Origin of the sequence: Neisseria perflava (genome assembly GCF_019334725.1) — a bacterium.
In the GTDB taxonomy this organism is placed as follows: domain Bacteria; phylum Pseudomonadota; class Gammaproteobacteria; order Burkholderiales; family Neisseriaceae; genus Neisseria; species Neisseria subflava_A.
Map to the genome: position 1 here is coordinate 401,206 of NZ_CP079818.1, position 57,671 is coordinate 458,876.

Here is a 57,671-nt window from a genome sequence, read left to right on the forward strand (position 1 = left end):
TTACGCGATGCCGGTTTCTCCATTTTCTATATTTCCATCAATATCGGCGGTTTCTTAGGCCCTTTGTTGACCGGTATTTTGCAAGACAGAATGGGTTTCCATTACGGTTTCGGCGCAGCGGCCGTCGGTATGGCATTTGGCCTGCTGTGGTATTCGCGCGGCCGTAAAAACCTGCCGCATACTCCGGCTCCGAATCCGTTGCGTCCTGAAAAGATACAGACTGCAATAGCTGTCGGCGTGTTGCTGGTTTTGGTGTTGGGCAGCGTGATTGCTTCCGGCGTGCTCAATCTTGAGAACTTTTCACGCTGGCTTTTGGGCGTGGTCATTATCACCGTTATCGCTTATTTTGCACGCTTGCTGGGCAGCAGCCAAGTTGAGGCAGCCAATAAACGTTACATCATGGCCTATATTCCGCTGTTTTTGACTATTTGTATGTTCTGGGCGGTTTGGTTTCAGGTGTACACCGTTGCAACGGTTTATTTTGACGAAACGGTTGACCGTACTTTCTTCGGCTTTACCGTGCCTGTTTCATGGAAAGATTCGATACAGGCCATGTGGGTGGTTCTCTTTTCCGGCGTGATGGCCACGGTGTGGACGAAAATGGGCAAACGCCAACCTAAAACGCCGTTGAAGTTTGCACTGGCCATGTTGGTAACCGGCGTCTCTTATTTGAGTTTTATTCCGTATATTTCATCCGGAACCCCGATGCCGATTATCGTGTTTATGCTGGTGTTGCTGGCGATTACGATAGGCGAGCTGATGCTGTCGCCGATTTCGCTGTCGTTTTCCACCAAAATCGCACCGAGCATGTTCAAAACACAAATGGTTGCTTTGAATTTCTTGGCATTGTCCATCGGCTTTACCTTGGGCGGAGTGTTGTTTAAAGACTACTACAATGCTCAGTCGCCATTGGATTTCTACTGGATGCTGGCCACCATCGGCGCGGTAACCTGCGGTATCCTGTTGGTACTCGCCCCGGTATTGAACCGCATGCTCAAAGGTGTCGATTGATTTTTCCATTTAAATGGATGTGATGTACGCAGGCCGTCTGAAAAGAATCAGTTTTCAGACGGCCTGATGTTTTTATTGAGGTTTGGAAAAGGGCGGTTTTCCATATTTTTGAAGTAAATCGGACATGAGGAAAATCCGAATGAAATGATACATGATTAAACTGAAATTAAAATTGTGAAATATTAAATAAGAATAATAATTGTTCTCACAACTTTATTGAATTTATTGAGGTTTTTTTGCTGATTTGCTGATATTTACCTTTAAATGGCTTTTGAAATTCGATAAAATGGTAATCTATTTTTAAGATTTGTCTGTCAACCAGTTAGGTACGACCATGTTGGCCAGTTATTTCCCCGTCCTCGTATTCATCCTCGTCGGCCTTGCGGCCGGCGTGCTGTTTATTCTGCTCGGCACGATTTTAGGCCCGAAACGCCACTACGCCGAAAAAGACGCGCCTTACGAATGCGGTTTTGAAGCCTTTGAAAACGCAAGGATGAAGTTCGACGTGCGCTATTACCTCGTCGCCATCCTCTTCATCCTGTTCGATTTGGAGGTCGCGTTCATGTTGCCGTGGGCTGTCGTGTTCAAAGATTTGGGCGCATACGGCTTCTGGTCTATGCTGGTGTTTATCGTCGTTCTGACGGTAGGCTTTATTTACGAATGGAAAAAAGGTGCGCTGGAATGGGAATAGAAGGCGTTTTGAAAAAAGGTTTCATCACCACCAGCGCGGATACGGTGTTGAACTATATGCGTACCGGTTCATTGTGGCCGGTTACTTTCGGCTTGGCCTGCTGCGCCGTGGAAATGATGCATGCGGGTATGGCGCGTTATGACCTTGACCGTTTCGGTATCATTTTCCGTCCGTCCCCACGTCAGGCCGACCTGATGATTGTGGCAGGTACGCTGACCAACAAAATGGCGCCTGCCCTGCGCCGCGTATACGACCAGCTCGCCGAGCCGCGTTGGGTATTGTCTATGGGCTCATGTGCCAACGGCGGCGGCTATTATCATTACTCTTATTCCGTTGTGCGCGGTGCCGACCGCGTCGTGCCGGTAGACGTTTATGTGCCGGGTTGTCCGCCGACTGCGGAAGCCCTGATTTACGGCCTGATTCAGCTCCAACAAAAAATCAAGCGCACTTCCACCATCGCGCGTGACGAGTAAGGAGAGGACGATATGGCAAGCATTCAAAACTTATACGAGACCGTCATCGGCGTGCTTGGCGATCAGGCAAGCAAAGTCATTTCAGCTCTGGGCGAGATTACCGTCGAGTGTCTGCCCGAACATTATGTTTCAGTGATGACCACGCTACGCGATCATGAAGAACTGCATTTCGAGCTTTTGGTCGATTTGTGCGGTGTCGATTACAGCACTTACAAAAACGAAGTATGGCAGGGCAAACGCTTTGCCGTCGTCAGTCAGCTGCTTTCCGTTAAAAACAATCAACGCATCCGCGTACGCGTCTGGGTTTCAGACGACGACTTCCCCGTAGTCGAATCCGTCGTCGATATTTACAACAGCGCGGATTGGTACGAACGTGAAGCCTTCGATATGTATGGCATCATGTTCAACAACCATCCGGACTTGCGCCGCATCCTGACCGATTACGGTTTTGTCGGACATCCGTTCCGCAAAGATTTCCCGATTTCCGGCTATGTGGAAATGCGTTACGACGAAGAGCAAAAACGCGTGATTTACCAACCTGTTACCATTGAGCCGCGCGAGATCACGCCGCGTATCGTCCGTGAGGAGAACTACGGTGGCCAATAAATTAAGAAACTACACCATCAACTTCGGCCCGCAACACCCTGCGGCGCACGGCGTATTGCGTATGATTTTGGAGTTGGACGGCGAACAAATCGTCCGTGCCGACCCGCATATCGGCCTCCTGCACCGAGGCACTGAAAAACTGGCGGAAACCAAAACCTACCTGCAAGCCCTGCCCTATATGGACCGCTTGGACTACGTTTCCATGATGGTCAACGAGCAGGCGTATTGTTTGGCAGTAGAAAAACTTGCCGGTATTGATGTGCCTATCCGCGCCCAGTATATTCGCGTGATGTTTGCCGAAGTAACGCGCATCCTCAATCACTTGATGGGCATCGGTTCGCACGCATTCGACATCGGCGCGATGACCGCCATCCTTTACGCCTTCCGCGACCGCGAAGAGCTGATGGACTTGTACGAAGCCGTGTCCGGCGCGCGTATGCACGCAGCCTACTTCCGTCCCGGCGGCGTTTACCGCGACCTGCCCGACTTCATGCCTAAATACGAGAGCAGCAAATTCCGCAACGCCAAGGTATTGAAGCAGCTCAACGAATCCCGCGAAGGCACCATGCTCGACTTTATCGATGCCTTCTGCGAACGCTTCCCGAAAAACATCGACACACTCGAAACCCTCCTGACCGACAACCGTATTTGGAAACAGCGTACCGTCGGCATCGGCGTTGTCACTCCTGAGCGCGCCATGCAAAAAGGCTTTACCGGCGTGATGTTGCGCGGTTCCGGCGTGGAATGGGACGTGCGTAAGACACAGCCTTACGAAGTGTACGACAAAATGGATTTCGATATTCCCGTCGGCGTCAATGGCGACTGCTACGACCGTTACCTCTGCCGTATGGAAGAAATGCGTCAATCCGTACGCATCATCAAACAATGTTCCGAGTGGTTGCGTGTCAATCCGGGTCCGGTCATTACCACAAACCACAAATTTGCTCCGCCCAAACGTACCGAAATGAAAACAGGTATGGAAGACCTGATTCACCATTTCAAACTCTTTACCGAGGGTATGCACGTTCCTGAGGGCGAGACCTACACCGCTGTCGAACATCCGAAAGGCGAGTTCGGCGTTTACATCATTTCAGACGGCGCAAACAAACCCTACCGCCTGAAAATCCGCGCACCCGGCTTCGCCCACCTGCAAGGCATGGACGAAATGGCAAAAGGCCACATGCTGGCCGACGTTGTTGCCATTATCGGTACGCAGGACATCGTATTCGGGGAAGTGGATAGGTAAACAGAACACCTAAGAATCAATAATTGAATTTAAGGACATTTGAAAATGAAAAAAGTGTTTGCATTATTTTTAATATTATTTTCAGTAAATACAATGGCAGATAGTTGGTCTTATACGAATGATTCATTTGGTAATACCTATGCAACAGATAGTTATGGTAATACCACAAGATATAGTAGAGACTCTTTTGGTAATATTTATGGTTCTGATGGTTCTCGAGCAAGTACTGATTCATTTGGTAACACATATGTAACAGATAGTTATGGCAATACTACAAGATATAGTAGAGACTCTTTTGGTAATGTTTATGGTTCTGATGGCTCTCGAGCAAATACTGATTCATTCGGTAATACATATATTACAAATTCTAATGGTGATTCCGTAAGATGTAGTAGAGATTCGTTTAGAAGTACTAGGTGCTATTAATAAATAATTTCAGATAGTTTGATAGCTAAGAAAATATAATCCTTTTAGGATACAAAATGTTATCCGCAGAATCTTTAAAACAAATCGACATCGAATTGGCAAAATATCCTACCGACCAACGCCGATCCGCCATTATGGGCGCATTGCGTATTGCCCAGACCGAAAAAGGCTGGCTTGCTCCCGAGACCATCGCCTTTGTCGCAGACTATATCGGCATCTCGCCTGCACAAGCCTACGAAGTCGCTACTTTCTACAATATGTACGACCTTGAGCCTGTCGGCAAATACAAACTGACTGTTTGTACCAACCTGCCCTGCGCCCTGCGCGGCGGTATGGCTACCGGCGAATACCTCAAACAAAAACTCGGTATTGGCTACGGCGAAACCACGCCTGACGGCAAATTTACCCTTGTCGAAGGCGAATGCATGGGCGCATGTGGTGACGCTCCGGTCATGCTGGTCAACAACCACAGTATGTGCAGCTTTATGACCGAAGAAGCAATTGACAAGAAACTTGCCGAACTGAAATAAAAGGCCGTCTGAAAACAACGGCTGCAACCGATACGAAAACGAACAGGCACACCAAAAATGGCTATTTACCAATCAGGCGTGATTTTTGACCAAGTGGATACCGCCAATCCCGATTGCTGGACATTGGACGAATACGTCAAACGTGGCGGTTATACCGCCCTGCGTAAAATCCTGTCCGAAAACATCTCGCAAAGCGATGTGATTGACGAAGTCAAAACCTCCGGCTTGCGCGGTCGTGGCGGTGCGGGCTTCCCGACCGGTTTGAAATGGAGCTTTATGCCCCGTTCCTTCCCGGGCGAAAAATACGTCGTTTGCAACACCGACGAAGGCGAGCCGGGTACATTTAAAGACCGCGACATCATCATGTTCAATCCTCATGCCCTGATTGAAGGCATGATTATTGCCGGTTACGCGATGGGTGCGAAAGCCGGCTACAACTATATCCACGGCGAAATTTTTGAAGGCTACCAACGCTTTGAAGCCGCTTTGGAGCAGGCGCGTGCCGCAGGCTTTTTGGGTAAAAATATTTTGGATTCGGATTTTGAATTCGAACTTTTCGCCCACCACGGCTACGGGGCATATATTTGCGGCGAAGAAACCGCATTGCTCGAATCGTTGGAAGGCAAAAAAGGCCAGCCGCGCTTCAAACCGCCATTCCCTGCCTCGTTCGGCCTGTACGGCAAACCGACCACCATCAACAATACCGAAACGTTCTCCTCCGTTCCATTCATTATCCGTGACGGCGGACAGGCGTTTGCCGATAAAGGTATTCCGAATGCAGGCGGTACCAAATTGTTCTGTATTTCCGGCCATGTCGAGCGTCCGGGCAACTATGAAGTGCCATTGGGTACGTCGTTTGCCGAAGTCCTGAAAATGGCGGGCGGTATGCGCGGCGGTAAAAAACTCAAAGCCGTTATCCCGGGTGGTTCGTCTGCGCCAGTTTTGCCTGCCGATATTATGATGCAGACCAATATGGACTATGACTCCATTTCCAAAGCAGGATCAATGTTGGGTTCCGGCGCGATTATCGTGATGGACGAAGACGTGTGTATGGTGAAAGCCCTTGAGCGCCTGAGTTACTTCTACTACGACGAGTCTTGCGGCCAATGTACGCCTTGCCGAGAAGGTACGGGCTGGCTCTACCGCATCGTCCACCGCATCGTAGAAGGCAAAGGCCGCATGGAAGACTTGGATTTGCTGGACTCTGTCGGTAACCAAATGGCAGGCCGCACCATCTGCGCCCTCGCCGATGCTGCCGTCTTCCCTGTCCGCAGCTTTACCAAGCATTTCCGTGATGAGTTTGTGCATTACATCGAACACGGCGGACCGATGAAACCGAATAAGTGGTGCTAAGTTTTCAGACGGCCTCTAAAAGAATTATTTATTAAATACCCGTAACTAGGAACGAACCATGTTACAAATCGAAATCGACGGCAAACAGGTATCTGTGGAGCAGGGCGCGACGGTGATTGAAGCCGCGCACAAGCTCGGTACTTATATCCCGCATTTCTGTTACCACAAAAAACTTTCCATCGCCGCCAACTGCCGTATGTGTTTGGTGGACGTGGAAAAAGCCCCCAAACCTCTGCCCGCCTGTGCCACGCCGGTTACAGACGGCATGATTGTGCGTACGCATTCGGCAAAAGCCCGAGAGGCGCAAGAAGGCGTGATGGAGTTCCTGCTCATCAACCATCCGCTTGATTGTCCGACCTGCGACCAAGGCGGCGAATGCCAGTTGCAGGATTTGGCGATGGGCTACGGCAAAACCACCAGCCGTTATACCGAAGAAAAACGTTCTGTCATCGGCAAAGACATGGGTCCTTTGATTTCCGCCGAGGAAATGAGCCGTTGTATCCACTGTACCCGTTGCGTTCGTTTCACTGAAGAAATCGCCGGCGTGCAAGAAATCGCCATGGCCAACCGCGGCGAGCATTCCGAGATCATGCCTTTTATCGGCAAAGCAGTGGAAACCGAATTGTCAGGCAACGTCATCGATTTGTGTCCTGTCGGCGCATTGACCAGCAAACCGTTCCGCTTCAACGCGCGTACTTGGGAATTGAACCGCCGCAAATCCGTTTCCGCCCATGATGCTTTGGGCAGCAACCTGATTGTGCAAACCAAAGACCATACCGTCCGCCGCGTGTTGCCGTTGGAAAACGAAGCCATCAACGAATGCTGGTTGTCTGACCGCGACCGTTTTGCCTATGAAGGCCTGTATCACGAAAGCCGTCTGAAAAACCCGAAAATCAAACAGGGCGGCGAGTGGATGGACGTGGATTGGAAAACTGCGTTGGAATATGTCCGCAGCGCGATTGAATGTATCGCCAAAGACGGCAACCAAAACCAAGTCGGCATTTGGGCCAATCCGATGAATACGGTTGAAGAGCTGTATCTGGCCAAAAAGCTTGCCAATGGTTTGGGTGTTAAAAACTTTGCAACCCGTTTGCGCCAACAAGACAAACGTCTTTCAGACGGCCTTAAAGGTGCGCAATGGTTGGGACAAAGCATTGAATCTTTGGCTGACAACGATGCCGTATTGGTAGTCGGCGCGAACTTGCGCAAAGAGCAGCCGCTCCTGACCGCCCGCCTGCGCCGCGCCGCCAAAGACCGTATGGCCTTGAGCGTATTGGCCAGTAGTAAAGAAGAATTGTTTATGCCGCTTCTGTCTCAAGAAGCCGCACATCCCGACGAATGGGCAGACCGTCTAAAAAAACTGTCTGGCAATGCGGAACACGCAGTTACCGCCAGCCTGAAAAACGCTGAAAAAGCAGCGGTGATTTTGGGCGCGGAAGTGCAAAACCATCCTGATTACGCCGCCATTTATGCCGCCGCGCAAGAGTTGGCAGACGCAACCGGCGCAGTGCTGGGCATTTTGCCGCAAGCCGCCAACAGCGTTGGTGCGGATGTCTTGGGCGTGAACTCCGGCGAGAGCGTTGCCGAAATGGCAAATGCGCAGAAACAGGCAGTCTTGCTGCTCAACGTCGAGCCTGAAATCGATACGGTTGACGGTGCAAAAGCCGTAGCTGCCTTGAAACAGGCGAAAAGCGTGATGGCGTTTACACCGTTTGTCAGCGAAACGCTGCTGGACGTGTGCGACGTATTGTTGCCGATTGCGCCGTTTACCGAAACATCAGGCAGCTTCATCAATATGGAAGGCCGTCTGCAATCTTTCCACGGCGTGGTACAAGGCTTCGGCGATTCGCGTCCGATGTGGAAAGTGTTGCGCGTATTAGGCAACCTGTTTGACCTGAAAGGTTTTGAATACCACGATACCGCTGCGATTCTGAAAGATGCGCTGGATGCAGAAAGTCTGCCGTCCAAACTGGACAACCGCAGCACATGGACAGGGGAGGGCATTCAGACGGCCTCAGACCGTCTCGTCCGTGTCGGCGGCGTCGGTATTTATCACACTGATTCTATCGTACGCCGTTCCGCACCGTTGCAAGAAACCAGCCATGCCGCCGTGCCTGCTGCGCGTGTAAATCCAAATACTTTGGCACGCTTGGGCCTGCAAGACGGACAAACCGCTATCGCCAAACAAAACGGCGCAAGCGTATCGGTTGACGTCAAAGCTGATGCCGGTTTGCCTGAAAACGTGGTGCATCTGCCGCTGCATACCGAAAATGCCGCGCTGGGTGCGTTGATGGACACTATTGAACTGGCGGGAGCTTGATCATGCAAGAATGGTTCCAAAACCTCTTTGCCGCAACGCTCGGTCTGGGCGATTTGGGTATCACCGTAGGCTTGGTGGTATCCGTCATCGTCAAAATCGTGATTATCCTGATTCCGCTGATTCTGACCGTTGCCTACCTGACGTATTTCGAACGTAAAGTCATCGGCTTTATGCAGCTTCGTGTCGGCCCGAACGTAACCGGTCCGTGGGGTCTGATTCAGCCGTTTGCCGACGTGTTCAAACTCTTGTTTAAAGAGGTAACTCGTCCGAAGCTGTCAAACAAAGCCCTGTTCTACATCGGCCCGATTATGTCGCTTGCACCGTCTTTTGCGGCGTGGGCAGTGATTCCGTTCAACGAAGAATGGGTACTGACCAACATCAATATCGGCCTTTTGTACATCCTGATGATTACCTCGCTGTCGGTTTACGGCGTGATCATCGCGGGCTGGGCTTCTAACTCAAAATATTCGTTCTTGGGTGCAATGCGTGCTTCCGCGCAAAGCATTTCCTACGAGATTGCCATGAGTGCCGCACTGGTGTGTGTCGTGATGGTATCGGGCAGTATGAACTTCTCCGACATCGTTGCCGCACAAGCCAAAGGTATTGCCGGCGGCTCGGTATTCTCTTGGAACTGGCTGCCGCTCTTCCCAATCTTCATCGTCTATCTGATTTCCGCCGTTGCAGAAACCAACCGCGCGCCGTTTGACGTGGCAGAGGGTGAGTCCGAAATCGTTGCCGGTCACCACGTTGAATATTCCGGCTTCGCATTCGCGCTGTTCTTCCTTGCCGAATACATTTTCATGATTCTGATTGCCGCTCTGACATCGCTGATGTTCCTCGGCGGCTGGTTGTCTCCGTTCCCGCAAAGCTGGGGCTTTATCGGTACGCCTTCCGCATTCTGGATGTTTGTGAAAATGGCGGCGGTTCTGTACTGGTATCTGTGGATCCGTGCAACTTTCCCACGCTACCGTTACGACCAAATCATGCGTTTGGGCTGGAAAGTGCTGATTCCGATCGGCTTCGCCTACATCGTGGTTTTGGGTGTGTGGATGATTTCACCGCTGAATTTGTGGAAATAGGGCAGGGAGGCCGTCTGAAAGTTTTCAGGTAGCCTGAACCCCAAATTTTTAACCGTTTCAAACCGAGAGAAACCGATGAAAGCTCAATGCCTGTGCGGCGCAGTATCACTGGAAACCGCCGAAAACCGCGAACTCCACGCCTGCCATTGCGGGAAATGCCGCACATGGGGCAGCGGCGCGTCTTTTACTTTGGCCGCCCGGTCGCCCGAAATCACAGGCAGCGAGCACATCGCGCATTATCAGTCGTCCGAATGGGCGCAACGCTGTTTTTGCAAACACTGCGGCACACACCTGTTTGTGCAGGTTGGCAACGATTATTACATCAACGCCGGGCTGTTTGCCGACAACGCGGGCTTTGAAACTACCTCACAAATCTTTATTGATTGCAAAGCTCCGTATTATGACTTGGCCAACGATACCCCGAAGCTGACCGAAGCCGAGTTTTTAGAAATGGTGGGCGCGGCAGGTTAAAAAAACCGCTTTCAGACGGCCTGTAAACAGAACAATCCGAAAAGAGCATCCGAAAATGGCTAATTTAGTAAAAACCTTCCTGCTGGGCGAATTGGTGAAAGGCATGGGCGTAACGCTCAAAAACTTCTTCGCCCGCAAAGACACGATTTACTTCCCCGAAGAAAAAACGCCGCAATCCGTGCGTTTCCGCGGCCTGCACGCGCAACGCCGTTATCCGAACGGCGAAGAGCGCTGTATTGCGTGTAAATTGTGCGAGGCAGTTTGTCCAGCAATGGCGATTAACATTGAATCGGAAGAACGCGAAGACGGCACCCGCCGCACCAAGCGTTACGACATCGACCTGACCAAGTGTATCTTCTGCGGTTTCTGCGAAGAGGCCTGCCCGACCGATGCGATTGTAGAAACCCATATTTTTGAATACCACGGCGAGAAAAAAGGCGACTTGCACATGACCAAGCCGATTCTTTTGGCCATTGGCGACAAATACGAAGCTGAAATCGCCAAACGCAAAGCCGCTGACGCGCCGTATCGTTAAGGAGCAGACGAATGACTTTTTCTGCGATTCTGTTCTATATTCTTGCCGCTATCGTTTTGTACGGTGCGGTTCGTACCGTCACCGCTAAAAACCCTGTTCACGCCGCTTTGCATCTGGTGCTGACCTTCTGCGTGAGCGCGATGCTTTGGATGCTGATGCAGGCCGAATTCTTGGGCGTGACGCTGGTGGTGGTTTACGTCGGCGCCGTGATGGTGTTGTTCTTGTTCGTTGTAATGATGTTGAACATCGACATTGAGGAAATGCGCGCCGGTTTCTGGCGTCATGCGCCTGTTGCCGGTGTGGTTGGCACATTGTTGGCGGTTACCCTGATCCTGATTTTGGTCAACCCGAAAACCGACCTTGCCGCATTTGGCCTGATGAAAGACATTCCGGCCGATTACAACAATATCCGCGATTTGGGCAGCCGTATTTATACCGACTATCTGTTGCCGTTTGAATTGGCGGCGGTATTGCTGCTGTTGGGTATGGTAGCCGCGATTGCTCTGGTTCACCGTAAAACGGTTAATCCGAAACGCATGGATCCTGCCGACCAAGTTAAAGTACGCGCCGATCAAGGCCGTATGCGTCTGGTGAAAATGGAAGCGGTCAAACCGCAAGTCGAATCTGCCGAAGAAAGCGAAGTTTCAGACGGCCTCAAGCCGGAAGGGGAGGGCAAAGCATGATTACCTTGACGCATTATTTGGTATTGGGTGCGCTCCTGTTCGGTATCAGCGCAATGGGTATCTTTATGAACCGCAAAAACGTGCTGGTATTGCTGATGTCCATCGAGCTGATGCTCTTGGCGGTGAACTTCAACTTTATCGCCTTTTCGCAACATCTAGGCGATACCGCCGGACAGATTTTCGTATTCTTCGTACTGACCGTTGCTGCTGCCGAATCCGCCATCGGTTTGGCGATTATGGTGCTGGTGTATCGCAACCGACAAACGATTAATGTTGCCGATTTGGACGAGTTGAAAGGGTAGGGCGGATGCCGTCTGAACAAACCGATCAAGCGAATATCGAGCAATGGGTGTTTAAGCCGCGTTCGCTTTTAGTTTTGTGCTGGGTTGCTGTCCCATTTTTCCTGTCGATTTGGCTGGTGTGGTTTGCGTTTGCATGGGCTGGGCGGTTGGGCTGGCTGTTTGGCTTATTGTCGGTTTTGTGTGCGGGTATCGGGATTGCCGGATGGAAGATGTGGCAAAATTCGCGCCGCAATACGGGCAGAGATCGGGAATTCATACGTTTGGACGAAGACGGTTTGTCTTATTGCATACACGGCTGTGGGGCGGGTAAGGTGAAATACACATGGATACGCTCTGTGTATCAAGTTCATACAAGGGGCTGTCAAGGCATTGCGGTGGAATACCGTAGACCTGAAACAGGCGTGGTTTTGGATACAATAATGCTGACTGACCTAGACCGCTTGGACTTAGATAGGAACGGTTTCAAATTGGCAGATCCACGCGACATCATCACTAAAGCGATTAGGGCGCGTTGCCAAGACAGGCAGCTTTATCGGATTTGAATGCTGTTGCACGGTTTGGCTGAAAATCTGAAGCCTGTAAGGAAAAAAATTTAAGGTTGGACAACCTGCCTTATGGCGTGAGGTCGTCTGAAAACCAAGACAAAGTAGATTGGTCGGATTAGGGAATCCGACCGACAAAACAAACATAGATTTTTAAATCAAAAAGGTTCATCCAAAATGAACGACATGACTTTATATCTCATCATTGCCCTCGTGCCTTTGGCAGGCTCGCTGATTGCGGGTTTGTTCGGCAATAAAATCGGACGTGCCGGCGCGCATACGGTTACGATACTCGGCGTGGCGGTGTCCGCCGTGTTGTCGGCTTATGTGCTGTGGGGCTTTATCGACGGCAGCCGCGCCAAGTTTGACGAGAATGTCTATACCTGGCTGACGATGGGCGGTTTGGATTTTTCCGTCGGCTTCTTGGTCGATACGATGACGGCGATGATGATGGTCGTGGTCACCGGCGTATCGCTGATGGTACATATCTACACCATCGGCTATATGCACGATGAAAAAGTCGGCTACCAACGCTTCTTCAGCTACATTTCTTTATTTACTTTCAGCATGTTGATGCTGATTATGAGCAACAACTTCATCCAGCTCTTTTTCGGTTGGGAAGCTGTGGGCTTGGTGTCGTATCTCTTGATCGGTTTCTATTTCAAACGTCCGAGCGCGATTTTTGCCAACCTGAAAGCCTTTTTGGTTAACCGTGTCGGCGACTTCGGCTTTTTGCTCGGTATCGGCTTGGTGCTTGCCTATTTCGGCGGCAGCCTGCGCTATCAAGATGTATTCGCTTATCTGCCTAATGTTCAGACGGCCACCATTCAACTGTTCCCCGGTGTGGAATGGTCTTTGATTACCGTAACCTGTTTGCTGTTGTTTGTGGGTGCGATGGGTAAATCAGCGCAATTCCCGCTACACGTTTGGCTGCCTGATTCGATGGAAGGCCCGACACCGATTTCCGCGTTGATTCACGCCGCAACCATGGTTACCGCCGGTCTGTTCATGGTATCGCGTATGTCGCCGATTTATGAGATGAGCAGCACTGCGCTGTCTGTCATCATGGTAATCGGTGCGATTACTGCCCTGTTTATGGGTTTCTTGGGCGTGATTCAAAACGACATCAAACGTGTGGTTGCGTATTCTACCCTGTCGCAACTGGGCTACATGACCGTGGCTCTGGGCGCGTCCGCCTATTCCGTGGCGATGTTCCATGTGATGACTCACGCTTTCTTTAAAGCCTTGCTGTTCTTGGCTGCAGGTAGCGCGATTATCGGTATGCACCATGACCAAGATATGCGCCACATGGGCAACCTGAAAAAATACATGCCGATTACTTGGCTGACCATGCTGATCGGTAACTTGTCGCTGATCGGTACGCCGTTCTTCTCCGGCTTCTATTCCAAAGATTCGATTATCGAAGCGGCGAAATACAGCACCCTGCCGGGCAGTGGCTTTGCCTATTTTGCGGTCCTTGCCAGTGTGTTTGTTACTGCGTTCTACGCGTTCCGCCAATACTTTATGGTGTTCCACGGTGAAGAGAAATGGCGCAACCTGCCTGAGCATCATGACGATCATCATGGCGAAGAGCATCACGGCTTGGGCAAAAACGACAATCCGCACGAAAGCCCGTTGGTTGTTACCCTGCCTTTGATTCTGCTGGCCATTCCGTCCGTTATCATCGGCTACGTTGCCATTGAGCCTATGCTTTACGGCGATTTCTTTAAAGACGTAATCTTTGTCAATGCCGACGCGCATCCGACCATGCACATCATGAAGGAAGAGTTCCACGGCGCATTGGCAATGGTGTCACACAGCCTGCATTCGCCTGTACTCTACCTTGCTATCGCAGGTGTCTTAAGCGCATGGCTCCTGTACGTCAAACTGCCGCACCTGCCAGCGAAAATTGCACAGGCGTTCCGTCCGATTTACGTTTTGTTTGAAAACAAATACTACCTCGACGCCCTGTATTTCAACGTCTTCGCTAAAGGCACGCGCGCATTGGGTACCTTCTTCTGGAAAGTCGGCGATACCGCCATTATCGACAACGGTATTGTCAACGGCTCCGCCAAACTGGTCGGCGCGATTGCTGCGCAAGTGCGTAAAGCCCAAACCGGCTTTATCTACACCTACGCCGCTGCTATGGTATTCGGCGTATTGGTACTGCTCGGCATGACCTTCTGGGGATTGTTCCGATAAGAATAAGGTTTCAGACGGTCTTAAACCTTCAGGCCGTCTGAAACGAAGAAATATCCACATAAACACATTTTTATTTTAACCACAGGTTAACCACTATGTTTTCCAACTACCTACTCAGCTTGGCAATATGGATACCCATCGCCGCAGGTGTGCTGGTTTTGGCGACCGGTAAAGACAGCCGTGCGCCGCTGGCGCGTGTGCTTGCCTTCATGGGTGCGCTTGCCGGTTTCTTGGTAACGCTGCCCCTGTTTACCGGTTTCGACCGTTTGAGCGGCGGCTATCAGTTTACCGAGTTCCACGAGTGGATTCCGCTTCTGAAAATCAACTACGCATTGGGTGTAGATGGTATTTCAGTGCTCTTTATCATCTTGAATGCGTTTATTACGCTGTTGGTGGTATTGGCCGGTTGGGAAGTCATTCAGAAACGTCCGGCGCAGTATATGGCGGCATTCCTGATGATGTCGGGTTTGATTAACGGCGCGTTTGCTGCGCAGGATGCAATTCTGTTTTATGTGTTCTTCGAGGGTATGCTGATTCCGCTGTACCTGATTATCGGTGTATGGGGCGGCCCGCGCCGCGTCTATGCTTCGGTCAAGCTGTTCCTCTATACGCTGATGGGTTCGCTCTTGATGCTGGTTGCCATGGTTTACCTGTACTATCAAACAGGCAGCTTCTCTATTGTCGATTTCCAAAACATCAAACAGATTCCGTTGGGCGTACAACAGCTTTTGTTTATAGCGTTCTTCCTGTCATTCGCCGTAAAAGTGCCGATGTTCCCTGTGCACACTTGGTTGCCGGATGCCCACGTTGAAGCGCCGACCGGCGGTTCGATGGTGTTGGCGGCAATTACGCTGAAACTGGGTGCGTATGGTTTCTTGCGCTTCATCCTGCCGATTATGCCGGATGCGGCACGCTATTTTGCCCCTGTGATCATCGTATTGAGCCTGATTGCCGTAATTTATATCGGTATGGTGGCTTTGGTGCAAACCGATATGAAAAAACTAGTGGCGTACTCTTCCATCAGTCATATGGGTTTTGTCACTTTGGGCATGTTCCTGTTTGTGAACGGCCAGCTGAATGACTGGGCATTGAAAGGCGCAATCATTCAAATGATTTCCCACGGTTTCGTGTCTGCCGCGATGTTTATGTGTATCGGCGTGATGTACGACCGCCTGCATACCCGCAATATTGCTGACTATGGCGGCGTGGTCAATGTGATGCCTAAGTTTGCGGCGTTTATGATGTTGTTCGGTATGGCCAATGCCGGTCTGCCTGCGACTTCCGGCTTCGTGGGCGAGTTTATGGTGATTATGGGTGCGGTTAAAGTGAATTTCTGGGTAGGCGCGTTGGCTGCTATGACCCTGATTTACGGTGCGTCTTATACCCTGTGGATGTATAAACGCGTTATTTTTGGTGCGATCCACAATCCGCACGTTGCCGAAATGAAAGACATCAATTGCCGCGAATTTGCGATTTTGGCGATTTTGGCGGTTGCTGTTTTGGGCATGGGTCTGTATCCGCAAGCGTTTATCGAAGTGGTGCATCAAGCGGCAAACGATTTGATTGCCCATGTGGCACAAAGCAAGATTTGAGGTGTGTAAATGAACTGGTCTGATTTGAATTTAATGCCCGCCATGCCCGAAATCGTGCTGCTTGCGCTATTGGGTGTCGTATTGCTGGCAGACTTGTGGATTTGCGATAAAAACCGCTATCTGACCCATCTGATGAGTTTGGGAACGGTCATTGTCGTGGCCATTACCCAATTGGCGGTATGGGAGCAGGGCAGTATCGATGCCTTTCACGGTATGTATATTGCAGACGGCATGTCCCGTTTGGCAAAACTGGTACTGTATGCGCTGACGTTTGGTTTGTTTATTTACAGTAAACCGTACAACCAAGACCGCCAAATCTTTAAAGGCGAGTTTTACACCCTGTCGCTGTTTGCCCTGTTGGGTATGAGCGTCATGGTCAGCTCGGCACATTTCTTGACTGCGTATATCGGTTTGGAATTGTTGTCTTTATCGCTATATGCCATGATTGCCCTACGCCGCGATTCCGGTCGTTCTGCCGAGGCCGCGCTGAAATACTTCGTATTGGGCGCGTTGGCCTCCGGTTTGCTACTCTATGGTATTTCTATGGTTTACGGCGCCACCGGTTCTCTTGATTTTGCTTCCGTCTTGGCTTCTGCTTTCAATGAGCAGGCCAACGAGTGGCTGTTGAAATTGGGTATGGTGTTTATTGTAGTTGCCATTGCATTTAAATTGGGTGCGGTTCCATTCCATATGTGGGTGCCCGATGTGTACGATGGTGCGCCGACCTCTGTTACCGCCTTTGTGGGTACGGCTCCGAAAATCGCCGCCGTTGTCTTTGCGTTCCGTATCCTTGTTACTGGCATGGGTACCATACATTCAGACTGGGCGCCGATGTTGGCCATTCTTGCCGTTGCTTCTTTGGTGGTCGGTAACCTTGCCGCCATCATGCAAACCAATATCAAACGTATGCTTGCCTATTCCACTGTATCGCACATGGGCTTTATCCTGTTGGCGTTTATGGCAGGCGCAGTCGGCTTTACTGCAGGTTTGTATTACGCCATTACCTATGCTTTGATGGCGGCAGTCAGCTTCGGTGTTTTGATGGTATTGTCCACCAAAGACATTGAATGTGAAAATATCAAAGACCTCGCAGGCCTTAACCAACGCCATGCATGGTTTGCCTTCCTGATGTTGCTGTCTATGTTCTCCATGGCGGGTATTCCGCCGCTGATGGGTTTTTACGCCAAATTCGGCGTGATTATGGCACTCTTGAAACAAGGCCATGTTTGGTTGTCCGTATTTGCCGTCATCATGTCGCTGATTGGCGCCTTCTACTACCTGCGCGTGGTCAAAGTCATCTACTTCGATGCGCCTGATCATGACCAGCCGGTCGGCAGTAACTATGCCGCTAAATTTGTTCTGACGGTCAATGCCTTCTTGCTGCTCCTGTGGGGTATCATGCCGCAAACCGTTATCGACTGGTGTGCCAAAGCATTGGAAAATACCCTGTAAGCTTCAAACAAAACCAACGGCGGCTGTTCCAAAGCCGCCGTTTTTGTTAGGATTCGCATTCGGATGAAATATACCCAAAGTTCAGACGGCCTCAAGCCTTTGAACAATCATCAAGCAGGTATCATCAAGATATTGAATATTCCACGGATAATGATGGGCAAGAATGCCCATTTAACATGTTAAAATCACATATAGGCCGTCTGAAAACCGAAAGACCATCATGACCGCATCCATGTACATTCTTTTGCTGTTGGCACTTATCTTTGCCAACGCACCATTTATTACCACCAAATTCTTCGGCATCATCGCCCTGAAACGCAAACATATCGGCCATCACTTGATCGAGTTGCTGGCAGGCTTCCTTCTTACCTCGATCCTCGCCTATATCCTCGAATCGCGAGCTGGTGCCGTGCATGCCCAAGATTGGGAGTTTTACGCGACCGTTGTCTGCCTCTACCTGATTTTTGCTTTTCCATGCTTTGTATGGCGTTACTTTTGGAATGAACGGAATAGAGAGTAGGATTTGAATTAGGAAAAGGCCGTCTGAAAGATTTTCAGACGGCCTTTATTTTGTTTGATGTTAAATATCGGTTAGAAAACAAGGCTGTTGGGGCGTAAAGCCTTGTCGTGGTGGCGGTTTAACGGTACTATTCTCGGTTAATCCTGTTTTATTCCTATGAAATTGAAAGTATAAGATGATTAATGATATTCAAAAGACAGCTGAAGGCAAAATGCAGCGTTCTCTGGAAGTATTGAAAGACAATTTGGCTAAAGTGCGTACCGGCCGTGCGCATACCGGCCTGCTCGACCAAGTGGAAGTGGAATACTGGGGCAGCATGGTGCCTGTGAGCCAAGTGGCAAACGTAACGCTTTTGGATGCGCGTACGATCGGTGTGAAACCGTTCGAGAGCAATATGGCTGCAAAAGTCGAGAAAGCGATTCGTGATTCCAACTTGGGCCTGAACCCTGCTTCTGTCGGTGATTTGATCCGTGTTCCAATGCCTATGTTGACTGAGGAACGCCGTAAAGATTTGATCAAAGTAGTACGCGGCGAAGCGGAAGAGGGCCGTGTGTCTATCCGCAATGTGCGCCGTGATGCAAACGACCACATCAAAAAATTGTTGAAAGACAAAGAAATTTCTGAAGATGAAGCCCGCCGAGGCGAGGAAGCGGTTCAGAAGTTGACCGACAAATATATTGCTGAGGCAGACAAGCTCTTGGCTGCCAAAGAAGAAGATTTGATGGCGATTTAATCCTGTGTGCAAACCGTTCAGACGGCCTTTGGACGGTTTGTTCCCTGAAAGGCAGACATGAAAAGCAGTACGCAGACGATTTTGGAACACTCTGCCATCCCCCGACATATTGCCGTGATTATGGACGGCAACGGACGTTGGGCAAAGAAGCGTTTTCTTCCCCGTGTGATGGGGCATAAGCGCGGTTTGGATGCGCTGGAGAACATGGTGAAGCATTGTGCTGAGCTGGGTGTGCAGTATTTGACCGTGTTTGCTTTTTCGACTGAAAACTGGCGACGCCCCGAGGAAGAGGTTTCTTTTCTGATGGGGCTGTTTTTGCAGGCTTTGCAAAAGCAGGTGCGCCGTTTGCACGATAACAATATGCGCTTGAAAGTCATCGGCAGCCGTGAGCGGTTTAATGCTGAAATCCTGAAGGGGATTGAGGCGGCAGAGGCGTTGACGGCAAACAATGCCGGCTTGACTTTGAGCATTGCCGCCGATTATGGCGGCCGCTGGGATATTTTGCAGGCGGCAAATCAGTTGATTGCCGAGGGTGCAACCGAGATTACGGAAGAGGCGTTGTCGCGCTATTTGATGTTGGGCGATGCACCCGAGCCGGATTTGTTTATCCGAACCGGCGGCGAGACGCGCATCAGTAATTTCCTGCTGTGGCAGATGGCGTACGCGGAATTGTATTTTACGGATACGCTGTGGCCTGATTTTAATGAGAAATCGCTGAACGAGGCGATTGTTTCGTTCCAAAAACGGGAGCGCCGCTTCGGGCGGACTTCCGAACAGCTGCCGCTTGAGCAGCAACGGGGTTGAGAATTATGTTGAAACAACGGATTTTAACGGCGCTGTGGCTCTTGCCGCTGATGCTGGTCATGCTGTTTTATGCACCTATGTGGTTGTGGGCGGCGTTTTGTGGCCTGATTGCTATGTTGGTTTTGTGGGAATATGCCCGCATGAGCGGCTTGGACAAGCTGAAAATCAATCATTATTTAGCGTCAACGCTGGTGTTCGGCGTGATTGCCTATGCCGGCGGTTGGCAGCTGCCTGATTTGGTTTGGTGTGTCGTATTGGCGTTTTGGCTGATTGTCATGCCTTGGTGGCTGAAAGCGAAATGGAAGTTAAACGGCGGCTGGCAGGCTTACACTGTCGGTTGGTTGTTGGTGATGCCGTTTTGGTTCGCACTGGTTTACCTGCGCCCTCAGCCTGAAGACGCGCTGTCTTTATTGGCGATTATGGGCTTGGTGTGGGTGGCCGATATTGGCGCGTATTTCTGCGGCAAGTCGTTTGGCAAGCGCAAAATTGCGCCGACCATCAGTCCGGGTAAAAGCTGGGAGGGTGCGATCGGCGGCGCATTGTGCGTTGCCGTGTACATGACCATCGTATGGAAAGCCGGTTGGCTGACTTTTGAAGCCGGTTGGTTCAAAACGATTTTGATCGGCTTGATTCTGACCGTGGTTAGCGTGTGCGGCGATTTGCTGGAAAGCTGGCTCAAACGTGCGGCCGGTATCAAAGACAGCAGCAATCTGTTGCCGGGACACGGCGGCGTGTTCGACCGTGTGGACAGCCTGATTGCCGTTATCAGCATTTATGCCGCTTTCGTATATTTGTTTTAAACCGCCTGTCTCACGTTGTTGAGGGAGCTGATTATGTCCGAACAAAAACAGATTTCATCTTTATCGATTTTGGGCGTATTGTTGGCACTGGGATTGATGGCTGCGGCGTTTATTTTGGGCGTGCAGTTTAAGAATCTGCGCCAACCGGGGACGATTACTGTAAAAGGTTTGGCGGAGAAAAACTTCCAATCCGACAGCGCTACGTGGAATACGGGCGTGAACGCGCACGGCGAGAGCTATCAGGAAGTTTTGGATTTGCTGACGGCAAGACGCAAAAAGCTGTCTAAGTTTTTGGGCGAGCAAGGCTTTACGGCGGCTGAAATGAAAGTGGGCCTGCCTGAAGTGTCGCGCGTTTTCAATGAAACCCGCGACGAACTGGGCAACGTAACCCGCACGCCCAACGGCTACGACGGCGACCTCAATATTGTGGTCAACACCAAAAAACTGGACAAAATCCAGGCCGCCCAGCGCGCCATTTTGAATTTCCGTGCGCAAAACGAATTCATCCGCTTCGACAATCCGCAATATTTGCTGGGCAATTTGGAAACCATCAAACGCGATTTGATCACGCAGGCGACTGAGGATGCGCAGAAACGAGCGGCCGAGTTTGCCAAAACCGGCGGCGGCAAAGTGGGCGCCATGCGTTCTGCTTCGCAAGGCTCGTTCAACATCTATGCCGACACCGGCAGCAGTGAGGACGACGAATACGGCGGTTCTTACGATAAAAGCACCGTCGGCAAACAAGTCCGACTGGTTGTTACCATCGAATACGGCATTGAGTAATTCTTTCAGACGGCCTGTTTAACCGGTAGGCAAAAGGCCGTCTGAAAATTGGAAACGGCAAAGAAATCTATTTCAAACACAATGAATACCGTTTGCACAGCACACAAAGAACACACCATGACACAACAAGTTCTGACCATATTAGGCAGTACCGGCAGCATAGGCGAAAGCACTTTGGACGTTATTTCCCGCCATCCCGAAAAATTCCGCGTGTTCGCGCTGGCAGGGCATAGGCAGGTGGACAAGCTGGCGGCGCAATGCAAACAGTTCCGTCCGGAATATGCCGTTGTCGGCGATGCCGACCATGCGGCCGAGCTGGAAAAGAAACTCAAACAAGAAGGCATCGATACGCAGGTTTTATATGGTGCTCAAGCCCTGATTGATGTGGCTTCGGCCGATGAAGTCAGCGGCGTGATGTGTGCCATTGTCGGCGCGGCCGGTTTGCCGTCGGCTTTGGCCGCCGCTCAAAAGGGCAAAACCATTTATCTGGCCAACAAAGAAACGTTGGTGGTTTCCGGCGCATTGTTCATGGAAACCGCCCGTCAAAACGGCGCCGCCGTCTTGCCGATTGACAGCGAACACAACGCCATCTTCCAAGTATTGCCAAGGGATTACACAGGCCGTCTGAATGAGCACGGTATCAATTCGATTATCCTGACCGCATCGGGCGGCCCGTTCCTTAACACCGATTTAAGTACATTTGACAGCATTACGCCCGAGCAGGCGGTCAAGCATCCGAATTGGAGTATGGGGCGAAAAATTTCCGTTGATTCTGCATCAATGATGAATAAGGGCTTGGAGTTGATTGAGGCGCATTGGCTGTTTAACTGTCCGCCGGAAAAACTGGAAGTCGTCATCCATCCGCAATCCGTGATACACAGCATGGTGCGTTATCGCGATGGTTCGGTATTGGCGCAGTTGGGTAATCCCGATATGCGTACGCCGATTGCTTATTGTTTGGGTCTGCCCGAACGCATCGATTCCGGCGTGGGCGAGTTGGATTTCGGCGCGTTGTCCGCTTTGACCTTCCAAAAGCCTGATTTTGACCGTTTCCCATGTCTGAAACTTGCCTATCAGGCCATGAATGCAGGTGGCGCCGCGCCTTGCGTGTTGAACGCCGCCAACGAAGTTGCCGTGGCCGCTTTCTTGGATAAACGCATCAAGTTTACCGATATTGCCCAAGTCGTTGCCCACTGCCTTGCCCAAGATTTTTCAGACGGCCGTCACGATATCGAAGGCCTGCTGGCGCAAGACGCGCAAACACGCAGACAGGCAGAAGCCTTTATCGGCAAACAATAAAGCTTCAATGACAGGCCGTCTGAAACGCCAACCGCTTGGCATTTAGGCAGACAAAATGGAACAACTGCCTTTATAATCGGTTTTCAGACGGCCTTATCCGTTGATTATCACATTCCACCCAGGGGATTTTTTTTGCAAACCTTTTTAGCCTTTATCGTCGCCATTCTGATTTTGGTCAGCCTGCATGAGTTCGGACACTATATTGTTGCCCGCTGGTGCGGCGTTAAAGTCGTGCGCTTTTCCGTCGGCTTCGGTAAGCCCTTTTTCACCCGAAAACGCGGCGATACCGAGTGGTGTCTTGCCCCGATTCCGCTGGGCGGTTACGTTAAAATGGTCGATACGCGCGAAGGCGAGGTGGCGGAGGCAGATTTGCCGTATGCCTTTGACAAGCAGCATCCGGCCAAGCGCATCGCCATTGTTGCCGCCGGCCCTTTGACCAATTTGATTTTGGCCGTTTTGCTTTACGGTTTGAGCTTTTCCTTCGGCGTAACCGAGTTGCGCCCCTATGTCGGCATGGTCGAGCCTGCCAGTATTGCCGCCAAAGCAGGTTTTCAGGCAGGCGATAAGATTGTATCGGTCAACGGAATCGCCGTAAAAGACTGGAGCGATGCGCAAACCGAGATGGTGTTGAACCTTGAAGCCGGTCCTGTAAAAGTCGCCGTTCAGACGGCCTCAAATGCCCAAGCCGTCCGCATAATTGATGCCGCCGGTACGCCTGAAGCAGGTAAAGTTGCGAAAAACCAAGGCAACATCGGCCTTTTGCCTTTTAGAATTACTAACCGCATCGGCAAAGTCTTGGCTGATAGTCCGGCCGAAAAAGCAGGTTTGAAGGAAAACGACAAACTGCTGACCGCCGATGGGAAGCCCATCGAAAGCTGGCAGGCATGGACGGAACTCTTCCGCGCCAGCCCCGGCAAACGAATCGAACTGACTTACGAGCGCGACGGTAAAATACTGGTGACCGCTATCCGGCCGGACAGCGTCGAGCAGTCGGCAGGCGTGCTGGTGGGTAGAGCAGGGCTTGCTGCCCAGGCGGATAAAGAGTGGGATAAAACCATCCGCTACCGTTATACGCCTTCCGTTGCCCAAGCCTTTGAATTGGGTTGGAACAAAACCGTCAACTATTCGTGGACGACCCTCAAATTTTTTGGAAAACTGGTTACAGGCAATGCCTCTTTGAACCATATTTCCGGCCCCCTGACCATTGCCGATGTCGCCGGACAATCCGCCAAACTCGGATTGCAGAGCTACCTTGAATTTCTGGCCTTGGTCAGCATCAGCTTAGGCGTGTTGAACCTTTTGCCCGTGCCCGTTTTAGACGGAGGACATCTGGTTTTCTATACCGCCGAATGGATACGCGGAAAGCCTTTGAGCGAGCGCATACAGGCAGCCGGCCTGCGCTTCGGACTGGCAGCCATGCTTTTGATGATGGCTGTGGCTTTCTTTAATGACATCAACCGTTTGTTTGGATAATTTATGAAACTGAACCAGATTGCTTCCGCTTTAATGGTATTGAGCCTGTCCCCGCTGGCATTGGCTGACTTTACCATTCAGGACATCCGCGTCGAAGGCCTGCAACGCACCGAGCCAAGTACCGTCTTCAACTACCTACCCGTTAAAGTCGGTGATAATTTCAATGATGCGCGCAGTGAAGAAATCATTAAAAAACTCTACGCAACCGGTTTCTTTGACGACGTACGCGTCGAAACCATGGACAATCAAGTCCTGCTGACCGTGATTGAGCGTCCGACCATCAGCTCGCTCAATATTACCGGCGCGAAAATGCTGCAAAACGATGCCATCAAGAAAAACCTTGAAGCCTTCGGTTTGGCGCAATCCCAATACTTCAACCAAGCAACGCTGAACCAAGCCGTTGCCGGTTTGAAAGAAGAGTATTTGAGCCGCGGCAAACAGTCTGTCCAAATCACGCCGACTGTAACCAAACTCGCCCGCAACCGCGTGTCTATCGATATTGCCATCGAAGAGGGCAAATCTACCAAGATTACCGATATTTCATTTGAAGGCAACGAAGTTTATTCCGACCGCCGTCTGATGAAGCAAATGTCCCTGAGCGAAGGCGGCATGTGGACTTGGATCACTAAGAGCAACCAGTTCAATGAGCAAAAATTTGCTCAGGACATGGAAAAAATCACCAATTACTACCAAAACAACGGCTACTTCAACTTCCGTATTTTGGATACCGATATCCAAACCAACGAAGACAAAACCAAGCAAACCATTAAAGTAACTGTCAGCGAAGGCGACCGCTTCCGCTGGGGCAATGTACGCATCGAAGGCGATACGCTGGAAGTGCCGAAAGAAGATTTGGAAAAACTGCTGACCATGAAGCCGGGCAAATGGTACGAGCGCGCGCAAATGTCCAATTCGCTCGAAGCCATTCAAAACCGCATGGGTCAGGCAGGTTACGCATTCAGCGAAATCAATGTCCAACCTATTCCAAATGCCGAAACGCATACCGTTGATTTTGTACTGACCGTTCAACCGGGCCGCAAAATCTATGTAAACGAAATCAACATTACCGGCAACAACAAAACCCGTGACGAAGTCATCCGCCGCGAGTTGCGCCAAATGGAATCGGCGCCTTACGATTCTGCCAAACTGCAACGTTCTAAAGAGCGCGTTGAGTTGTTGGGCTACTTCGACAACGTTCAATTTGATGCGGCTCCTGTGGCCAATACGCCTGACCAAGTTGACCTGAACATGAGCCTGACCGAACGTTCTACCGGCTCGCTCGACTTGAGCGCAGGTTGGGTTCAGGATACCGGTTTGGTGATGTCTGCCGGCGTGGCTCAAGACAACCTGTTCGGTACGGGTAAATCCGTTGCCCTGCGCGCTTCCCGCAGTAAAACCACAGTAAACGGCTCATTGTCGTTTACCGACCCATATTTCACACCTGACGGCGTAAGCTTGGGCTACGACCTTTACGGCAAGTCTTACGACCCGCGTAAAGCTTCTTCCAGCGCGAAACAATATAAAACCACGACTTTCGGCGGCGGTTTGCGTATCGGTATTCCGGTTACCGAATATGACCGTGTAAACTTCGGTTTGGCCGCAGAGCGTCTGACTGTTAACACCTACAAAGGCGCGCCTAAACGCTATGCCGACTTTATCAATCAATACGGTAAAGGCGACGGCAGTGGCGTGGGTAACTTCAAAGGCTGGTTGTACAAAGGTACCATCGGCTGGGGCCGCAACAAAACCGACAATGCCTTGTGGCCGACCCGCGGTTACCTGACCGGCGTAAACGGCGAAATCGCTTTGCCGGGCAGCGACCTGCAATACTACACCCTGACCCACAACCAAACTTGGTTCTTCCCGTTGAGCAAAGATTTCACGCTGATGCTGGGTGGCGAAGTCGGTTATGGCAACGGCTACGGCAAAACCAAAACAATGCCGTTCTTTGAGAACTTCTACGGCGGCGGTTTAGGCTCCGTCCGCGGCTTTGAAAGCGGTACGCTGGGCCCGAAAGTCTATGACGAATACGGCGAGAAAATCAGCTACGGCGGTAACAAAAAAGCCAACGTTTCCGCAGAGTTGCTCTTCCCGATGCCGGGTATTAAAGATTCGCGTACCGTCCGTCTGAGCCTGTTTGCCGATGCGGGCAGCGTGTGGGACGGCAAAACCTACAACGACAGCAGCAGCAATTCTTATTACACCAACGGCGCGCTCCAAAACGTGTATGGCGTAGGCACAACGCACAAATCGACATTCAAAAACGAATTGCGTTACTCTGCCGGTGCTGCCGTGACCTGGCTCTCTCCGCTGGGTCCGATGAAGTTCAGTTATGCTTATCCGATTAAGAAAAAAGAAGGCGACGAAATCCAACGCTTCCAATTCCAACTCGGTACGACATTCTGATGATGTTTAGGCCGTCTGAAACCGGGTTTGTCCGTTTCAGACGGCCTCATGGCAGATTGGCGGCAAGCTTATTGCAAACCGCCCGTTTGTTTTCAAGCAAGGATTTTTATCATGAGTAAAATAGCCGACACCCTCCGTGTCCTCACCGTAGCCCTGCCGGGTTTCGTGCTGTTGCCGCAAGCGGCGGCGGATGGCGTGCAGAAAATCGGTTTTATCAATACCGAGCGCGTTTATCAGGAATCCAAGCAGGCGCAAAGCATTCAGATGACTTTGGAAAAAGAGTTCAAAAGCCGTCAAACCGCCTTGCAAAAGCTGCAGCAGGAAGGCGAGGCTTTGGAGCGAAAACTGAGTAGCGACAAGCTCAGCGACAGCCAAAGGGAAGCGGAAACCCAAAAATGGCGCAATCTGGTACAGAAATTCCGCAAGCAGCAGACCGAGTTGGCAGAAGACTACAACCTGCGCCGCAATGAAGAATTCGCCGCGCTCCAGCAAAATGCCAACCGCGTCATCGTCGATTTGGCCAAGCGCGAAGGTTACGACTTCATCTTGCAGGACGTGATTTACGTCAACGGTCGCTATGATATTACCGACAGCGTTATCAAAGCCCTAAACGCACACTGACCCTGCTCGGCAGCGAATGTAACCATACAGACAAACCTAAGGCCGTCTGAAACCCAAACCGGCATCTTTCAGACGGCCTGACATCTTGACGGCAGATTATCATGACTTCACAAGCATACACCCTGTCCCAAATAGTTTCCCAACTCGGCGGCGAATGGAAAGGCGAAGACATCGCCATTACCGCCGTCCGTCCATTGGATCAAGCGCAGGCGGAACACATCAGCTTTTTGGCCAACCCGAAATATAAAGCCGAAGTACACGACAGCCAAGCAGGCGCAGTGATTGTGTCGCCGAAAGCCGCAGACGAATTTGCGGGCCGCAACCTGATTGTGGCTGCCGATCCTTATCTTTATTTTGCCAAAGTGGCACGATTGTTCTCGCCGATTGTCAAAGCACAGGGCGGCGTACATCCGACCGCTGTTGTCGAAGCGAGCGCAAAAGTACCGGCAAGCTGCGAAATCGGCGCGAATGCCTATATCGGCGCGAATGCCGTATTGGGCGAAGGCTGCCGTATTTTGGCCAATGCCGTTGTCCAACATGATTGCACGTTGGGCGATGAAGTCGTGCTGCATCCAAACGCTGTCATCTATTACGGCTGCACTTTGGGCAACCGTGTCGAAATCCACAGCGGCGCAGTCATCGGCGCAGACGGTTTCGGCTTGGCCTTCGCCGGCGATTCATGGTTTAAAATCCCGCAAACCGGCGCAGTCACGCTGGGCGATGATGTGGAAATCGGTTCGAACACCAATATCGACCGTGGCGCAATGAGCGACACGACCGTCGGCAACGGCACCAAAATCGACAACCAAGTCCAAATCGGCCACAACTGCAAAATCGGTTCGCACACCGTTATCGCCGCCAAAACCGGTATTTCCGGCAGCGTCACCATCGGCAATTATTGCATTATCGGCGGCGGCGTCGGCACGGTCGGACACATCGAAATCGCCGATAAAACCACCATCGGCGGCGGTACATCCGTTACCCACAGCATTACCGAAAGCGGCCAGCATTTGGCCGGTATTTTCCCGATGTCGGGCTACAAAGACTGGGCGCGCAATGCCGTTTATATCCACCGTTTGAGCGAAATGAACAAACGCCTCAAAACGCTGGAAAAACAGCTTGCCGACAGCGACGAAGCCTAAAGGCAGCGCAAACAGTCCGCGCCCCGCATCCGAATACGTTTAAACCCAATACAAACAAGGAAAGACGAACATCATGGACGTACAACTCCCGATCGAAGCCAAAGACATTCAAAAACTTATCCCACACCGTTATCCGTTTTTGCAACTCGACCGCATTACTGCGTTCGAACCGATGAAAACCCTGACTGCGATTAAAAACGTCACCATGAACGAGCCGCAGTTCCAAGGCCACTTTCCCGACCTGCCCGTGATGCCTGGCGTGTTGATTATCGAAGCCATGGCGCAAGCGTGCGGCACACTGGCCATCCTCAGCGAAGGCGGCCGCAAAGAAAACGAATTCTTCTTCTTCGCCGGTATCGACGATGCCCGTTTCAAACGCCAAGTCATCCCCGGCGACCAACTGGTTTTTGAAGTCGAGCTGCTGACCAACAAACGCGGTATCGGCAAATTCAACGCCGTTGCCAAAGTCGACGGCCAAGTTGCCGTTGAAGCCGTGATTATGTGCGCCAAACGCGTGGTGTAAGAATGGGACAGGCCGTCTGAACGTTCAGACGGCATCTTGCAGGCAATACCTGTATCAGACAGCAAGGAGACAGCATGACCCTTATCCATCCGACCGCCGTCATCGACCCTAAAGCCGAACTCGACTCCAGCGTCAAAGTCGGCCCATACAGCATCATCGGCCCCAATGTGCAAATCGGTGCGAATACCGAAATCGGCCCGCACGTCGTCATCAACGGCCATACGACCATCGGTGAAAACAACCGCATTTTCCAATTTGCCAGCCTCGGCGAAATTCCGCAGGACAAAAAATACCGCGATGAGCCGACCAAGCTGATTATCGGCAACGGCAACACCATTCGCGAATTTACGACGTTCAACCTCGGCACGGTTACCGGTATCGGCGAAACCCGTATCGGCGACGACAACTGGATTATGGCCTACTGCCACCTCGCCCATGACTGCGTGGTCGGCAACCATACCATCTTCGCCAACAACGCCTCACTCGCAGGCCACGTTACCATCGGCGACTACGTCGTCTTGGGCGGCTACACGCTGGTGTTCCAGTTCTGCCAAATCGGCGACTACGCCATGACCGCGTTTGCCGCCGGCGTACACAAAGACGTACCGCCGTACTTCATGGCTGCAGGCTACCGCGCCGAACCGGCCGGCCTCAACAGCGAAGGTATGCGCCGCAACGGTTTCACTGCCGAACAAATTGCCTCCGTCAAAGATGCGTATAAAACCATTTACCATCGCGGCATTCCGTTTGAAGAGGCCAAGGCAGACATTCTGAAACGTGCCGAAACCCAAAGCGAATTGGCGGTATTTAAAGACTTTTTTGCACAATCCACACGCGGCATTATCCGTTGATGGATGGATTGAAGGCCGTCTGAAACTTTTTCAGACGGCCTTTGGATTGCAAAAATCCGCGCAGTAGGGCAGGTTTCCTGTCTGTTTGCCGCCGATGCCGTCTGAAAACGGGCGGGCAAATGTCTGCCCAAAATCTTTTAGCTTTTAAACCTCAACACATGAATTCCAATCCTTCCCCCCTTATCGCCATCAGCGTCGGCGAAGCTTCCGGCGACTTGCTCGGCGCACACTTAATCCGTGCCATTAAGGCGCGTTGCCCGAATGCGCGGTTTACCGGCATCGGCGGCGAGCGCATGAAGGCGGAGGGTTTCGAGAGTTTGTACGATCAGGAAAAGCTGGCGGTACGCGGTTTTGTTGAGGTCATCAAACGCCTGCCGCAAATTTTGAGAATTCGCAAAGGGCTGGTGAACGATTTAATCCGCCTCAAGCCGGATGTGTTTATCGGCATCGATGCGCCGGACTTTAATCTCGGCGTGGCGGAAAAACTCAAGCAGGCAGGCATTCATACCATTCATTACGTCAGCCCGTCGGTTTGGGCGTGGCGGCGCGAACGGGTCAATAAAATCGTACATCAGGTCAACCGCGTGTTGTGCCTGTTTCCGATGGAGCCTCAGCTTTATATCGATGCCGGCGGCAAGGCCGAATTTGTCGGCCATCCAATGGCGCAAACCATGCCCGTGGAAGCGGATAGGGCGGCGGCACGGCAGAAGCTGGGCGTGCCTGCGGACGTGCCCGTGTTTGCGATATTGCCCGGCAGCCGCGTGAGCGAAATCGATTACATGGCGGCGGTGTTTTTTCAGACGGCCTTATTGCTGCTGAAACGTTATCCGCAGGCACAGTTTTTGCTGCCTGTGGCGACGGCCGCAACGCGCAAACGCATTAGCGAAATTTTGGCGCAGCCTGAGTTTTCAGCCCTTCCCATTACGTTGACCGAGAAGCAGTCGGATACGGTTTGCACTGCTGCCGACGTGGTATTGGTCACCAGCGGTACGGCGACTTTGGAAGTGGCCTTATGCAAGCGGCCTATGGTCATCAGCTACAAAATTTCGCCGCTGACTTATGCGTATGTGAAACGTAAAATCAAGGTGCCGCATGTCGGTTTGCCTAATATTCTATTGGGTAAAGCCGCCGTTCCCGAGCTGCTGCAACACGATGCTGTCCCTGAAAAACTGGCGCAGGCCGTGGCAGACTGGTATGACCGACCTGAAGCCGTGGCCGCGTTGGAACAAGATTTCCACGCCTTGCATCTGCTGTTGAAGAAAGATACGGCGGCATTGGCGGCGGCGGCAGTATTGGAAGAAGCCGGATTTTCAGACGGCCTGAAAGACAAGTAAGGAAAATACATGAATTTATTGGGAGCCTTGGCCAAGGTTGGCAGCCTGACGATGGTGTCGCGCATTTTGGGCTTTGTACGCGATACGATTATCGCCCGTGCGTTTGGTGCAGGCATGGCGACAGATGCGTTTTTTGTCGCGTTTAAACTGCCCAATCTGCTGCGGCGCGTGTTTGCAGAGGGTGCATTTGCCCAAGCCTTCGTACCGATTTTGGCGGAATACAAAGAAACCCGCTCGCCCGAAGCCACGCAGGCATTTGTGCGTCATGTCGCCGGTATGTTGTCGTTTGTGTTGGTCATCGTTACCGCGCTGGGCATACTTGCCGCGCCGTGGGTGATTTATGTTTCCGCGCCCGGTTTTGCCAAAGATGCCGATAAGTTTCAGCTCTCCATCGACCTGCTGCGGGTAACGTTTCCTTATATCTTTTTGATTTCCTTGTCGTCTTTTGTCGGCTCGATACTCAACTCCTATCATAAATTCGGTATTCCCGCCTTTACGCCGACTTTTTTGAACATCTCCTTTATCGTCTTTTCCCTGTTTTTCGTACCGTATTTCGATCCGCCTGTTATGGCTTTGGCGTGGGCGGTATTTGTCGGCGGCGTGTTGCAGCTGGTGTTCCAACTGCCTTGGTTGGCGAAACTGGGCTTCTTGAAAATGCCCAAACTCAGCTTTAAAGACGCAGCGGTCAACCGCGTGATGAAACAGATGGCACCGGCTATTTTAGGCGTGAGCGTGGCGCAGATTTCCTTGGTTATCAACACCATTTTTGCCTCATTTTTGCAGTCCGGCAGTGTGTCGTGGATGTATTACGCCGACCGACTGATGGAATTGCCTACTGGTGTTTTGGGCGTGGCACTCGGTACAATCTTGCTGCCTACCTTGTCCAAACACGCCGCCAGTCAGGATACCGAGCAGTTTTCCAGCCTGCTCGACTGGGGTTTGCGCTTGTGTATGCTGCTGACCCTGCCTGCCGCCGTCGGCCTTGCCGTGTTGTCTTTCCCTCTGGTTACGACCCTGTTCATGTACCGTGAATTTACGCTGCACGACGCGCAAATGACCCAACACGCGCTGATTGCCTATTCCTTCGGCTTGATCGGGCTGATTATGATTAAAGTATTGGCACCCGGCTTCTACGCGCGCCAAAACATCAAAACCCCCGTTAAGGTCGCTATTTTCACGCTGATTTGCACGCAGCTAATGAACCTTGCCTTCATTTCGCCGCTCAAGCACGTCGGCCTGTCCCTCGCTATCGGTTTGGGCGCGTGTCTGAATGCAGGTTTGCTGTTTTTCCTTTTGCGCAAACACGGCATCTACCGCCCTGGTAAAGGTTGGGCAGCGTTTTTGGTTAAAATGGTCATCTCTTTGGTTGTCATGGGCAGCGGTTTGTGGCTGGCGCAATATTATCTGCCGTTTGAATGGGTGCACGTCGGCGGCTTTAAAAAAGCAGGCCAACTCTGCGTCCTGATTGCCTTGGGCGGCGGCCTCTACTTCGTTTCCCTCGCCGCGCTCGGTTTTCGTCCGCACCATTTCCGCAGGGTGGAAAAATAAGCAGCCGTAGTGCGTATTGCTTTGGCTTAAAGGCTATTCGCTAAAAAGGCCGTCTGAAATATTTTCAGACGGCCTTTTCTTGCGTTACGTTTTAACTGTAAAGCTTCGCTCCTTTTTTGACGAACTCAATCGCTTTTTCTTCCATGCCTTGCTGTTGGGCTTTTTGCTTGTCGGCGTAGTCGCGCACTTCCTGCGTGATTTTCATCGAGCAGAATTTTGGGCCGCACATCGAGCAGAAGTGGGCGATTTTCGCGCCTTCTGCAGGCAGGGTTTCGTCGTGGAAGCTTTCGGCGCGTTCGGGGTCGAGGCTGAGGCGGAATTGGTCGCGCCAGCGGAACTCGAAACGCGCCTTGCTCAGAGCGTTGTCGCGCAACTGTGCGCCTGGCCAGCCTTTGGCGAGGTCGGCGGCATGGGCGGCGAGTTTGTAGGTGATGATGCCGGTGCGCACGTCTTCTTTGTCGGGCAGGCCGAGATGCTCTTTCGGGGTAACGTAGCAGAGCATGGCTGTGCCGTACCAGCCGATGTTGGTCGCGCCTATGCCCGAGGTGATGTGGTCGTAGCCGGGGGCGATGTCGGTAACGAGCGGGCCGAGGGTGTAGAAAGGTGCTTCAAAGCAATGTTGCAGCTCTTCGGTCATGTTTTCTTTCACGCGTTGCAGCGGTACATGGCCGGGGCCTTCGATCATAACCTGTACGTCGTGTTCCCATGCTTTGGCGGTCAATTCGCCCAAGGTGTGCAGCTCGGCAAATTGGGATTCGTCGTTGGCATCGGCAATGCAGCCGGGACGAAGGCCGTCGCCGAGGCTGAACGATACGTCGTAGGCTTTCATGATTTCGCAGATTTCGTCGAAATGTGTGTAGAGGAAGTTTTCCTGATGATGGGCGAGACACCATTTCGCCATGATGGAGCCGCCGCGTGATACGATGCCGGTCAGGCGGTCGGCCGTCATCGGTACATAACGCAGCAATACACCTGCGTGCAGGGTGAAATAGTCCACGCCTTGTTCTGCCTGCTCGATTAAGGTATCGCGCACCAAATCCCAAGTCAGGTCTTCGGCAATGCCGCCGGTTTTTTCCAAAGCTTGGTAAATCGGCACCGTGCCGATGGGGACGGGCGCGTTGCGGATAATCCATTCGCGCGTTTCGTGGATGTGCGCGCCTGTGGATAAGTCCATAATCGTGTCCGCGCCCCAACGCAGCGACCATACCATTTTTTCGACTTCTTCGGTCAGGCTGGAGGTTACGGCGGAGTTGCCCAAGTTGCCGTTGATTTTGACGCGGAAGTTGCGGCCGATAATCATCGGTTCGAGTTCGGGGTGGTTGATGTTGGCAGGGATAATCGCACGTCCGGCGGCGATTTCTTGGCGCACGAATTCGGGCGTGATTTGGTCGGGATGGGTTGGGATATTCGCGCCGAAACTTTGCCCTGCGTGTTGTTTCAAGAGCTTGGCGTATTCAGGCCGTCTGAAAAGTTCGTCCAGCTTCATGCGTTCGCGTATGGCGACAAACTCCATTTCCGGCGTAATGATGCCTTGGCGGGCGTAGTGGAGCTGGGTTACATTGCGGCCTGCTTTGGCGCGGCGCGGACGGGTGATTTGGTTGAAGCGCAGATGGGCGGTTTTCGGATCGTGTGCGCGTTCGGTGCCATATTCGCTGGAAAGCTTGGGCAGGATTTCGGTATCGTCGCGTTCATCCAGCCATGCGGTGCGGACGTGTGGCAAACCCTGTTTTAAGTCGATGTGTGCCGCCGGGTCGCCGTATGAGCCGCTGGTGTCGTACACTGGAATTGGCGGATTGGCTTCCGTACCTTGTGCCGTGTAGGTATCGTCCTGACGGATTTCGCGCAAAGGCACGCGGATGTCGGCGCGGCTGCCCGGGATATAGACGCGGTTGGAATTGGGATATTGGAAGCGGATGCCGATGTCTTCGCTCAAGTCGGAAAGACGGCGCGCCTCATCGCCGGTTTTTTTAGCGGTAGTCATAAAAAATTGCTCCTGTTTTTCGGTTATGAAATGGAAACAGGAGCATTGCTTTTTTTTCAGACGGCCTTGTGGATATCTTCAATCAACCGTCTAAAAACACATTTGCCGAAACTCCCCACGCAGGTATTATCCTGTTCGGGTGTAAAGGGTATTTCTCAGCCGCTCGGTTTGAAAGCAGCACCCCTGTTTCTTTATTAAGGAAAAATTAAACCATGCGGATGGTTTTTTGTAAAGCGGCGTTTTTCGCATTTTCTGTCAAAAACGCTTGACAGCGATTCCGTCTTTCCGTATAGTTACAACTTCTGACGCGGGATGGAGCAGCATGGTAGCTCGTCGGGCTCATAACCCGAAGGTCGTAGGTTCGAATCCTGCTCCCGCAACCAAATATAAAAATCCCCTGCAATCGCAGGGGATTTTGCTTTATGCGGTATTTATTGTTGCTTGGATTGATTGAAAGAGGCCGTCTGAACCATTGGGTTTCAGGCGGCCTTTTTTATGTGCTGATGTCATCAGCGGCTAATTCGCTTTTATTTTGTGAGTTTGCGTTTTTCAGACGGCCTATTGTTACTCCGGATCGGTATCGTTGCGTAGGTATTCTTTCAAGCGTTGCAATTCTTTTTTGTCCAACCATTTATTGCGCGAACGTTGCAACAGGATCACCAATGCGGCGATTTCGTTACGCATATTGGTGCTGAGCCAGAGGAAGCCTTGCCAGTCGTAATGCAGGCGGGCGGCCGGTTTGCTTAGTTCGGTATTGAGCGAAGTATCGATGCGAATGCGGCGGGCGTAGTGGCCTTTGATGAGGCGGACGGTCAGCCGAAGCTCGCGTTGGAGTTGGTTGAAATGGCGGTCGAGCAGGCGGATTTCGCTTTCGTTGAGCGTGGGCGCGCGCAGTTTGGCGGCTGTGGTCAGGAGCAGCTCGGTGGTGTTGACGATTTTGCGGTGGGCATGCTGCATGGCTTCCATCATATTGTTGCTGATGTGGCTTTCACCGGATGTTGCGGCCAGATGGCTGCGGCTTTTGACCATGCGGGCGTTGATTTTGCGCATTTTAATCATGTTTTGCTCCAAACGCTCGCGCGTCATGCGCTTACCGTTGCTGATTTCTGCAATCATTTTGGCGCAGTCGGTGAGGTTGTCGGCAAGCATGAAGCGCCACATCAGGGTGGAGCGCAGGGGCAGAAGTTTGGCGGCGGCAATGGCGATGGCGGCACCAATCAAAACGTTCATGGCGCGCATCAGACCGCTGTCGAGCCAATGGTGGCTGCTGTCGCCGATGAGCATACACATGGTCAAACCGGCAAGCATGGCGACGTAGCCGTTTTTGCCGACCGCAGACCAACCGGCCACCGCGCTGGCGGCACCGATAATCAGATAGAAGAAAACGCCGTCTTGCAAATAATGCTGGTTCAACCATAAAACGGCCAAACCGACGCCCAAACCGATGGCCGTGCCGAGCATGCGTTCGACTGCTTTGGAGTAAATCGCGCCTTGGAATTGCAGCATGCCGAGGACGACAAAGACGGTCATGCCGATCCACTCGCCGTGTTGCAGGTGGAAGACTTTGGCCAACAGGGTGGAAAACACGATTGCCAAGCCGAGGCGGAAGGCGTGGATATGGCGGCGATAGCGGTAGCGTTCGTAGGCGTTGAGCCAGCGTTCGGAAAAATGGAGGCGTTCGGATTGGGCAGGCATGTTGTAAGACGTATGGGTATGTGGGGATGTAAATTATAACTGATTGGTAAAGCAGATGAAATTTGAACTGCTCCCAAACGGCTTGTCCTATTGCGGATTTTATCTGCCGCAAGCGGATATAATGGCGGCTTTGAATCAGACAGGCGGTGAAGAAATGGCGACGGTTTTAAGCGCAGGCGTGGACGAAGCGGGGCGCGGCCCTTTGGTCGGCAGCGTATTTGCGGCGGCAGTGATTTTGCCGGAACATTTTGACCTGCCGGGTTTGACCGACTCAAAAAAACTGAGCGAAAAAAAGCGCGATATGTTGGCGCAGATGATTAAGGAACAGGCGGTTGCATGGAGCATTGCCTTTGCCGATCCCGACGAAATCCTGCAACTGAACATCCTGCACGCAACCATGGCCGCAATGAAGCGCGCAGTCGAGGGGTTGTCGGTCGTGCCTGACAAAGTATGGATAGACGGCAACCGTGTGCCGAAAGATTTGAATGTCCCTGCAGAGGCCGTGGTCAAAGGCGACAGCAAAATTATTGAAATCTCCGCCGCTTCGGTTTTGGCCAAAACCGCGCGTGATGCAGAAATGTATGAATTGGCGAAACGCTATCCGCAATACGGGTTTGACCGCCACAAAGGCTACGGCACGGCGCAACATTTGGCCGCATTGAAACAATACGGCGTATTGCCGGAACACCGCCGCGATTTCGCACCGGTCAAAACCTTATTGGCACAAGGCAATCTGTTTGAAGAATGAAAGCATAGCAAAAGGCCGTCTGAAAGATTTCAGACGGCCTTGTTTTTTAGGAAAGTATCATTTCAACGCAGCCAAACACTCTTTAATCAACTCAGGGCCGCGATAAATCAAACCGCTGTACACCTGAACCGCACTGGCACCCAAGCGGATTTTTTCTGCCGCGTCCGCGCCGTTCATGACGCCGCCGACGCCGATAATCGGCAGCTTGCCGTCAATGCGTTCCGCCAAAAGTTTCAACACCTGATTGCTTTTCTCGCGAACGGGCAAGCCGCTCAAGCCGCCTTGTTCGCCTGCGAGCGGATGGCTGTCCAAGCTTGATTTGTCGATGGTTGTGTTGGTGGCGATGATGCCGTCCATTTCCACAGATTTGACCACATGGGCGATGTCGTCGATTTGCGCTTCGTCCAAATCCGGCGCGATTTTGACCGCCAGAGGCACATATTTGCCATGCGCGGCTGCCAGTTGCGCCTGTTTGTTTTTCAAGGCCTCCAACAATGCGCTCAATTCGTCGCCGCCCTGCAAGGCGCGCAGGTTTTTCGTATTGGGGGAGGAAATATTGACCGTGATGTAGCTTGCGTGGGCGTAGGCTTTTTCCAAGCAAATCAGATAATCGTCGGCCGCATTTTCAATCGGCGTAACGGCATTTTTGCCGATGTTGATGCCCAAAATGCCTTTAAAACGGCTGTTTTCAATGTTGCGGATCATTGCGTCGATGCCGTGGTTGTTGAAACCCATGCGGTTAATGATGCCTTGGTGTTCGGGAACGCGGAAAAGGCGCGGCTGCGGATTGCCCGGCTGCGGCTTGGGCGTTACCGTGCCGATTTCGACAAAGCCGAAACCCAAAGCGGCAAACGCATCGATGCACTCGCCGTTTTTGTCCAAACCCGCCGCCAAGCCGACCGGATTGGGCAGCTGCAAACCCATCAGCTCGGTTGGCCGGGTGTGGCTGTCTACTTTGGGCAGCAGGCCGAGTTTTTCGATAGAACGCAAACTGTTGAGCGTGAAATGATGGGCCTTTTCTGCATCGAAACGGAACAGGATAGGGCGGACGAGTGAATACATGGCGGCGGCTTTCTGAACGGTTGATGAATTTGGCGTTATTCTACCTGAAACCGTCAAACTGCCCCAAACGTCTGTATCGATATGATTTTATTGTTTGGCGTCAAATGAAAATAAATAGGGCTTTTGCGTGTAATCGGATAGTTCATTAAAATGGTAAGAGAGAGGCTTTTCAGACGGCCTGATGGATGTATCAAAAGGCCGTCTGAAAAGTTTTGATTTGATTGTTTACCTGATACAGGAAGATTTTTTATGAAACAGGCGGTTGATCCTTATGCGAGTTTCCGTGAACTGACGCTGCGGGGGATGATACTCGGCGCGTTGATTACGGTGATTTTTACGGCATCCAATGTGTATTTGGGCTTGAAGGTGGGCCTGACTTTTGCGTCTTCGATTCCGGCTGCGGTGATTTCGATGGCGGTTTTGAAGTTTTTTAAAGGCAGCAATATTCTGGAAAATAATATGGTGCAGACTCAGGCTTCGGCCGCGGGGACGCTCTCCAGTATTATTTTTATTCTGCCGGGTTTGCTGATGGCCGGTTATTGGGCGGGCTTTCCGTTTTGGCAGACTACGCTGCTGTGTATGTCCGGCGGTATTTTGGGCGTGATTTTCACTGTGCCTTTGCGTTATGCGATGGTGGTGAAGAGCGATTTGCCTTATCCGGAAGGCGTGGCGGCGGCCGAGATTTTGAAGGTCGGCGACCATGATGCGGACCAGCAGGAAGGCGGCAGCGGTATCAAGGAATTGGTGTCGGGCGGCGCATTGGCCGGTTTGATGAGCTTCTGCGCAAGCGGTTTGCGCGTGGTGGCGGACAGTGCGAGCTTTTGGTTTAAAGGCGGTGCGTCGGTGTTCCAAGTGCCGATGGGCTTTTCGCTGGCTTTGTTGGGCGCGGGCTATTTGGTCGGACTGACCGGCGGTATCGCGATTTTGCTGGGTATCTCGATTGCTTGGGGCGTGGCCGTGCCTTATCTGTCGGCGCATATTCCGCAACCTGCCGATATGGAGATGATTCCTTTTGCGATGTCTTTGTGGAAGGAAAAAGTCCGTTTTATCGGCGCGGGTACGATCGGTATTGCGGCGATTTGGACGCTGTTGACTTTGATGAAACCGATGGTCGAGGGTATGCGCCTGTCTTTCCGTAATTTCGGCGGCGCGCAGATGACCGAGCGCACGGAACAGGATTTGTCGCCTAAGGCGATGATTGCCTGGGTGTTGGCGATGATGCTGGTGTTGGGCGTGTCCTTCTTCCACTTTATCGGCGACTCGCATATTTCCGGCGGTTTGGCTTGGCTGTTGGTGGTCGTATGTACGCTGCTGGCTTCGATTATCGGCTTTTTGGTGGCGGCGGCTTGCGGTTATATGGCCGGTTTGGTCGGTTCGTCTTCCAGCCCGATTTCGGGTGTGGGCATCGTCTCTATCGTCATTATTTCACTGGTGTTGCTGCTGGTCGGCGAATCCGGCGGCTTGATGGTGGATGAGGCAAACCGCAAATTCCTGCTGGCATTGACGCTGTTTTGCGGCGCGTCTGTGATTTGTGTGGCTTCGATTTCCAATGACAACCTGCAGGATTTGAAAACGGGTTATCTGGTAAAAGCGACGCCTTGGAAACAGCAGGTTGCGCTGATTGTCGGTTGCGTTGTCGGTGCATTGGTGATTTCGCCTGTGTTGGAGCTTTTGTATGAAGCCTACGGCTTTACCGGCGCGATGCCGCGTGAAGGCATGGATGCGGCCCAAGCACTTGCCGCGCCTCAGGCAACTTTGATGACCACCATCGCCCAAGGTATTTTCTCGCACAATCTGCAATGGGATTATATTTTCACCGGCGTGGCCATCGGCGTGGCGTTGATCGCGGTTGATTTCACATTGCGCAAATCTTCCGGCGGCAAGCGTGCTTTGCCGGTATTGGCCGTGGGCATGGGTATTTACTTGCCGCCGTCTGTGAATATGCCGATTGTGATTGGTGCGGTATTGGCGGCGGTGTTGAAATCCGTCATCGCCCGCCGTCAAGAAAACCGTGAAGGCCGTCTGAAAAATGCGGAACGTATCGGTACGCTGTTCTCCGCCGGTTTGATTGTCGGCGAGAGCCTGATCGGTGTGATTATGGCGTTTATCATCGCCTTCTCCGTAACCAACGGCGGTTCGGATGCGCCTTTGGCCCTGAACCTGGAAAACTGGGATACGGCCGCCAAATGGCTGGGCTTGGCGTTTTTTGTCTTCGGTATGTTCGTGTTTGCACGCCGCGTGTTGAAAGCAGGACGTTAAGTTTGTAGGTTGAGAAAAGGCCGTCTGAAACCCAAAAAATTGGGGTTTCAGACGGCCTTTTTAGTGGAAATTTGTTGGGAATGATTTTAGGAAGTTTGGGTATAATTATCGTGGGGCTAGGTAGCAAAAAAGCCCCATTGCAGTGGGGCTTTGTGCTGAAACCGCCCTAGAAAGGATGGTTTCAATCATGAAACATACCACTCGCACGGGTCGTTCATGGCTGAGACTGCGGACAGTCGTTAGGATTATCTTAACCCTGTTCCTGCTCTTAGTCAATTAAACGGCTGAAAACAAAAAACTGTTTTTCAGTTTCCGCCTGTTTGTCATGAACGGGCGGTTTTTTATTGTTTAACGCTGATTCAAACAATCTGCAATCGCTTTGGCAATTTTGGCACTGGCGCCTTGATGTTGCGAAATGAATTGCTCGGTGTGGCTGATCAGCTGTTGGCGCAGCGTTTCGTCGTCGAGGTATTGGCGCGTGGTTCTGTACCAGGCTTCGGCGGTTTCGACGCGGACGGCGGCTTTGGCTTCGACTGCGCCTTTGCAGGCTTGGGCGAAGTTGTAGTTGGAGTAGCCGAAGAGGGTGGGGACGCGGCAGGAGATGGGTTCGATGATGTTTTGGCAGCCTGCATCGACGAGGCTGCCGCCGACGAAGGCAATGTCTGCGCTGAGGTAGTAGGCGGCCAGTTCGCCCATGCTGTCACCTATCCAAACCTGTGTATCGGGGGAAACGGGTTGTCCGTCGCTGCGTTTTTGCACGGTATAACCAAGCGATTTAGCGGTATCGTAGGCCGTCTGAAAGTTTTCAGGGTGGCGCGGTACGATGACCAGCAAGGCATTGCCGCGGTAGCCCTGCCATGCTTTGAGGAGCAGCTCGGCTTCGTCTGTGCCTTTGTACACGCGCGTGCTGGCGCAGACGACGACGGCTCGTGCACCGATGCGTTCTTTAAAGGCGACGGCAAGCGGGCGCGAGTCGTCGGGGGGCGCGATGTCGTATTTGGTGTTGCCGCAGACGTGGACGTTGGACGCGCCGATAAGGTGCAGGCGTTCGGCATCGGCGGCGGTTTGGGCAAAGCAGCCGGAGAGGGTCTGCATGGCAGGCTCGACCAGCTTGCGGATTTTGAGGTAGCCACGTTGGGATTTTTCGGAGAGGCGCGCGTTGGCCAAAAAGAGGGGAATGCCTGCTTCTTGGCAACCGTGCATCAGGTTGGGCCAGATTTCGGTTTCCATCAAAATGCCGCAGATGGGGCGGTGTTCGGCTAAAAATCGGGCGACCCATTCGGATTTGTCGTAGGGCAGGTAACGACATTGCGCATCGGGGAACAGGGATTGCGCGGTGGCGCGGCCGGTCGGCGTCATTTGGGTAATCAAAAACGGCGAATCGGGAAAATGGCGGCGCAATGCCTGCACCAAAGGTTCGGCCGCACGTGTTTCGCCGACGGATACGGCGTGTATCCAAATAGGACGTTGTACGGGATTGGGATACGCCTGCCCGAAACGCTCGTCCCAATGCTCGAGATAGGCTGGGGATTTGAGGGCGCGGCGACGCAGGTGGCGGCGGATCAGGAAGGGGGCGAGGTGCCACAGCGTGGCGTAAAGGCGGCGTATCATGCTTACGGGTCTTGTGTCGGAATAGGCCTATTTTATCGGAAACTGAAACGGAAGATATAGCTTTGATGCGTGTTTTACGCAAAGGAAACAGGCCGTCTGAAAGGTTTCAGACGGCCTTTAATACAGGTATAAACGCGTTTACTTCACTTGCGCCATGTATTTTTTCAGACGGCCTTTGCTTTGCATGGCGCGGTTTTCCATTTCATCGACAACGGCTTGCGCTTTGGCTTTGTTTACCGGCTTGCCGACCTGAATCACGCCGCTCATGTTCATCATGCGGTGCGGCGGGCAGGTATAGACATACACGCCTTCTTTGTCGAGCTTGAGCGTGAAGTCTTTACCGTCTTCGGAGAGGAAGTCGGCAACGCCGTCGGGCAGGGCTTTGCTTTGCACCCAGTGGCCGCTGTTGGCGGCTTTGAAGGTAACGGTATCGCCGACTTTGGCGTTGACGTAGCCGGGCTCGAACACCATGCTGCCGTCTTTGCCGTTGTCGAGCATTTTGATTTCGTGGTTGGCGGCGTATGCGCTTAGGGAAGCGGTCAGCATCAGGAGGAAGAGGGATTTTTTCATGGAGAAATTCCTTTCTAAGGATAAAAAAATATGGGGCGGGCTGATGAGTCGGAGAGGCAAGCCTTGGGTTTACCGCCCTCTCCCTAACCCTCTCCCACGGGAGAGGGGATAAATTGCAGGGAGTTTGCAGGCCGGATGCTCAAATCCGACATTTGCAGGAGCGGTTAAGTTACGCACTCTTCCGCATCGGGCGGATAACGGGCAGGCCTTTGCTGTCGTACAAAAGCTCGATGTCCACTTTGTACAATCTGCCGATCATGTCCGCCCGTAACACGTCCTGTGGCGCGCCCTGAGCCTGTACTTTGCCTTCGCCGAGCAGAATCACGCCGTCTGAAAACTGCGCGGCGAGGCTCAAATCGTGCAAGACCATCAACGTAACCAGATTGTGTTCGTGCGTGTATTGCACCACGCGCTCCAAGAGGTTCAATTGGTGGTGCATATCCAGCGCGCTGACCGGTTCGTCCAGCATCAGGATTTCGGGGCGGCGCAGCATGACTTGGGCAAACATGACGAGCTGCCGCTGTCCGCCGGAAAGCCGCATGACGTCGCGGTGTGCCAGATGGCCGATGCCCAGCTCCGCCATGATACTTGCGGCTTCGTGCAGCAGCTCGTCGCCGACGTGCATGTGCAGCGCGTCCATGCGGCCGAGCAACACGACTTCCAGCGCGGTCAGCGAGGCTTCGGCGGCGGTGTCCTGCGGCATATAGCCTATGCGTTTGCGCCAGCTTTGCAGGTGGATTTTGCTCAACACTTCGTCGCCGTAGCGGATGGTGCCTTTGTGCGCCACTTCGCCGAAAATCGTTTTCATCAGTGAGGATTTGCCCGTACCGTTCGGGCCCAGCACGGAATAGACTTTGCCTTGTTCCAGCGTCAAATCGATACTGTCGGCGACCACATAATCGCCACGCCGGATATGGACATTTTCAAGTTTCAACATTTCAGACGGCCTATCGTTTCGTTAATACAATCCAGAAGAAGAACGGCACGCCGACAAACGACGTAACGATGCCCACCGGAAACAGCGCACCCGGGATAATCACCTTGGACAACACGCTCGCCACCGATAAAAACGCCGCCCCTGCCAGCATCGCGCCGGGCAGGAAGAAACGTTGGTCTTCGCCCAAAAGAATCCGCGCCACATGCGGGGCAACCAAGCCGATAAAGCCGATGACGCCGACAAAACTGATTGCCGTCGCCGTCATCACCGCTACCAACACCAGCGTTTTCAGGCGCAAAAGTTGCAGATTGATGCCCAGCCCGACAGCGCGTTCTTCGCCCAAGCGCAGCGCGGTCAGCTTCCACACATCGCGCGAAAGCAGAAACACGCATACTGCCGTAACCGCCGCCGTAACGATGACCGTTTCCCAAGTTGCCTTGTTCAAGCTGCCGAACAGCCAAAACAGAATCTGCTGCGAAATCTCAGGCGCGGCGATAAACTGAATCAGCGACAAAATCGACTGAAACAGAAACAAGAGCGCAATCCCCACCAACACCAGCATCGCCGAATTGAAACGGCGCGCCGAGGCAAACAAAAACAAGATGCCCGAAGCCAGCATGGTCATCACAAACGCACCGATAGGAACGGCGACCGTTTCAGGTAGCCCGAAACCGCCGAACGCAATCACCATCGACGCGCCCAAACCTGCCGCCGCCGCCAAGCCCAGCGTATAAGGGCTGGCCATCGGGTTGTTCAAGAGCGTTTGAATTTCCGCGCCGCCGACACCCAAAGCCGCGCCGACCACCAAGGCCATTACCGCAATCGGCAGGCGCAAATCCATCACAATCAGGCGGTTCATTTCATCGACTTCGGGTTTGCCCAGCAAAACATTGACCACTTCGCCGACAGGCAACGTGTCCGTCATCGCAGGACCGGTGGCGATGTCGAATAGGAAACTGACCGCGGCGATGACTAAAAACATCAACACAATCAACCAACGCTTGCCTTCCAACTTGCGCTGGTTTTTCACAATCTCGGCGACAACCGAATCATTCATGTTTCAAACCTTTAAAAAAGAGTGTTGTGAAAGGGGAGAACAGGTTTGCCTTTTTCTTCCGCAAAAATTTCAGACGGCCTTACGATTTAAAAGGCCGTCTGAAAATCTAAACTACCTTATTGTCCTTTCGGATAGAGGTAGAACGTGCCGTTTGGTACGACGGGCAGGTTTTGGCGGTAGAAGTCCAGATAGGTCTTCTCCGGGTTGAAATCCTTAAACAACTGCGGATAAATCGCTTTGGCCATAAACTGAATCGATGCGCTGTCGGACAGCGTGCGCGAGTTGGCGTGGTAGGCGGCGTAGAGGCGGTTGTTTTTAATCGCAGGCAGGTTTGCCCAGCCGGCGCGTTTGGCAAAGCCTGCCAAGCGTTTTTCCGCTTCCGCTTTCGGAATGCCCCAGCCCATCACCATGGCGGCAGGGTTTTTCTTCAATTCGGTTTCGCGGCCGGTAATCACGATCACGTCGGGTTTGGCGGCGAGGACTTTTTCAGGATTGATTGGGCCGTAGAACTCGACCGAAGAAGTGGCGATATTGTTGCCGCCGACCAGCGTCGCCATCGAACCCCACATGCTCTTGCCGAAGGTAACGCTGTGTTCGGCAGGGCCTTTGTTGCCGAACTCGACATACACTTTAGGCTTAGGCAGGTTGGCTTTTTGTACGCGCGCTTGGATGGTGTCGGCGACGCGTTTGTAGTCTGCCGCCAGTTTGTCAGCTTTTTGCTGCTGACCGGTCAGCGTGCCGATGAGCTTGGTTGATTGAACGTGTTTAGCGACCGTTTGCGCGTTGTAGTCCAACACAACGATGGGGATGCCGGCTTTGTTGATGCGGTCGAGATCGGAACCCAAAGCCTTGTATTGCCATTCGGCCAAAACCAATAAATCGGGTTTCAGCGCCAATACTTTCTCAATCGAGAAAGTGCCGACTTCCACTTCGCCCACGTCGGTCAGTTGATTCAGTTTAGGTACGGCTTTGCTGAATGCCGCCCAGCTTGGCGGCGCCCAGTCGGCCCAAACTGCTTTGGAGAAACCGACAACGTTGTCCAGCGCGGTTTTACCGCCGATGGCCATGTAGTCTTGGTAATAGAAGCCCAAAACCACGCGTTTGGCAGGCAGGTCGACGGTTACCTTACGGCCGATGGTATCGGTCAGCTGAACCGGTTTGGCAAAAGCGGATACGGAGCCGACTGATAAAGCTGCAGCGGCAATTAAAGCAGAAAGTTGCGTAAATCTCATGAACTATTCCTTTAAAATATGATGATAACTATTATCTTTTATAAATTTACAAGGTATTGAATCTTTTTTCAAGTGAAACATGAGAATAGACATATTTTAGAGTAAAAAGTTGCATCATTAAAATAAAGGGATAATGTTTGGGTATGCTGAAGACCTAGTGAAAAGGAATGATATGGGTGCCTAAAGCCATAGTGGGCAGTAGTTGGAAGAAATAGGCAAAGGGTCATTTATTGCAAAAAATAAAAGGTATCCGGTTGAATACAGCAGGCCGTCTGAAACCTTGTAATCGGGGTTCAGACGGCCTTTGGTGTGGGCATAAAAGTTTTATTTTATTTGCGCCATCTATTTTTCAGACGGCCTGTAAGCAGTATTGGGGAAAAGTGAAAAAGGTTGGTTTTTGAAATGGCGAAATAGGGAAGAAGGGGGCTTGAGGGAGAATCGGGTGTAAACCCAAAATGGGGACGAATAAAAAGGGCGTGTTTCGATACACGCCCTTGCCGGAGGTTCAGACGGCCTGTGATTCCGCCTGTTCGCTTTGGTTGAGGATTTTAATCAGCTTCTCGGTTTTTTCCGGATCTTCGCAGCGCAGGATTTTGGCGGCATCGTTTTCGAGATGGCCGGTGTGGCTGTGCAGGATGATGTTTTTGACCGAAAGCAGGTTGTTGGGGTTCATGGAGAAGCGACGCAAGCCCATGCCGAGCAACAGTCGGGTGAAGACGGTATCGCCGGCCATTTCGCCGCAGATGGACACGCCTTTTTCCATGCGGTTTGCCGTGCGGATGATGTGTTGCAGCGTTTTGAGGACGGCAGGGTGGCCGGGTTGGTAGAGGTGGCTGACGCTGTCGTCGCCACGGTCGACCGACAGGAGGTATTGAATCAGGTCGTTGGTGCCGATGGAGATGAAATCGACGAGCTTGAGGATGCTGCCGACGGTCATGGCGGCGGACGGGATTTCAATCATGCAGCCGATGCTGACCGGGCCGAAGGCTTCGTCGCGTTCGGCGAGTTGGCGTTGGGCCGTGTCCAGGTGGATAAGGCATTGGCGCACTTCGGAAATGGACGTAATCATCGGCCACATCATGCGCACGGGGCCGTGGACGGCGGCACGGAGGATGGCGCGCATTTGGGTGCGGAACATGACCGGCTCGGCGAGACACAGGCGGATGCCGGTCAGGCCGAGTGCGGGGTTGAGGCTGCCGTTGGGCGAGCTGTTTTGGCCGAACCAGCGCGGATTTTTATCGACACCCAAATCGACGGTGCGGATGGTGATGCTTTTGCCTTTCATCTTTTTCACAATCGCGCTGTACACTTCGTATTGCTCGTCTTCAGACGGCATGGTGTCGCGGTTGAGATAAAGAAATTCGCTGCGGAACAGGCCGACGCCGTCTGCGCCGAAGTTGTGCAGGGTTTTGATGTCTTCGGCGGATTCGATGTTGGCCAAAAGTTCGATGTTGATGCCGTCGGCCGTGGTGGCAGCGGTTTTTTTGATTTTGTTGAGTTCGCGCTTGTGGCTGCGATATTCGCGGGCGAGGCGGCGGTATTCGTTGAGGACGACTTCGTCGGGATCGATGATGAGGGTGCCGTTGATGCCGTCGACGATGACGATTTCGTTTTCGGTGATGAGTTTGCGGGCGTTATGCAGGCCGATGACGGACGGGATGTCGAGGCTGCGGCCCAAGATGGCGGTGTGGCTGGTCGGGCCGCCGGCATCGGTCACGAAGGCGGTAATGTGCTGCTCTTTGAACAATACGGTATCGGCAGGCGAGAGGTCGTGCGCGATGAGGACGGTGTCGTCAAACAGGTTGCCGGCGAGGTTGATTTCGTTGCTTTGGCCGACAAGGTTGTTGTGGATGCGGCGGACGACTTGGAGCATGTCCTGTTTGCGTTCGCGCAGGTAGTCGTCGTCGATGCTGTCGAACTGGGCGGCAAGCTTGTCGCTTTGCTGTTTCAATGCCCATTCGGCGTTGATTTTCTGCTCGCGCAAAATGTCGATGGGTTCGCGCGAGAGGGTGACGTCGGTCAGCAGCATCAGGTGCAGGGAGATAAACGCGCCCAATTCGGTCGGGGCGTTTTCGGGAATCGCGCCGCGCAACTGTTCCAATTCTTTGCGCGTGGCTTTGATGGCGTTGTCGAAACGGGCAACTTCGGCATCGAGTTTGTCGGGATCGATGTCGTATTGGGGGACTTCCGTTGTGCCGCGCGTGATGAGGTGGGCGTGGCCGATGGCAATGCCTTTGCCTGCGGCTACACCGTGTAGGACGATGCTCATTATTCGCCCTCGCCGAAGTAGTCGTTGATGAGGTCGGTCAACGCCTGCATGGCGGCGGCTTCGTCTGCGCCTTCTGTTTCCAGCTCAATCACGGTGCCTTTGGCGGCGGCCAGCATCATCAGGCCCATGATGCTTTTGCCGTTGACGCGGTTGCCGTTTTTGGTGACCCAGACTTCGCTTTGGAACTGGGAGGCGGTTTGGGTGAATTTGCTGGAGGCACGCGCGTGCAGGCCGAGTTTGTTGATGATTTCGATTTCTTGTTTGAGCATGGATGTCCCCTAAATGTTTGTAAAGTGAATGTTTTCAGACGGCCTTAGCCGTTTTCTTTGCACACCAGGTCTTCAGGTGCGGATGTAATGGCGAAAATGCCACGGATGGCGGCTTCTTTGACGGTTTCGGTGAAGTCGGAGAGGTTTTCGGCTTGTGATGAGTATTGGATGGCTTTAATCATCATCGGGGCGTTGAGGCCGGTCAGGATGGCGGATTTGTTTTCGCGCACCAGCCGGCGTGCGGCGTTGCACGGTGTTGCGCCGAAGATGTCGGTCATGATCAGCACGCCGCGGTTGTCGGGAAATTTCTGCAACGCGGCGATGGCGTTGTTGATGATATCGTTTTGATCTTCGTCGGGCTGTACGCCGAGGATGTGGAGATTTTCGGGGAAGCCGTTGGGAAAGAAATGGTCGGCCAAACCGCGATAGGCTTCACCTATGGTTTCATGTGTAATGATTAACAAACCTATCATGATGTGTTCCTAGCATGGGGGTTGAGGCCGTCTGAAGATTTTTCAGACGGCCTTGGTTTTATTTATTGTTTAAGGCGTAGATTTCGCCGAGGTTGCGCCAGCAGCCGGCGGCATCCATGCCGTAACCGAAGACGTAGCGGTTGGGCACGTCCAAACCGACATAATCGGCTTTGGTCGGTTTTTCTTTGTCGATCAGTTTGTTGGCAAACACGGCCGCACGGCAGCTTGCCGCACCCATTTCCAATAGTTTTTCCTGAATGGCGGCCATGGTGTGGCCTTCGTCCAGAATGTCGTCCAAAACGACTACATGACGGCCTTTGATTTGCTCGGGGTCGGGCATGCGTTTCCAGTTGAACGCGCCGCCTGCGAGTTTGTCGCCGTAGCGGGAAACGTGGACGTAGTCAAAGTCCAAAGGGAAGCGCAACAGCGGCAGCAGCTGCCCTGTAAACACCACCGCGCCACCCATTACAGGCAAGAGCAGGGGGTATTTGTCGCCCAAGTCGCGGGTGATGTCATCGGCAACTTTTTGCAAGGCCGCACGGCATTGTTCTTGGCCAAACAGCAAGTCGGCATTGTCCAGCATGGCTTGGGTTTCAAGGCGTTTGGTTTCTAAGTCGGTCATGATAGGGTCGTGTTGAGTGCGTTTAAAAACAAATTATATAGCGGATTTAATCAATTTTCGATACAAGTCGCGGCAATAGTGTAGTGAAAGTGAAGAGAGCTTGAGCCAACCACGTTCAGACGGCCTTTTGCCCTTCCGCTTCATCCACCAGCAAAAATGCCGTCAGAGCCAAAGCGGTCAATACCGCCGTCAACACCATCGCCCGTCCGTAATTGTCCGCACCGGCGCGTCCGAGATAATCGTAAATCAAAGTGGTCAGCGTCTGCCATTCGGGGCGCGACAGGAACAATGTGGCCGCAAATTCGCCGATACACGTTGCCGAAGCCAAAGTCAGGCCGCGCCGTAAAGCTGGTTTCAATAAAGGCGCGGTTACATAACAGGCCGTCTGAAAACCGTTTGCGCCCATGGTACGCGCCGCTGCCGCGTAATCTTTGGGTAAACCATCCCACGCGGCCAGTACATCTTTGGCCACAAACGGATACGCCAACAGCGCGTAAGTCGCGGTCAGCAGCCACAGCGAAGCCGTCCACTGCGGATAGAGCAACAAAACGCCAAACGCGATGCACACGGGCGACACCATAAACGGCAAAAACATCAGTGCGCGCAACCACGCCATTTGCCGTGCCGCGGCCGCATACAGCACGCCCAAAACCGTCGCTGCCGCCACCGCTGCCGCAGAGAAACGGACAGTGTTCCACACCGCCGCCCAGGTTTGCGCTTCCAGCAAGACTGTCCACGAAGAGCCTGCCGATACCGCCTTGAGCCATACAGCAGCCAAAGGCAGCAGGCAGCACACTGCCAACATGGCCAATACCGTTGCCGTCAACCATTTTTCCCAAGCCCATATCGGCGCACGCGGAGGCAAAGGCGAGACCGACTTATCCACAGCTACGCGCCTGCTCCAATACGCATACAAACCGCCTGCCGCCGCCGTAACCGCCAGCACCAGCCACACCAACACCGACGCACGCGCCATGTCCAACTCGTACGCCACCAGCCGGTAGATTTCCACTTCCACCGTCGCAAAACGTTCGCCGCCGAGCAGCAAGGCCAGTCCGAAGCCTGAAAAACAATATAAAAACACCAGGCACGCACCGCCGGCAACCCACGCACGAACCACCGGCCATTCGACCCAGATAAACCGCCGCCACGCGTCCGCGCCCAAAGATTGCGCCGACAGCAACCGCGCCTGCGGCACACGCACAAATCCCTGATACGCCGAGCGCACCAAAACCGGCAGGTTGAAAAACACATTGCCGTAAATCAGCAGCCACGGCGTGTCCTGCCAGCCTGCCGCCAGCATGCCGTGTGCGCCAAACAAGGCCAGCACGCCCATGCCTGCCACCAAAGTCGGCATCACAAAAGGCAGCATCAGCAGGCGCAAAACCGTGCGCCGTCCGGCAAAGTCCATCCGTGCCAGCACCCACGCCGCAGGCACGCCCAAAGCCGTGACCAAGACGCAGGTCAAAACCGCCTGCGCCACCGTCCAGCCCAAGCGCAGGCGCATATAGTCATCAGCCACCACTTCCGCCCAAGCACCTTCGCCGTCGTAAAACGCCAGCGACAGCAAAGGCGCGGCCACCATGACCGCCAAGAAACCCAAAGGCAGAAGCAACAGCGCAAACCGCCGAATCCAAACCTGCATCGATGCGTACCCAAGAATAAAAACGCCTATTTTAGCCTGAGTTCGGTATAGAAGGTGGTATTCCTGCCCTTGTTTTCAGACGGCCTGGGCAGTCTGATGGATAAAACTGCCGTTTCTTCAAATTTTCCAAACATTTACGAAATTTCTTCAAAAAGGCAACATAATTGGTTAGGCATTTTTGTTACAATGCCGCCGATTCAAAAAACCAAACAAATCAAAAACAAGGAAACATTATGACCGCTACACGTCCACAAACCTACGATGCCGTCGCGCGCGCGTTGCATTGGCTGACCGTACTCGGTTTCATCGGCATCCTCTCCACCATTACCGTTTGGACCATCTACGATGGCGAAGAATGGGTCAAATCGCTCTTCGGCGTGCATAAATCCATCGGTTTCATCACGCTGCTGGTGATTGCCGTGCGCATTGTTTGGGCTTTGCTTAATGCGTCCAAACGTCCTGCCGCCGACAGCTTTGCCGCCAAAGCAGGCCACCTTGCCCTTTACGTCCTCATGCTCGCCGTTCCCGTTATCGGCATGATCCGCCAATACGGCGGCGGTCGCGGCCCGTTGAAAGTATTCGGTGTCGAAGTGATGCAGGGTTCGCCAGAGAAAATCGAATGGATGTCCAATCTCGGCAATATGGCGCACGGCAAACTCGGCTGGCTGCTCTTCGCGCTTGTCGCCGGCCACATCGCCATGGTTGTTGTTCACCGCATTCAAGGCCATGACGTTTTGTACCGCATGATCGGCCGCCATTCTTAAGTGTAAAACGATAAACAGCCAAGGCCGTCTGAAAACAGTTGACCAAGCAAAAACTGTTTTCAGACGGCCTTTTTGTATTTGTGTTAATCTGCAAAAGTAGGGCAGGCGTTTTGCCTGACTGTTGTCTAAATACTGTAACCCGTACCGAAAAACACCATGACTGCTCCCATCCTCGCCATCACCTCCGGCGAACCGGCCGGCATCGGCCCCGACATCTGCCTTGATTTGGCTTTCGCCGACCTTCCTTGCCGCCCCGTTGTTTTGTGCGACAAAAACCTGTTGGCGCAAAGGGCTGAACAGCTCGGCAAGTCCGTCATCCTGCACGATTTTCAAGTCCAAGCGGCTGAACCGTTGCTCAAGGGCGAACTCGAAGTTCTGCATATTCCCTTAGATGCCGAGTGTCGGGCGGGCGAACTCAATCCTGCTAATGCCGCGTATGTGCTCCGACTGCTGGATACGGCGTATCAAGGCATTTCAGACGGCCTGTTTGCCGGTATGGTTACCGCGCCGCTGCATAAAGGCATCATCAACGATGCCCACGCAGGCAACGGCTTTTTCAGCGGTCATACCGAATACCTCGCCGAAAAAAGCCATACCGAACAAGTCGTCATGATGTTGACCGGCGGCGGATTGCGAGTTGCATTAGTGACTACTCATCTGCCGCTTAAAGATATTTCCGCCGCCATCACGAAGCCTTTAATCGAGTCGGTTGTCCGCATTCTTGAACACGACCTGCGCCATAAGTTCGGCATAGCCAAACCGGTTATCCTCGTTACCGGCCTCAATCCCCACGCGGGCGAAGGCGGCCATTTGGGACACGAAGAAATCGACACCATTATTCCGGCGCTTCATGCCCTGCAGGCCGAAGGCATAGACGCACGCGGCCCTTATCCGGCCGATACTGTGTTCCAACCCTTCCTGCTCAAAGATGCCGACGCCGTCCTCGCCATGTATCACGACCAAGGACTGCCGGTGCTCAAATACGCCGGTTTCGGCGAAGGTGTGAATATCACCCTCGGCTTGCCCTTTATCCGCACCTCCGTCGATCATGGCACGGCCTTGAACTTGGCAGGCACGGGCAAAGCCGATTCCGGCAGCCTGATTACCGCCGTCCGCGCCGCGCTTGATATGGCGCACAATATGCAGCAGGCCGTCTGAAGCGTGAAGGTTTAATCGTTCGCAGGCGTAATGTGTTCCTGTAACAGCATCATCAGGGAGCATCTGCCTGCCGATTTGATGAAGCCGATGGATGTTTGGACAATAATCAGCGTTTTATTTTAAAAATCATATAAAAAAGGCCGTCTGAAACCCCATATTTTGGGTTTCAGACGGCCTTTTAGTTTTTTGGTTTACCAAATTTCAGACAAAGTTTCTTTGACTTTGGCCTTCACTTCCGCACCGAAGCGACGGCTGAGCATTTTGCTGAAATCGTCTTGCGGCGTGTAGTTGACCAGCTCGGGGGCTTTGACAACATCGCGGGCAACGCTGTAAATGCTGCCGAAGTCGTCAATCAGGCCGACCTGTTTGGCTTCTTTGCCGGTGTAGATGCGTCCACTGAAAACATCGGGATACTGTTTGTCTTTCAACCTTGCACCGCGGCCGAGTTTGACGGCTTTGATAAATTCTTGGTGGATATCGCCCAACATGCTTTCCCAAATTTGGGTTTGTGCCGGGGTTTCAGGCGTGAAAGGGTCGCCCATACCTTTGTTGCTGCCGGCGGTTTTCAGACGGCGTTTGACACCGGCTTTGTCCATCAGGCCGGTAAAGTCGAAACCGCCGCCGATCACGCCGATGCTGCCGACAATACTGGAAGGGTCGGCGTAGATTTTGTCGGCTGCGGCGGCAATGTAGTAGCAGCCGGAAGCGCACATGTCTTCGGCAACGAGGTAGACAGGAATGTCTTTGTGTTCGGCTTTGAGGCGGCGGACTTCGTTAAAGGCCGTGTTGGACACGACAGGCGAACCGCCGGGGCTGTTGGCGCGGATGATGATGGCTTTGGCATTGCCGTTGTTGTAGGCGGCTTCCATGCTGTCGCGCAGGATTTGGACTTGGTCGTCGATGTCGTTGCCGATTTCGCCGGTCAGGTCGATAACGGCGGTGTGTTCGCCGCGGGCGTGGATGCTCGTGGTTTTTCCTTCTTCTTCCGCGAGGCCGAAGATCAGGCTGAGGAAGATGAGGACGGCGATGCCGCGCCAGATATTGCGCCAAATGCGGGCGCGGCGCTGTTCTTGGTAGGCGGCGAGGAGGACTTCGCGCAGGATGTTGCGCTCCCAGTTATCGACGGGTGTGGAGGCTGAAGATGGTGTGTTTTGGGCATCGCCTTCACGGTGGATTCGGTATTGCATGATGTGATGTGCTTTCTTGTGGGCCGTCTGAATGTTCAGACGGCCTTATCGGTTTTAGTTGATGGAATAGCCGCGCAGGTATTGTGTACGTTCGCGGGTCATGCGGGTTTCACACTGCAGGCGCAGGTATTCTGCTTGTGCGGCGCTGTCTGCGGAGGCGGCGGCTTGTTGGCAGTTGAGTTTTTTGCTTTGAATCCAGGCGCGTTGTTCGCCGAGGATTTGTTGTTTGACATCGCTGTCCATGCCGCCCCAGAGGTCGTTGATCTCGCCGTCTGCCTGACGGTTTTGCGCGCGCGCGTTGTCGAGTTCGCTTTGGCTGAGGCCGGGCGGTTCGTTGCGCGGAGTTTCACGGTCAGGACGCAGGACTTCGTAGTCTGAATCGTTGTCATCATCGGTCAAGCCGACGGCTTGGCTGGCGGCGTTGTTTTCAAGGATGTCTTGTGGATCAACAGTCGGCGGCTCTTCCGTATTTTGGTTTTGCAGCAGCTTGATGGCCTGCTCTTTGGATACTGGTTTGCCGTCTATCATGACGATGCTTTTCACGCCGTAGGGCAACAGGGTGGCGGAAAGGGTCTGGGCTGTGGTGCTCAGAGTGTTGTCTTCGAGAACCGGTTTGCCGTCTTTGTCGGGGGTGTAGAGCAGGGTGGTGCTGAACGTGTTATTTTCAAAAGTCAGGTTGCTGCCCATCAGTTTTTGTTCGAGCATGTCGGACAACGGGGTGTTGCCGTAAATCAGCGGGCTGTTGTCTATGGCCGTTTTGAGGATGTTGTCGGGGATGCGGATTTTGAGGTTGGCGCGGCAGATGGCTTTGCCGTTGTCTTCGGTTTCTTTGGGGTCTTCAAGCAGGGTTTCTAATTCGAGGCCGGCGGCGATGATTTTGTCGGCATCGACGAATTGGCGGTTGTCATTGCGGGCAAAGGAGCGCGCTTGTTGTTTGAGGGTGTCTTCGATGGTGGTACGGATGTTTTGCAGTGTGGCCGGTTGGGCGCAATCAAGCGCGGCTTTCGGCTCTTCTTTGCTGCATGCGGCAAGAAGAATCGTGCTTAAAATCAATACGGAAGCGGTTTTTTTGTACATGGGTACTCCTGAAGATGACGGCCTTTCAGACGGCCTGACGTGCCTATCATAACAAAAGCACTTGCAGCAAGTAAATGCGGCAAGTGCTTTTCTATGTCAGACGTATCAGCCTTTGATGATGCTGACAAAGCCGGAGAGGATGGCGGCGTTGAGCAAGTCAACGAAGAACGCACCCACCATAGGTACAATCAAGAAGGCTTTGTGCGACGGGCCGAAAGTTTGGGTCAGGGACTGCATGTTGGCAACGGCGGTCGGGGTGGCACCCAAACCGAAGCCGCAGTGGCCTGCCGCCAATACGGCAGAGTCGTAATCGCGACCCATGAAGACGTAGGTAACGAAAGTGGCGTACAGAATCATCACGACGGTTTGTACGGCCAAGATGATGGTCACAGGGCCTGCCAGACCGGTCAACTCCCACAGTTTCAGATTCAGAAGAGCCATGGCAAGGAAGAGCGACAGGGAAGCGTTACCGAATACGTCGATGGCGCGGTCAAACATATTGACTTTGAAGGCGGCAGTCAGGACGTTGCGGATGACCACGCCTGCAAACAGACACCATACGAATTTAGGCAAGTCGAAGAAGGCTTTGTCGTAGCCATCCACGATTTCGGCAAATGCCAAACAGCCGGCAAACATAGCCAGGGTTTCAACAGCAGACTCGGCAGTAATCAGGCGGGTGCGCTGTGCTTGTTCGAAGATGTCGTCGGCAGCATCGTTGTCGTCGGATTTGGCAGTTTTGACGACAGGTTTACGGCCCATTTTGTTGATCAGACGGCGTGCAACAGGACCACCGATCAAACCGCCGAATACCAGGCCGAATGTTGCAGAAGCCATACCTAAGCCGGTTGCGCCGGTCAGGCCGAATTTGCTTTCAAAGTCAGGACCCCATGCGCCGGCGGTACCGTGACCACCGGTCAGGGTAATCGAACCGGTAATCAGGCCAATCAGCGGATCCAAGCCCAATGCGCTCGCCAAGCCGACACCGACGAAGTTTTGGACGATGATGAATGCACCCACCACGGCGGTAAAGATAACCAAAGGCAAACCGCCCGCTTTCAAACGGGAGAAGTCGGCACTCAAACCGATGGATGTAAAGAAGATGAGCATGAACGCATCTTGCAGCGGTTTTTCAAATTTGAAGCTGACGCCGTAGGCTTCGTGCAGGGCGAACAGGACGATAGCGGCAATCAAACCGCCGGCGACCGGCTCGGGAATATTGAAGTCTCTTAAGAATTTGATTTTTTGAACCAGAAATTTACCAACCAGCAACACGAGCGTGGCGGCAATCAGTGTGTAATAACTGTTGAATTCCCATTCCATGTTGTTTCACCTCCTAGAAATGTTTTTCCGAGCATCCGTTTTTGTTCCGGATGTAGTGTGTTTCAACGCTTGGCGTTATCCGCCGAGTGTCATGGTATTGATGCGCGGACAAGGTGTTTTCAGAAAGAAATGAAAACGATGACGTGTCCGTGAAAAATAACTGGCAAATATTAGGGGAATAGTTAAAGATTGTCAAAAAATGCGAGTGTAAATCTTTTCAGACGGCCTTTTGTCCGATGGCATGATGCGCTTCGCGGCGCCATTGTTCTAATAGGGATGTTAAAGATTCGGCCGAAGTGTGGCCGTTGCCGATGGCGGCCTGCAGCCAGTAGCAGGCGGTCGGAACATGACAGCCGACACCTTGTCCGTGATAGTAAAAACAGGCGAGGTGGTATTGGGCGGAAGGGTGGTTTTGTTCGGCAGCGATGGCGTACCAGTGTGCAGCCGCCCGAGGGTCTTGCGCTGTGCCGAGGCCGTAATGGTAGATGCGGCCTAAGGCTGCCGCCGCGTTTTTGTGGTGGAATTCGGCCGCTTCCATGTAATTCTTGCGCGCGGCATTGTAGTCTGCGGGACGGCCGATGGCGTGGGCTTGTGCTTCCGCCAAACGGTATGTGGTTTCGGTTTGTTGCTGTTGCAGGGCGGCTGTTTTGATTTGTTCGTATTGTTGCGGATGGTACAGCGCGGCGTCGCTGATGAGTTTTTGTGCGGCGGCGGCAGAACCCAGCGCGGCGGCCCGGTGGTAGTAATCATGCGCGATATGGTTGTCGGCTTTGATGCCGAGGCCGTAGCGGTAGAGGTCGCCCATGATTTTTAGGGCTTCAGGATAGTCTTTCTCGGCAGCGGCTTTGGCATAGTGCGCCGCTTGGAACGGGTCGCGTTCGGAAAGTTCGCCGGTCAGGGCGTATTGGGCCAGCTTGGCCTGTGCTTTCGCGTGTTCCTTATCGGCGGCACGACGATACCATTCTAAGGCTTCAGGTTTGTGTTGGGTGGCAAGAAGGTCGGCCAGCAGGGTTTGTGCGGCGATGTGGCCGGCTTGCGCGGCTTGTTCGAGATAATGTTCGGCTTGTCCGTGGTTTGGACTGACACCTGTGCCGTAGAAGTAGATTTGACCGAGTTGCCAGCAGGCGGCAGTCACGCCGAGCGCGGCCGCTTTTTCGTATTGTTCGATGGCTGTCGCAATGTCGCCTTGGCGTTGGTGATGGCGTGCCAGATGGTAATATGCAGGCGCGGCATATCGGGCGGTAGCAAGCTCCGCCCAGTAAAGGGATTGTGGATTGTTGCGCTGCGCGTGGTAACGCATGAGGATTAATTGGGCTTCAAGATGACCTTGCTCACCCAGCCAGGCGTAGTCGTTGAGAAGCTGTCCTGTTGGGGTACCGTTGTG

General features: G+C 52.8%; 53 protein-coding genes, 1 tRNA gene and 1 riboswitch (2 of these 55 only partly in view). Of the genes, 37 read left to right on the forward strand and 17 right to left on the reverse strand.

Translation table 11 applies throughout. The features are described 5' to 3' along the window. From LPB400_RS02050 to murJ, 32 genes are all read left to right on the forward strand, one after another. Positions 1-1,011, forward strand: the 3' portion of a protein-coding gene (locus LPB400_RS02050) for an oligopeptide:H+ symporter (protein WP_107792272.1). Its footprint begins 447 nt before the window's first position; only the last 1,011 of its 1,458 coding nucleotides appear in the window; the start codon falls outside the window, past its left edge; it ends in the stop codon at positions 1,009-1,011. A 334-nt stretch (positions 1,012-1,345) separates the two neighbouring features. Next, a complete protein-coding gene (locus LPB400_RS02055; protein WP_003708115.1) occupies positions 1,346-1,702 on the forward strand; it encodes an NADH-quinone oxidoreductase subunit A in 357 nt (118 codons plus the stop codon). Continuing rightward, a complete protein-coding gene (locus LPB400_RS02060; RefSeq protein WP_002215610.1) occupies positions 1,693-2,175 on the forward strand; it encodes a NuoB/complex I 20 kDa subunit family protein in 483 nt (160 codons plus the stop codon). Before LPB400_RS02055 ends, LPB400_RS02060 begins: the two co-directional genes overlap by 10 nt. A gap of 12 nt (positions 2,176-2,187) precedes the next feature. Beyond that, complete coding sequence (locus LPB400_RS02065) at positions 2,188-2,781, forward strand: NADH-quinone oxidoreductase subunit C (protein WP_219089224.1); 594 nt, start codon at positions 2,188-2,190, stop codon at positions 2,779-2,781. After that, a complete protein-coding gene (nuoD, locus tag LPB400_RS02070) occupies positions 2,771-4,027 on the forward strand; it encodes an NADH dehydrogenase (quinone) subunit D (RefSeq protein WP_003686526.1) in 1,257 nt (418 codons plus the stop codon). Before LPB400_RS02065 ends, nuoD begins: the two co-directional genes overlap by 11 nt. A 45-nt stretch (positions 4,028-4,072) precedes the next feature. Then, positions 4,073-4,453, forward strand: coding sequence for a hypothetical protein (locus LPB400_RS02075; RefSeq protein WP_219089227.1), 381 nt, complete (start codon positions 4,073-4,075; stop codon positions 4,451-4,453). A gap of 56 nt (positions 4,454-4,509) precedes the next feature. Further along, positions 4,510-4,983, forward strand: coding sequence for an NADH-quinone oxidoreductase subunit NuoE (nuoE, locus tag LPB400_RS02080; RefSeq protein ID WP_219089229.1), 474 nt, complete (start codon positions 4,510-4,512; stop codon positions 4,981-4,983). 57 nt (positions 4,984-5,040) lie between these two features. Then, positions 5,041-6,336 carry an NADH-quinone oxidoreductase subunit NuoF gene (gene nuoF, locus LPB400_RS02085; RefSeq protein WP_219089231.1) on the forward strand — a complete coding sequence of 432 codons (1,296 nt, stop codon included), beginning with the start codon at positions 5,041-5,043 and terminating at the stop codon, positions 6,334-6,336. A gap of 58 nt (positions 6,337-6,394) precedes the next feature. Further along, a complete protein-coding gene (nuoG, locus tag LPB400_RS02090; RefSeq protein ID WP_219089233.1) occupies positions 6,395-8,656 on the forward strand; it encodes an NADH-quinone oxidoreductase subunit NuoG in 2,262 nt (753 codons plus the stop codon). Positions 8,657-8,658: 2 nt separating this feature from the next. Then, a complete protein-coding gene (gene nuoH / locus LPB400_RS02095) occupies positions 8,659-9,735 on the forward strand; it encodes an NADH-quinone oxidoreductase subunit NuoH (protein ID WP_002228932.1) in 1,077 nt (358 codons plus the stop codon). 75 nt (positions 9,736-9,810) lie between these two features. Then, the gene (locus tag LPB400_RS02100) at positions 9,811-10,206 is read left to right on the forward strand and encodes a GFA family protein (protein WP_003676990.1); all 396 of its coding nucleotides are present in this window, start codon (positions 9,811-9,813) and stop codon (positions 10,204-10,206) included. A 55-nt stretch (positions 10,207-10,261) separates the two neighbouring features. Beyond that, a complete protein-coding gene (nuoI, locus tag LPB400_RS02105; RefSeq protein ID WP_002216341.1) occupies positions 10,262-10,741 on the forward strand; it encodes an NADH-quinone oxidoreductase subunit NuoI in 480 nt (159 codons plus the stop codon). 11 nt (positions 10,742-10,752) lie between these two features. Then, a complete protein-coding gene (locus tag LPB400_RS02110; RefSeq protein WP_070606428.1) occupies positions 10,753-11,424 on the forward strand; it encodes an NADH-quinone oxidoreductase subunit J in 672 nt (223 codons plus the stop codon). Continuing rightward, complete coding sequence (gene nuoK / locus LPB400_RS02115) at positions 11,421-11,726, forward strand: NADH-quinone oxidoreductase subunit NuoK (RefSeq protein ID WP_002215628.1); 306 nt, start codon at positions 11,421-11,423, stop codon at positions 11,724-11,726. Before LPB400_RS02110 ends, nuoK begins: the two co-directional genes overlap by 4 nt. A 5-nt stretch (positions 11,727-11,731) precedes the next feature. Beyond that, on the forward strand, positions 11,732-12,268 hold the full coding sequence (locus tag LPB400_RS02120) for a hypothetical protein (RefSeq protein ID WP_070606426.1): 537 nt from the start codon (positions 11,732-11,734) through the stop codon (positions 12,266-12,268). 177 nt (positions 12,269-12,445) lie between these two features. Next, positions 12,446-14,470 (forward strand): NADH-quinone oxidoreductase subunit L, encoded by a 2,025-nt coding sequence (nuoL, locus tag LPB400_RS02125; protein ID WP_070606423.1) that lies wholly within the window; start codon positions 12,446-12,448, stop codon positions 14,468-14,470. 95 nt (positions 14,471-14,565) lie between these two features. Beyond that, positions 14,566-16,062, forward strand: coding sequence for an NADH-quinone oxidoreductase subunit M (locus LPB400_RS02130; protein ID WP_107792271.1), 1,497 nt, complete (start codon positions 14,566-14,568; stop codon positions 16,060-16,062). A 9-nt stretch (positions 16,063-16,071) separates the two neighbouring features. Continuing rightward, a complete protein-coding gene (nuoN, locus tag LPB400_RS02135) occupies positions 16,072-17,514 on the forward strand; it encodes an NADH-quinone oxidoreductase subunit NuoN (protein WP_107792270.1) in 1,443 nt (480 codons plus the stop codon). Between the two features lie 220 nt (positions 17,515-17,734). After that, on the forward strand, positions 17,735-18,034 hold the full coding sequence (locus LPB400_RS02140; RefSeq protein WP_107768626.1) for a DUF2818 family protein: 300 nt from the start codon (positions 17,735-17,737) through the stop codon (positions 18,032-18,034). Between the two features lie 175 nt (positions 18,035-18,209). Next, positions 18,210-18,767, forward strand: a complete 558-nt coding sequence (gene frr, locus LPB400_RS02145) for a ribosome recycling factor (protein WP_003686718.1) — start codon at positions 18,210-18,212, stop codon at positions 18,765-18,767. 57 nt (positions 18,768-18,824) lie between these two features. Continuing rightward, positions 18,825-19,571, forward strand: coding sequence for an isoprenyl transferase (locus LPB400_RS02150; protein ID WP_107768627.1), 747 nt, complete (start codon positions 18,825-18,827; stop codon positions 19,569-19,571). Between the two features lie 5 nt (positions 19,572-19,576). Next, positions 19,577-20,371, forward strand: a complete 795-nt coding sequence (locus LPB400_RS02155) for a phosphatidate cytidylyltransferase (protein WP_070461055.1) — start codon at positions 19,577-19,579, stop codon at positions 20,369-20,371. A gap of 33 nt (positions 20,372-20,404) precedes the next feature. After that, positions 20,405-21,154, forward strand: a complete 750-nt coding sequence (locus tag LPB400_RS02160; protein WP_003747899.1) for an SIMPL domain-containing protein — start codon at positions 20,405-20,407, stop codon at positions 21,152-21,154. Between the two features lie 117 nt (positions 21,155-21,271). Next, entirely contained in the window at positions 21,272-22,453 is a 1,182-nt protein-coding gene (gene ispC, locus LPB400_RS02165) for a 1-deoxy-D-xylulose-5-phosphate reductoisomerase (protein ID WP_070461110.1), read from the forward strand. Between the two features lie 132 nt (positions 22,454-22,585). Beyond that, the gene (gene rseP / locus LPB400_RS02170; protein ID WP_070461057.1) at positions 22,586-23,926 is read left to right on the forward strand and encodes an RIP metalloprotease RseP; all 1,341 of its coding nucleotides are present in this window, start codon (positions 22,586-22,588) and stop codon (positions 23,924-23,926) included. Between the two features lie 3 nt (positions 23,927-23,929). After that, a complete protein-coding gene (gene bamA, locus LPB400_RS02175) occupies positions 23,930-26,332 on the forward strand; it encodes an outer membrane protein assembly factor BamA (RefSeq protein WP_107792269.1) in 2,403 nt (800 codons plus the stop codon). A 111-nt stretch (positions 26,333-26,443) separates the two neighbouring features. After that, positions 26,444-26,953 carry an OmpH family outer membrane protein gene (locus LPB400_RS02180; RefSeq protein WP_219089235.1) on the forward strand — a complete coding sequence of 170 codons (510 nt, stop codon included), beginning with the start codon at positions 26,444-26,446 and terminating at the stop codon, positions 26,951-26,953. Positions 26,954-27,054: 101 nt separating this feature from the next. Continuing rightward, positions 27,055-28,095 (forward strand): UDP-3-O-(3-hydroxymyristoyl)glucosamine N-acyltransferase, encoded by a 1,041-nt coding sequence (gene lpxD, locus LPB400_RS02185; protein WP_070649350.1) that lies wholly within the window; start codon positions 27,055-27,057, stop codon positions 28,093-28,095. 73 nt (positions 28,096-28,168) lie between these two features. Beyond that, the gene (fabZ, locus tag LPB400_RS02190) at positions 28,169-28,618 is read left to right on the forward strand and encodes a 3-hydroxyacyl-ACP dehydratase FabZ (protein ID WP_003681704.1); all 450 of its coding nucleotides are present in this window, start codon (positions 28,169-28,171) and stop codon (positions 28,616-28,618) included. 74 nt (positions 28,619-28,692) lie between these two features. Next, on the forward strand, positions 28,693-29,469 hold the full coding sequence (gene lpxA / locus LPB400_RS02195; RefSeq protein ID WP_107723875.1) for an acyl-ACP--UDP-N-acetylglucosamine O-acyltransferase: 777 nt from the start codon (positions 28,693-28,695) through the stop codon (positions 29,467-29,469). Between the two features lie 158 nt (positions 29,470-29,627). Continuing rightward, entirely contained in the window at positions 29,628-30,803 is a 1,176-nt protein-coding gene (gene lpxB, locus LPB400_RS02200; RefSeq protein WP_219089237.1) for a lipid-A-disaccharide synthase, read from the forward strand. A gap of 9 nt (positions 30,804-30,812) precedes the next feature. Next, positions 30,813-32,351, forward strand: a complete 1,539-nt coding sequence (murJ, locus tag LPB400_RS02205; protein ID WP_219089239.1) for a murein biosynthesis integral membrane protein MurJ — start codon at positions 30,813-30,815, stop codon at positions 32,349-32,351. 91 nt (positions 32,352-32,442) lie between these two features. On the opposite strand, the gene thiC is transcribed toward murJ, so the two are convergent. After that, a complete protein-coding gene (thiC, locus tag LPB400_RS02210) occupies positions 32,443-34,332 on the reverse strand; it encodes a phosphomethylpyrimidine synthase ThiC (protein WP_070584390.1) in 1,890 nt (629 codons plus the stop codon). Between the two features lie 95 nt (positions 34,333-34,427). After that, positions 34,428-34,527, reverse strand: a riboswitch (TPP riboswitch). A 111-nt stretch (positions 34,528-34,638) separates the two neighbouring features. On the opposite strand from thiC, the gene LPB400_RS02215 reads away from it, so the two are divergent. Further along, positions 34,639-34,715: transfer RNA gene (locus LPB400_RS02215), tRNA-Met, on the forward strand. 181 nt (positions 34,716-34,896) lie between these two features. Here LPB400_RS02215 and LPB400_RS02220 read toward each other — a convergent pair. Next, a complete protein-coding gene (locus tag LPB400_RS02220) occupies positions 34,897-36,027 on the reverse strand; it encodes an FUSC family protein (RefSeq protein ID WP_070584389.1) in 1,131 nt (376 codons plus the stop codon). A gap of 154 nt (positions 36,028-36,181) precedes the next feature. Between LPB400_RS02220 and rnhB the strand changes: the two genes are divergently transcribed. After that, entirely contained in the window at positions 36,182-36,775 is a 594-nt protein-coding gene (gene rnhB, locus LPB400_RS02225) for a ribonuclease HII (RefSeq protein ID WP_063068644.1), read from the forward strand. Between the two features lie 57 nt (positions 36,776-36,832). On the opposite strand, the gene LPB400_RS02230 is transcribed toward rnhB, so the two are convergent. After that, entirely contained in the window at positions 36,833-37,837 is a 1,005-nt protein-coding gene (locus tag LPB400_RS02230; protein WP_070461070.1) for a quinone-dependent dihydroorotate dehydrogenase, read from the reverse strand. Positions 37,838-38,086: 249 nt separating this feature from the next. Here LPB400_RS02230 and LPB400_RS02235 point away from each other — a divergent pair, with 249 nt between their 5' ends. Beyond that, positions 38,087-40,096: an OPT family oligopeptide transporter gene (locus LPB400_RS02235; protein WP_107768634.1), complete on the forward strand. Its 2,010-nt coding sequence runs from the start codon at positions 38,087-38,089 to the stop codon at positions 40,094-40,096. Positions 40,097-40,444: 348 nt separating this feature from the next. Here LPB400_RS02235 and waaA read toward each other — a convergent pair whose 3' ends face one another. The 10 genes from waaA to LPB400_RS02285 all read right to left on the reverse strand — a co-directional run bounded on the left by waaA (position 40,445) and on the right by LPB400_RS02285 (position 50,781). Beyond that, complete coding sequence (waaA, locus tag LPB400_RS02240; protein WP_219089241.1) at positions 40,445-41,707, reverse strand: lipid IV(A) 3-deoxy-D-manno-octulosonic acid transferase; 1,263 nt, start codon at positions 41,705-41,707, stop codon at positions 40,445-40,447. A 138-nt stretch (positions 41,708-41,845) separates the two neighbouring features. Then, positions 41,846-42,277: a plastocyanin/azurin family copper-binding protein gene (locus tag LPB400_RS02245; RefSeq protein WP_070814768.1), complete on the reverse strand. Its 432-nt coding sequence runs from the start codon at positions 42,275-42,277 to the stop codon at positions 41,846-41,848. A gap of 169 nt (positions 42,278-42,446) precedes the next feature. Further along, positions 42,447-43,214, reverse strand: a complete 768-nt coding sequence (locus tag LPB400_RS02250; protein ID WP_219089243.1) for an ABC transporter ATP-binding protein — start codon at positions 43,212-43,214, stop codon at positions 42,447-42,449. A 10-nt stretch (positions 43,215-43,224) separates the two neighbouring features. Further along, on the reverse strand, positions 43,225-44,271 hold the full coding sequence (locus tag LPB400_RS02255; RefSeq protein ID WP_219089245.1) for a FecCD family ABC transporter permease: 1,047 nt from the start codon (positions 44,269-44,271) through the stop codon (positions 43,225-43,227). A 116-nt stretch (positions 44,272-44,387) separates the two neighbouring features. Continuing rightward, complete coding sequence (locus tag LPB400_RS02260; RefSeq protein WP_219089247.1) at positions 44,388-45,503, reverse strand: ABC transporter substrate-binding protein; 1,116 nt, start codon at positions 45,501-45,503, stop codon at positions 44,388-44,390. 505 nt (positions 45,504-46,008) lie between these two features. After that, positions 46,009-47,772, reverse strand: coding sequence for a phosphoenolpyruvate--protein phosphotransferase (gene ptsP, locus LPB400_RS02265; RefSeq protein ID WP_219089249.1), 1,764 nt, complete (start codon positions 47,770-47,772; stop codon positions 46,009-46,011). After that, the gene (locus LPB400_RS02270) at positions 47,772-48,041 is read right to left on the reverse strand and encodes an HPr family phosphocarrier protein (RefSeq protein WP_003683718.1); all 270 of its coding nucleotides are present in this window, start codon (positions 48,039-48,041) and stop codon (positions 47,772-47,774) included. Before LPB400_RS02270 ends, ptsP begins: the two co-directional genes overlap by 1 nt. Before the next feature lie 44 nt (positions 48,042-48,085). Next, positions 48,086-48,514: a PTS sugar transporter subunit IIA gene (locus LPB400_RS02275; RefSeq protein WP_219089251.1), complete on the reverse strand. Its 429-nt coding sequence runs from the start codon at positions 48,512-48,514 to the stop codon at positions 48,086-48,088. A gap of 58 nt (positions 48,515-48,572) precedes the next feature. After that, a complete protein-coding gene (locus LPB400_RS02280; RefSeq protein ID WP_070646501.1) occupies positions 48,573-49,136 on the reverse strand; it encodes a hypoxanthine-guanine phosphoribosyltransferase in 564 nt (187 codons plus the stop codon). Positions 49,137-49,251: 115 nt separating this feature from the next. After that, a complete protein-coding gene (locus tag LPB400_RS02285; RefSeq protein ID WP_219089253.1) occupies positions 49,252-50,781 on the reverse strand; it encodes an ABC transporter permease in 1,530 nt (509 codons plus the stop codon). A gap of 233 nt (positions 50,782-51,014) precedes the next feature. Between LPB400_RS02285 and LPB400_RS02290 the strand changes: the two genes are divergently transcribed. Beyond that, positions 51,015-51,545, forward strand: a complete 531-nt coding sequence (locus LPB400_RS02290) for a cytochrome b (protein WP_219089256.1) — start codon at positions 51,015-51,017, stop codon at positions 51,543-51,545. Positions 51,546-51,701: 156 nt separating this feature from the next. Then, positions 51,702-52,703, forward strand: coding sequence for a 4-hydroxythreonine-4-phosphate dehydrogenase PdxA (gene pdxA / locus LPB400_RS02295; protein ID WP_219089258.1), 1,002 nt, complete (start codon positions 51,702-51,704; stop codon positions 52,701-52,703). Between the two features lie 191 nt (positions 52,704-52,894). Here pdxA and LPB400_RS02300 read toward each other — a convergent pair whose 3' ends face one another. The 4 genes from LPB400_RS02300 to LPB400_RS02315 all read right to left on the reverse strand — a co-directional run. After that, entirely contained in the window at positions 52,895-53,890 is a 996-nt protein-coding gene (locus tag LPB400_RS02300) for a S49 family peptidase (protein ID WP_070461090.1), read from the reverse strand. 54 nt (positions 53,891-53,944) lie between these two features. Next, positions 53,945-54,967, reverse strand: a complete 1,023-nt coding sequence (locus tag LPB400_RS02305) for a lysozyme inhibitor LprI family protein (RefSeq protein WP_070461092.1) — start codon at positions 54,965-54,967, stop codon at positions 53,945-53,947. A gap of 105 nt (positions 54,968-55,072) precedes the next feature. Continuing rightward, a complete protein-coding gene (gltS, locus tag LPB400_RS02310; RefSeq protein ID WP_219089260.1) occupies positions 55,073-56,287 on the reverse strand; it encodes a sodium/glutamate symporter in 1,215 nt (404 codons plus the stop codon). 217 nt (positions 56,288-56,504) lie between these two features. Next, positions 56,505-57,671 carry the 3' portion of a tetratricopeptide repeat protein gene (locus LPB400_RS02315; RefSeq protein ID WP_219089262.1) on the reverse strand. 240 nt of this gene lie beyond the right edge of the window, so the window shows 1,167 of its 1,407 coding nt (coding positions 241-1,407); its start codon lies beyond the right edge, outside the window; the stop codon is at positions 56,505-56,507.

What these genes read in the sequence shown, in the direction of transcription:
- LPB400_RS02180 (WP_219089235.1), top strand. Translation starts at nt 26,444, where the DNA reads ATGAGTAAAATAGCCGACACCCTCCGTGTCCTCACCGTAGCCCTGCCG.
- LPB400_RS02290 (WP_219089256.1), top strand. Translation starts at nt 51,015, where the DNA reads ATGACCGCTACACGTCCACAAACCTACGATGCCGTCGCGCGCGCGTTG.
- LPB400_RS02305 (WP_070461092.1), bottom strand. Translation starts at nt 54,967, where the DNA reads ATGTACAAAAAAACCGCTTCCGTATTGATTTTAAGCACGATTCTTCTT.
- nuoE (WP_219089229.1), top strand. Translation starts at nt 4,510, where the DNA reads ATGTTATCCGCAGAATCTTTAAAACAAATCGACATCGAATTGGCAAAA.
- LPB400_RS02230 (WP_070461070.1), bottom strand. Translation starts at nt 37,837, where the DNA reads ATGTATTCACTCGTCCGCCCTATCCTGTTCCGTTTCGATGCAGAAAAG.
- ptsP (WP_219089249.1), bottom strand. Translation starts at nt 47,772, where the DNA reads ATGAGCATCGTCCTACACGGTGTAGCCGCAGGCAAAGGCATTGCCATC.
- LPB400_RS02130 (WP_107792271.1), top strand. Translation starts at nt 14,566, where the DNA reads ATGTTTTCCAACTACCTACTCAGCTTGGCAATATGGATACCCATCGCC.
- LPB400_RS02060 (WP_002215610.1), top strand. Translation starts at nt 1,693, where the DNA reads ATGGGAATAGAAGGCGTTTTGAAAAAAGGTTTCATCACCACCAGCGCG.
- LPB400_RS02275 (WP_219089251.1), bottom strand. Translation starts at nt 48,514, where the DNA reads ATGATAGGTTTGTTAATCATTACACATGAAACCATAGGTGAAGCCTAT.
- LPB400_RS02300 (WP_070461090.1), bottom strand. Translation starts at nt 53,890, where the DNA reads ATGCAATACCGAATCCACCGTGAAGGCGATGCCCAAAACACACCATCT.
- LPB400_RS02100 (WP_003676990.1), top strand. Translation starts at nt 9,811, where the DNA reads ATGAAAGCTCAATGCCTGTGCGGCGCAGTATCACTGGAAACCGCCGAA.
- LPB400_RS02160 (WP_003747899.1), top strand. Translation starts at nt 20,405, where the DNA reads ATGTCCGAACAAAAACAGATTTCATCTTTATCGATTTTGGGCGTATTG.
- pdxA (WP_219089258.1), top strand. Translation starts at nt 51,702, where the DNA reads ATGACTGCTCCCATCCTCGCCATCACCTCCGGCGAACCGGCCGGCATC.
- waaA (WP_219089241.1), bottom strand. Translation starts at nt 41,707, where the DNA reads ATGATACGCCGCCTTTACGCCACGCTGTGGCACCTCGCCCCCTTCCTG.
- nuoL (WP_070606423.1), top strand. Translation starts at nt 12,446, where the DNA reads ATGAACGACATGACTTTATATCTCATCATTGCCCTCGTGCCTTTGGCA.
- LPB400_RS02150 (WP_107768627.1), top strand. Translation starts at nt 18,825, where the DNA reads ATGAAAAGCAGTACGCAGACGATTTTGGAACACTCTGCCATCCCCCGA.
- rnhB (WP_063068644.1), top strand. Translation starts at nt 36,182, where the DNA reads ATGGCGACGGTTTTAAGCGCAGGCGTGGACGAAGCGGGGCGCGGCCCT.
- LPB400_RS02270 (WP_003683718.1), bottom strand. Translation starts at nt 48,041, where the DNA reads ATGCTCAAACAAGAAATCGAAATCATCAACAAACTCGGCCTGCACGCG.
- nuoN (WP_107792270.1), top strand. Translation starts at nt 16,072, where the DNA reads ATGAACTGGTCTGATTTGAATTTAATGCCCGCCATGCCCGAAATCGTG.
- LPB400_RS02110 (WP_070606428.1), top strand. Translation starts at nt 10,753, where the DNA reads ATGACTTTTTCTGCGATTCTGTTCTATATTCTTGCCGCTATCGTTTTG.
- LPB400_RS02140 (WP_107768626.1), top strand. Translation starts at nt 17,735, where the DNA reads ATGACCGCATCCATGTACATTCTTTTGCTGTTGGCACTTATCTTTGCC.
- frr (WP_003686718.1), top strand. Translation starts at nt 18,210, where the DNA reads ATGATTAATGATATTCAAAAGACAGCTGAAGGCAAAATGCAGCGTTCT.
- LPB400_RS02260 (WP_219089247.1), bottom strand. Translation starts at nt 45,503, where the DNA reads ATGAGATTTACGCAACTTTCTGCTTTAATTGCCGCTGCAGCTTTATCA.
- lpxD (WP_070649350.1), top strand. Translation starts at nt 27,055, where the DNA reads ATGACTTCACAAGCATACACCCTGTCCCAAATAGTTTCCCAACTCGGC.
- nuoH (WP_002228932.1), top strand. Translation starts at nt 8,659, where the DNA reads ATGCAAGAATGGTTCCAAAACCTCTTTGCCGCAACGCTCGGTCTGGGC.
- bamA (WP_107792269.1), top strand. Translation starts at nt 23,930, where the DNA reads ATGAAACTGAACCAGATTGCTTCCGCTTTAATGGTATTGAGCCTGTCC.
- lpxB (WP_219089237.1), top strand. Translation starts at nt 29,628, where the DNA reads ATGAATTCCAATCCTTCCCCCCTTATCGCCATCAGCGTCGGCGAAGCT.
- LPB400_RS02055 (WP_003708115.1), top strand. Translation starts at nt 1,346, where the DNA reads ATGTTGGCCAGTTATTTCCCCGTCCTCGTATTCATCCTCGTCGGCCTT.
- LPB400_RS02280 (WP_070646501.1), bottom strand. Translation starts at nt 49,136, where the DNA reads ATGACCGACTTAGAAACCAAACGCCTTGAAACCCAAGCCATGCTGGAC.
- murJ (WP_219089239.1), top strand. Translation starts at nt 30,813, where the DNA reads ATGAATTTATTGGGAGCCTTGGCCAAGGTTGGCAGCCTGACGATGGTG.
- LPB400_RS02285 (WP_219089253.1), bottom strand. Translation starts at nt 50,781, where the DNA reads ATGCAGGTTTGGATTCGGCGGTTTGCGCTGTTGCTTCTGCCTTTGGGT.
- LPB400_RS02235 (WP_107768634.1), top strand. Translation starts at nt 38,087, where the DNA reads ATGAAACAGGCGGTTGATCCTTATGCGAGTTTCCGTGAACTGACGCTG.
- LPB400_RS02075 (WP_219089227.1), top strand. Translation starts at nt 4,073, where the DNA reads ATGAAAAAAGTGTTTGCATTATTTTTAATATTATTTTCAGTAAATACA.
- LPB400_RS02250 (WP_219089243.1), bottom strand. Translation starts at nt 43,214, where the DNA reads ATGTTGAAACTTGAAAATGTCCATATCCGGCGTGGCGATTATGTGGTC.
- thiC (WP_070584390.1), bottom strand. Translation starts at nt 34,332, where the DNA reads ATGACTACCGCTAAAAAAACCGGCGATGAGGCGCGCCGTCTTTCCGAC.
- nuoI (WP_002216341.1), top strand. Translation starts at nt 10,262, where the DNA reads ATGGCTAATTTAGTAAAAACCTTCCTGCTGGGCGAATTGGTGAAAGGC.
- LPB400_RS02065 (WP_219089224.1), top strand. Translation starts at nt 2,188, where the DNA reads ATGGCAAGCATTCAAAACTTATACGAGACCGTCATCGGCGTGCTTGGC.
- nuoF (WP_219089231.1), top strand. Translation starts at nt 5,041, where the DNA reads ATGGCTATTTACCAATCAGGCGTGATTTTTGACCAAGTGGATACCGCC.
- LPB400_RS02245 (WP_070814768.1), bottom strand. Translation starts at nt 42,277, where the DNA reads ATGAAAAAATCCCTCTTCCTCCTGATGCTGACCGCTTCCCTAAGCGCA.
- LPB400_RS02255 (WP_219089245.1), bottom strand. Translation starts at nt 44,271, where the DNA reads ATGAATGATTCGGTTGTCGCCGAGATTGTGAAAAACCAGCGCAAGTTG.
- gltS (WP_219089260.1), bottom strand. Translation starts at nt 56,287, where the DNA reads ATGGAATGGGAATTCAACAGTTATTACACACTGATTGCCGCCACGCTC.
- LPB400_RS02220 (WP_070584389.1), bottom strand. Translation starts at nt 36,027, where the DNA reads ATGCCTGCCCAATCCGAACGCCTCCATTTTTCCGAACGCTGGCTCAAC.
- lpxA (WP_107723875.1), top strand. Translation starts at nt 28,693, where the DNA reads ATGACCCTTATCCATCCGACCGCCGTCATCGACCCTAAAGCCGAACTC.
- LPB400_RS02120 (WP_070606426.1), top strand. Translation starts at nt 11,732, where the DNA reads ATGCCGTCTGAACAAACCGATCAAGCGAATATCGAGCAATGGGTGTTT.
- nuoK (WP_002215628.1), top strand. Translation starts at nt 11,421, where the DNA reads ATGATTACCTTGACGCATTATTTGGTATTGGGTGCGCTCCTGTTCGGT.
- LPB400_RS02155 (WP_070461055.1), top strand. Translation starts at nt 19,577, where the DNA reads ATGTTGAAACAACGGATTTTAACGGCGCTGTGGCTCTTGCCGCTGATG.
- fabZ (WP_003681704.1), top strand. Translation starts at nt 28,169, where the DNA reads ATGGACGTACAACTCCCGATCGAAGCCAAAGACATTCAAAAACTTATC.
- ispC (WP_070461110.1), top strand. Translation starts at nt 21,272, where the DNA reads ATGACACAACAAGTTCTGACCATATTAGGCAGTACCGGCAGCATAGGC.
- nuoG (WP_219089233.1), top strand. Translation starts at nt 6,395, where the DNA reads ATGTTACAAATCGAAATCGACGGCAAACAGGTATCTGTGGAGCAGGGC.